This window comes from Arenibacter arenosicollis (assembly GCF_014397245.1).
GTDB lineage: Bacteria > Bacteroidota > Bacteroidia > Flavobacteriales > Flavobacteriaceae > Arenibacter > Arenibacter arenosicollis.
On record NZ_JACLHY010000008.1, the window covers coordinates 1 to 57,671 of the forward strand.

Sequence of the window (57,671 nt, forward strand, 5' to 3'; positions counted from 1 at the left end):
GCGGCTCCCCACCCTGGACAGGGAGGGGTGGATTCTTTTCCGACAGCAAGTCGGGGAAGAAGACGGGGCGGGTAGAAAGCCCGAAAAAATAGAGATTGCACTAATAGCCACATCACTATAGCCCAAGGATGCACACTACCCCTTCCGCCTTCCCGACAAAAAGGTGGTCGGGATGCCACCTTCCCCTGCGAGGGGAAGGAGCTCCCAAGGCCTAACCATCAAAAGGCAGTCCTACAAGGTTTTTAAAACCCTGTAGGACTAATAAAATCACCCAACTGAGATACCTACAAGGTTTAGAAAACCTTGCAGGATTAGAAACAGGCTGATAAAAAGCAAAAAATTGCGGCTCCACAGTTACGCAAAAATCAATTAAGGATGACGCCCGGTTTTAGCAATATTCAAATAAAATAGATTCTTTCTGGACTATTCTATTTGACTTACCTGCCAAAAGCGGCTCCCCACCCTGGACAGGGAGGGGTGGATTCTTTTCCGACAGCAAGTCGGGGAAGAAGACGGGGCGGGTAGAAAGCCCGAAAAAATAGAGATTGCACTAATAGCCACATCACTATAGCCCAAGAATGCACACTACCCCTTCCGCCATCCCGACAAAAAAAAGGTCGGGATGCCACCTTCCCCTGCGAGGTTTTTAAAACCTTGCAGGACTAAAACCATCACCCAACTGAGATACCTACTAGCTTTAGAAAACCTTGCAGGATTGGGTACAGGACACAAAAAAGCCAAGAGGTCCAAAAATCCTAAAATAAGATTCCAAACCTCTCGGCTTTAAGTTATCCTAATATTGTTCCAATAAGTAATTCAATAAATCGGTGGTGGTTACAATCCCGACCAAGTCTCCATTCTCAACTACTGGTAAAGCATGAAATTCCTTTTTGGCCAATATTTCCACAACCTCCTTTATACTCAAGGATGGAGAAATATGTACGGGGTCTTTTACCATGACCTGTTCAATGCTCAACATATTGTAAACTGCCGTGTCCACTTGGGAATCATCCTGTCCATAAGTATCCACAAAACTGATCCGCAACAAATCCGTTAAACTTAATATTCCAATAATCTTTTTATTGCTTACAACAGGGATATGGCGAATCTTATGTTTTTCAAACAATTTTTCCGCATCCAATAAACTATTGGTGTGATTTATAGTAATCAAATTTGTTGTCATAATTTTTGATACTGGCTCTCTTCTTTTCATACTCTAATATATTTTTATATTAATTAATAGTCCGTTGGTTAAAAAATGGAGTTCACATGTTTAATTAACAACATTCACTATCAAATTTAATGGTGAGATTTAACTGATCAACCAACACTATAAATATCGTCAGCATTCCGTACAAAAAACATGATATAAATCAGCCTAAACAAATACTACTTGTTATCCTTTACATCCTTCCCAATGAAGTGGTTCCGTCAGAAAATAATAGGACTTAATATGTTTTTTTATGATTTATTATGTAACAATTTACAATGCCCTACGTTCTAACTGGTATCGGATGTTACCAAAAACAGCTTAATTAAAACCTTATTCCAAGCCTATATTTTGGTGCCATTTGAAATAGAAAATCAATCAAAAATCAGAACACTATGTTACAGCAATTTTTCATTCTCTGCTCAGGGGCAGATTCCAATATTCTCAAAACTTGCTCCAAGGGAGAGCAAAATAAATATGCCGGGATAGGTGCTACTGTCTTCTTTACCGCGGTCATGGCCTTTATCGCCAGTGCCTATGCCCTTTTCACTGTATTCGAAAATGTCTACACCTCTATTTTCTTTGGACTTATTTGGGGACTGCTCATTTTTAATCTGGACCGATTTATTGTCTCAACCATAAAGAAGACCAATAGCTTTAAAAGTGAATTTTTGCAGGCCACCCCTAGAATAATTTTGGCCGTGATCATCGCCATTGTTATTTCCAAACCTCTGGAAATGAAAATTTTTGAAAAGGAGATCAATCAGGTACTCCTGGAGGAAAAAAATACGATGACGCTTGCCAATAAAGAGCAAATCGCTACCCAATACACCCCAAAAATTGAAAAGCTAAACTCCGATATTTCAAGTTTAAAAAATGAAATTGTTGGCAAGGAGGCAGAAACCAATGCCCTTTATGACACTTATATTTCAGAAGCCGAAGGTACCGCAGGAACCAAATTATTGGGCAAAGGACCTGTGTATAAGGAAAAACGGGACAAACACGATGCCGCCTTGGCCGAACTACAATCCCTAAAACAAACGAACGCCGAAAAAATTACAGCTTTGGAAACCCAAATTGCAGCCTTGGATTTGGAATACGCCGATCAAATAACAACTACACAACCCATCATTAATAGTTTCGATGGACTAATGGCTCGTATAAACGCCTTGGATAAACTACCCTGGATGCCTTCCTTTTTTATCTTTCTTTTGTTCCTGGCCATAGAAACATCACCCATAATTGCAAAGTTATTATCCCCTAAAGGATCATATGATTATAAACTGGAAGATGAAGAAAGTGCCATTAGGACCTGGGTTACCCAAAAAGTAAGTCAACGGGAAAAAGTATTGGAAACGGATACCCTGTTAAACAATAAAATTTACGGTGAAATAGCCGAGGAGGAAGAAATTTACAATTATAAAAAACAGAAGGCTGAGGAATTGTTGAAGTTACAGGCCAATGCCTTTCATGAGGTACAAGTAAAGAGTTTATAAGGAATCATAATTTTTTTATGAATATAGATACATAACATATCCAAACCAATATGGACCCTTCCAGTAATCTCTGGAAAAGTCCAAGGTAGGAACTATTCAAGTTTCCAAGTAGCAACCACATAAAAACAATGGACATTAGGCCAAAAATTGCGGATAGTCTCCGCAAAAAGTTTTTGGATCCCAACCCCACCGCAAGAATACAGAAGGGCACTGTTAAATAAGTAAGTCCTCCTGAAAAATTATGGATAATCTGGGAAGTGGAAGGATCTATAAGTTCGGGGTTGCAGCCGGCATCACAGGGAAAAATACCAACCACAATTGTAGCCATACCATAAAATAATCCTAGGCCCCAGAATCCTAACTTGACTAATAGACTCTTTGGCAAGACCATGGGAGAAAGAAACGCAAAGACAGACATAAGACTTCCACTGGGAATTATTGCACCCCATCTAAGAATAGGCCCATACTCCGTACCCTTGGCATAGGATTCACTTATCAATTGCCGATTGTGACTGTACGCTTCCAAAAGAAGGCCACCAATTACAGAAGCTGCCACAAAGAATATTACCCCGCCTAAACCAGACCAAAAAATTACGTGTTTTATTTTATACAATTTTTTAACCATATCCTACTTGGCATCAACATTTCAATTCCCCCACATCCTTCCCCAAAGGGCTGTCATGAGTTTTTTGGCATCCCGTTTCATTTTAGGAGTTTCTTCTACCAACAGATCACCATCCTTGGAAACCAACTTATAATTAAAGGCAAATTGCTGCTCATTGGGATCTAAACTCATCAATCCAAATCGCAGGTCATTAAAAAACAACTGTCCGTTCTTCTCGTTTATGGTAAACCATCCTTCCGTAATTTTCTTAAGCCTCAACACCTTATCATTCCCAGCCAAGCTGCCCAACAATTCATGGTTTTTAGGATATCTACTGAATTGAACGGGCTTATCATCAAAAAAAGAGTAGTTCCCAATTAGGTAAGCATCACCTGCATCCACATTGGCGGACCATAGAATAGTATTAAAGGGAGACGGTCTCACATCCATTTCTTGATAAGCTATTCCTTGCTCGTCCAGACTATCCGTAATCTTTTTAAATGCAATTCCCTTCAGTACCAGTGTCAGTCCTAAATAGGCACTGCTAACTATCAACCCCATAGTATTATAACGACCACGCATTGGCGAGTCGCGTTTTTGTCGCAGGGCCATTATGAGAAATGCCAAAAAGGGCAGGGTGTATAAAGGATCAATGACAAATATATTCTGAAAAGCCAACCTCAAGTCAAATGGCCAAAATAGTTGGGTTCCCCAAGTTGTAAAAGCATCCAATATGGGATGTGTAAAGAGCCCCCAAAACATTAACCAGGACCAGTCTTTCCAAGTGGCTGGGCCATTTTTCTCCAATTTAAAGATAAGCCACCCGAAAATTGGGGCAAATATTACCGAAAAGAAAATAGAGTGACTAACCCCTCTGTGCAATTCTATAGCCGTAACACTATCCGTAACATAATTGGCCAAAACGTCGAGGTCTGGAATGGTGCCCGCAATGGCTCCATACAGCATAGCCTTATTACCGACTTTATTGCCTAAAACCGCTTCTCCTACCGCGGCACCCAATACTATCTGTGTAAGCGAATCCATTATGTTTTTTATTCTAAAGGCCTCAGCCAATATTAACTACGAAAGTTAAGGAAATATTCGCACCCCCATCAACCCTCCCAAGTAGACTATTCCGCTATTTCCATCTTCTTCAATAAGAAAGAGGCATTCATATTTTTACAGATTCCTGTTTTGAAGGTATAATCAAAATGAAGTTCGTTGTCTATAATTTCGGCATCAAAATAATAATTTTTAATCTGTGGTAGGTCTTCTGAAGCTTCACACAAACTCAGATCATGGGTAGCAATGATTCCGGTGGATTTTGAGGCCACCAACTTTTCAACAAACTTCCGCGAGCCAATGGCCTTGTCCATGCTATTGGTCCCTTTTAGGATTTCATCCAAAACAATAAAATATTTGTCGTTCTGAATTTCATCTACGATAAACTTCAACCGCTTTAATTCGGAGAAGAAATAGGATTCATCATCCGTAAGGGAATCCGTGGTACGCATGCTGGTAATTAATTTGATCGGTGAGTACTCTGCTGCAGATGCACATACCGGAAGTCCAACATTGGCCATGACTATCTGAAGGGAAACTGTCCTTAAGAAAGTACTTTTTCCCGCCATATTGGCCCCTGTTACAATGAAAAATTGTTCCTTAATGATGTTGATATCATTCGGAACTGCCTTCTTGGGGTCCAATAAAGGATGTGATGCCCTTACCGACTTCAGCACTGTCTCGTTCTCCACCAGCTTTGGATAAGTATATGACGGGTGGTTATGGGCAAAATTCCCCAAACTGTTATAGGCATCAAAAATAGCAATGGTATGGAACCAATTTTCCACTTTTAAGCCATGTTTGCCTACCCACTGCTCTATCCTATATGCTTGACGCAAATCCCAAAGAAAAAACCCATTTCCAAGCAAGGCAAAAAACATATTGTTCCGTTGATCCAAAGCACTAAGTATTTTCGAGAACTCCTTTAACACCTTTGATGCCAACTGTTCTTTGGAAACAACGCTATTCCTTTTCTCTTTTAAAAGGTCAGAAGTAAATTCTTCTTCTTCTATTTTTAAAATCAACTTTTGATATTGTTGAAAGGTGCTTTGTACCATATTGGCATCTGAGGCCAAAATTGAAGTCTTTTTCAGGTAAAAGCCACTGATCAACAAACCGAGCAAAAGAATAATAAAAATGGGAAAACCTGGTAAAATTCCCAGCAAATAACCCCCAATTAAAATCACGGAAACCAGGGAGAATACATTGGGCAGAAAGCGCATTGCCTTGGGCACATATGCCTTATATCCTTTGAGCCATGATACTATGGTCTTGGTGGTGGTATCCGTTTTCACCATGATAGCGATAGCTGAAAATTGCTGTCTCCAATCGGGCATTTGTGCTAGCTCCTCCACCGCTTTTTGTTTGGACTCAATAACATCGATATTATTGGACAAGAGCATTTCCACCAACATATCACTGCCTTGGTTCAATGCAGTGCGATTGCTATACTGATAAAACGAACCTTTCCCAAACAGGTCGATATCCTGGGCAAAATAATGTGTAGGATTCTTGTATTGAGAACCATCGGGAAGATGATGAAAATTGCGTTCCAGTACTTGAATTTCAGTTTCGCTTATTTTGATCAGCGCCAATAACTTATCCCTTTCGTACTGTAAGTCCGTATGCTTGGAAACCAAATATAAGAATATGCCGATGGTAACGATAATTATCCCTAGGACCAATTTTGTGTCGCCAAAAACAAGGTAGATCAAGGTAATTGCAATAACGAAAAGAATCAAGCGAACAGCACTTGATAGGGCTAGTCGCTGTTTTACCCTACCTAATAACTCTTGGTGAGCTTCAACTCTTTTTTTATAAAATACTTTTAAGTGTTCCATTTAGGAATTTGAGATATGTATAATTCGAATATTTTTAATCCAATGCCTTAAGTTCGGCTTGTACTTTCTTGGTCAGTCCGGCCACAACCAATTCATAGGAATGGTCTATCAATTCCCGGACCAATGTTGGAGCCAGCCCTTCCAAATAAAGAGTGTTCCAATGTACTTTACTCATGTGGTATCCAGGAGTGATTTTACCGTCATAGGTTTCACGCAGTTCAATGGCTCTTTCAGGACCGCATTTTAAGTTGGCCTGGGACGGAATCCTTTCCAAGGGAACAAGGGCAAACATTTTACCCATCACCTTGAACACCAAGGTTGAGGCATCAAAAGGAAATTCTTCGGTAACGCCCTTTTTAACAATACAATGCTCCCTGAATTCCTCTATGTTCATAGTTAGATTATTATATGTCCATCATCCTCTGCCAACAGCTCAAGGGAGTCCCACACCATCCGGCATTTACGCACTTCTTTGTCGCCTATATCATTTCCCACCACCGTTTCCAAATTTACTCCCCCTAAACGCTCATAGAAGCCTATAGCACCTACATTGTTCTCCAGCACCCACAGATACATTTTGGCATTGGGATCATTTCTTAAAACTTCGCGAGCCACTAACTTCATTAGATGCTTACCTATTCCAAGGCCTTTAACTACACTCGAAACATGCAAATTGTCCAAGAGGGTGCCGTATTGGACATCTTCGTTTTTGTAAGCACAGGCAAATCCACAAATTCCACTGACCTGTTCGGCCACCACGACATATTGATCGGGAGAGGGACTGGTTAGTCTATGTTTCCATACACCTTCCCTTTCCGAAGCTGCTTCCACATCCAAAAAATGATCGCTAAAATCGCCCCTGTAATGCTGTTGCCAACTTTTCACATGCAATTCTGCGATTTTTTTATAATCCAAGGGACTCGCCTCCCTATAGGTAACCATAAACTATCTTAAATACCCAAGGAGTCGTAAACAATGACCTTGGTCCATAAACTGCTGGATTCCGCTACAAATAGGTTGTGGGCCTCCTCCGTTTGATACTTCTGCTGAGCATCTGCAGATTCAAAAGAAACCACCAATGAATAAGTAAAGGACCCATCTACCACATCGCGCGTTGCTTTTGGGGGTACACCCACAAAATTGGTCTTGGCGTATTTGGAATCTCGCATAAACTTCAAGATCGATGTCTCAAAAGCCTTTCTATCCTCCACACTATCTGGGTTCTTTAACCAAAAATAAACGGTATGCACATAATTGGAATCAAAGTTCTTCATGTTTTCTTTGTTTTGACCATAGCTGTAAACGGTCATTGTTAAAAATATTACGGTATAAATTAAAGTTTTCATAATTAGGTTTGTTTTTTAAAGCTGCCCCAAGCCTCCACCTATAAGATTGGATCCTAATCTGCTAAAATAAAAAACAATTATCCAAATTGGACCCTTTGAACAAAAGGAAATTACTGATCTAAAAACTGCTTTTTGCGATTGCTCATTTCCAAAGCAGAATAGTCCAGTTTCCAGCCAATGGTTTCCACAATTTTCTCTATTAACAGTACCGCTTCCAAGGCCTCTTTATTGGCCGTATCCATTAGACCACTTTGGGGAATTTTATCCCTTATATGTTGCTTTGCCTCCATATTCAATGAAGTAAGATCTGTTGGTGTAAAAGAATTGAAAAGTCCGTTCTGTATATCGTAAAATTGTAGTTCAGGGGCAATGGATAAAATTTCGGCCTGTGGAAAATTGGTAAGAATAATTTTCTTCTTATCGTTATCGGCATGCATTTGTAGTTTCTTTAGATCAAAACCAATATGCGCCTTGGCGTTTATGATAATCAAGGCCTTCTTCTTACTGCTTACCAAACTCAGAAAGCGTTCTTTGGTGTTTTCATACCTATATATCTCGGCAAAGTCGCCCTCTACCGTTATTAATTTACAGACGCTTTTTATCTTATCCAACAGAATGGTGGACTGATGTTCCGTGAGTTCCTTGTTTCTTTTTTTTCGAAAAAAAGAAAATACCCAGTACATAGCAATGGCCCCCAAAATAAGGCCCAAAAAAAGTTCCAATATATCACTCATCTTCGTTACCTATTTCTCCTAAGTGGGTGTATTTAAACCCCTTGTTATATTTAAGTCCATAGCCAAATATCCTATCCATGGAAGCATGGGAAAATAGGATAATCCCTATTAACTGACACAAAGGTAATGAAAGATAAATCCCGAGAAAATAAATAGCGATGGCCAAACCCTTATGATGGAATATATTATACCCGATAGCACCTATCCTATTATCTACTAGATAACCCAGCATTCCAATATCGGGCACCAAAATTAGACCAGCAAACCACCACCAGTTATATGGCAACAAACTAAAGAGATAAATTCCCAGAAGAAACATTAGTAATTCTTCTGCTTTTAAAAGCAATTGCATCCCGCTTCGCATTATTCCTCTATTAAATATAGAACGGGTCTGCTGGGACTGGCATCATTTTCAAACGCCGCCATCTGTAAATTCAGAAAATACTTCCCGTCCGTAATGGAATTAGCCACGAAAATAAACTCGGTTATCGTTGCTTGCAGACGCCGTTTTCCGTCGTAATTCCAAAAAGTTTTATGTGCCAACAGGGCTCCGTCATCCTTTTCCTTATCCACAGAAGGAAGATCCACCAACAAGTGCTCCACTCCTTTATCCACCAAAAATTGGGCGGCGGATTCCAGCAGGTATGGGGGATTGGTATTGGCATACTGCCGGGTCATTTTATCCTTTAGGTTGGGAATGGTCCTAATAATTACGGCCTCCCTATTTTTATTGCCCAAGGCATACTGCAATTGCTTTTTGGAGATTACAAAATCCCCATTTATTTTTTCTGGGGCTATGGTAATAACCTCGGCCATAAAGAAGAATTTGGACAAACAATTGTTTACGGAATAAAACTCATCCGTAATATGCCCTACGCATTCCGTATGGGTGCCATGGGCATGCGGATTAAAACTAATATCGTTGAAATTGGTCGAGGCCCCTTCGGAAACCTTGCCAATAAATTCACCTTCGCTATGGGGCTCAATTTTTGGCGGATCTACATACCATGCATTTACATTGGAACTTTTACCCGTAATGGGAATAGAGATGTCCAAGGGCTTGGAAAGATCGATAGTATAATTTTTGGTGTTGTGTTTTATAATGGTTTTCATGTACGCTGAACTTGTTAATCATGCTCACGACAAGTTAACCAAAAATAAATCGGCTGCAATCCCATCGCTCAAAAATTTGCCTTTTTTCGAGACCAATAAATGATCCTTTTCTACGTAAAGTAATCCGTCCACTATTTTTTTATGAGCCTGTTGCGCCAAATAGGCATAAAACTTCTGGCCAAACTCGGTTTTTATTCGCTCCAGGGATACACCCCAAATGGTTCTCAAACCGGTCATGACATATTCGTTATAACGATCTGTTTTGGACAACACCTCAGTTTCCATGGGCAGCTCGTTCTGGGCAATCGCTTTTATATATTTTGCATTGTTATTAATATTCCACCCTCTTCTAATCCCGTCATAGGAATGCGCAGAAGGACCTATTCCCAAATATTTTTTTCCTTGCCAATAAGCGGTGTTATTGCGAGAGAAATATCCGGGTTTCCCAAAATTAGAAATCTCATAATTTACAAATCCGGCTTCTTCCAATTTCTGGACCAAAATATGGAAATGGGCTTCTGCCAATTCATCATCAACCGGTGGAATAAGTCCTTTATCTATAAATGCTTTTAAGGCGGTTTTAGGTTCTACGGTAAGGGCATAACTGGAAATATGGGGTACTCCATAGTCCAAGGCCTTTTCTATGTTGGAAATCCATCTTTCATTGGTCATTCCGGGAATACCATAAATAAGATCGATGGAAATATTATCAAAATAAACCTTAGCCAGAGAAATACATTCCGCAGCTTCCTGGGCATTATGTGCCCTGTTCATCATTTTCAGGTCTTCGCCGTAAAAAGATTGAATGCCTATACTAAGTCTATTGATCGGGGAATTGGCCAATTCCATTGTTTTTTCCTTGGACAGATCATCTGGATTGGCCTCCAAGGTTATTTCTGGTTCAGCTACCACGGTGTAATTACTATAAACTGCCCCAATTATCTGGTCGATTTCTGCCGTATTCAAAACCGATGGCGTTCCACCCCCAAAGTAAATGGTCTGCACCACCTCATCCTTAAACTCTTCTTTTCTAAACTCCAACTCCTTTATTAGTACCAATACCATAGCCTCCTTCTTCCCCATATTGGTCGAAAAATGAAAATCGCAATAATGGCAGGCCTGCTTGCAAAAAGGAATATGTATGTAGATGCCGCTCATTTTTTCAGTGGTCAGTGGTCAGTGGTCAGTGGTCAGTGGTCAGTGGTCAGTAAAATTAACCTATTTTGAACCAAACTTTTCAGGATTATTAATCATAAAATAGATTAGCTTCCCGATTTCCTGACTTTCACTTACCATCTCATCGAATATTTCCTTTTTTATATATTGACATTCCATCGCATATTCCATCCATACTTGGGTTTCTAAATTCTCAGCATCGCTATCGGTTAATTTATTGATGAAATATTTAGGATAAAGTCGCTTAGCGTAAGATTCGGCAATATTAGCCGAAACACTTCTGGAAGATCTTCTTATTTGATCGGTCAAGGAATATCTTTCATCCTTAGGAAAGGTTTTGGAAATTTCAAAAATCTTCATTGCCAAGGCAAAAGATTTTTTATAAGCCAATAAATCCTGAAATCTCATAACTACTGATTACTGTTCAATACATCAAAAATAAGTCTTCGAATTAATTGGCAAAGAGGTCTGACCAAATTTTTCACGGTTGGCTGTTGCCTTACTGTTTACTTATTACTGATTAATGTTCACTATATATCGGCTTAAGGATTACTATCAATACCCATGATATATTATTGTCAATTGCTAATTGTTTATTGTTTATTGATTTTGTCACCGTTTTGTTTCACAAAAGCATCCCAACCGCTATAGCTTTTGCCCACTTCAATACGTCCTTCGTTATAAAAATGACATACGGCAGCGGCCAGGCCATCTGTACTGTCCAGGTTTTTGGGGAGCGACTTTAATCCCAGTACACTTTGTAACATTTTGGCCACCTGTTCCTTACTGGCGTTTCCGTTCCCGGTAATGGCCATTTTAATCTTTTTCGGCAGGTACTCGGTGATGGGGATTTGGCGTGATAATCCTGCGGCCATGGCAACACCCTGGGCCCTACCCAACTTGAGCATGGATTGTACGTTCTTCCCAAAAAAAGGTGCCTCAATGGCAATTTCATCCGGGTGGTAGGTGTCGATGAGTTCTATAGTGCGTTCAAAAATTAGTTTTAGCTTAGTATAGGGGTCGTCATATTTCTGAAGTAGAAGTTCGTTCATCTGAAGAAACTCCATCTTTTTATTCACCACCTTAATTAAGCCAAAGCCCATAATGGTGGTTCCAGGATCAATACCCAATATTATCTTTTCGTTTGCCAATGCAGGAGTTATTTTAGGTTTATACCGTTGATTATTTAGAATTCACAATAATTGGAATCCTAAATTTTGAGGATACAGGCACCCCTCGTTTTAAGGCGGGCGATAATGGGGGTAGTTCTTTTAGACTTTGGGTGATGATACTTCGAAATTCTGGAATCTGATTTTCAATATCCTCGTTACGCTGCACTTCCAAGACAGATATTTCTCCTTTGTAGTCCACCAAAAAATCCACGTATATAGAGGTATTGATGTCAGACACAAATTGAAACTCAAAATCCTCCAGAGTCTCGGTGTATTGAGACAAAAGGGTATTTTGAAAACAATCCAATTGCCCCGATTTATCCATCATTTCATCACAATCCTCAAATAGGGGATATCGATCAACCTCATTGAAATTTATATTGCGCATTTCCTCATTTACCAATTCTTGGGTTTTTTCTTCATTGGAAGTAAACCAGTCGCAAGAGGTAAAAAGACAAAAACAAGCCAAAACCGCAACTTTCCTCATGTATGCCAGATTCTGGGCGGAAATTACAATTTTTTGATCAATTTAAGGGGTATCCATATGAATTTCCTCCTTTAATTCCACTATCCTTTTAGAGGTGAATTCCGAGAAATAATCTTTTTTACCACCAAATTTATTCAGATATTCCTCGTAGCATTTTAGAGACTTTTCAGGTTTCTTATAATGTTGATCGGTCAATAAGCAAACTTCGTACTTATAAAGATATCCTGAAGGGTCTTCTATAAAAGCCCTTTCGTAATATTTGATGGCCAATTCTAGATCGTTTTGTTCCACTGCCAATCTGGCCAAAGCATTGTATTCCTTATCCAACACCACTTTTTGTACTTCAATTGATTTTTTAATGTAAATTTTGGCGCTATCCAGTTGTTGTAATTTAGAATAGGCACTCCCTATACCAAATAGTGCAACAGGGTTCTCCTCATCAAACGTTAAGAGATTTTCGTAGGCCTCCTTTGCTTTCTCGTACTTTGCCATGGCAAAATAAGAATACCCCATTTCTTCAAAAATATATTCCTTATGCTCTCCCAATTCAACCAGCCTTTCAAAATAAGGCAAAGCAAGCCATATTAAATTATCATTGTAATTGGCGAGGGCCTTTAGGTTGATTAGGCTCACATCATTTTCATAAAAATTTAAGCCTTTATTTACATATTTTAGGACCGAATCCCGTTCTCTTTGCATTACATAGTATTTTCCCAATTGAAATATACTGCGCAAATGGGTGCTATCCAGTTTTACCGACTTCTTATAGGCAGCAATACCCTCTGGAAAAAGATTTAATTCCTTTAATGCTTCTCCCAAATAGTAAAAATATTCAGGATTTAGATTATTCTTTTCGGCTAATTCAGAAAAAACCAACCTTGCAGCACCATATTTCTTAAGTTTTAGATACAGCTTTCCAAGCTCGTACTTGGCCAATACATGTGAACTGTTTTTCTGCACTATATTGTCATACTGTACCAGTGCCTTGTCGTAATTTCCCATGGCATTATAGGCCCGGGCAATTTGCAATTGGGCGCTGTAAGAGCCTTCCTTGGCATATTCATTTATGGCCAGCGCGTAGTTACCATCGGCGTAGAGGCTGTCGGATACAGCCAAGGTCGATGATTGGGCTCCGACCTTGGCAACTGATAGAAGAAAAAGAATTCGGAACATTGTTTTCACCCGCTTACTGCAATTTAAAAGTTATAGGTATTGAAAAAGGTACACTAACTGGCTTCCCTTGATATATGCCGCCAGTCATGTGGGGCAATAAAGAAATGATTCGAGCGGCTTCATCCTCCAAAATCTTGTCTGGTCCGCGCAGGCGAACATTGCCTATACTTCCATCTTCTTGAATAGTGAACATAACATTTACCCGGCCTTGAATGCCCTTTTCTTGTGCTTCTTCAGGGTATCTAAAATTCTTCCCAATATGTCTTTGAATCTTTTCATGAAAACATGTCCTAGGATCCGTGGCCTCTTCACAACCCGGAAAAACCGGAACTTCATCCACGACTGCAAAAGGAACGTATCCGCTACCGTCATAGTTAAATGTTCGGGGTTGGCCTGCGTTCTCTTCGCTCCCTTCAAGCTTAAAGGTAATAGGAATCGAAAAAGGAACCCGGACTTTCTTTCCGTTTTCTTGCCCGGCAGTCATTTGGGGCAATAAAGAAATAATCCTGGCTACCTCATCCTCCAAAACTTTATCCGGTCCCCGCATCCGAACATTGCCGATACTTCCATCTTCTTGTATAGTGAACATCACATTTACCCGTCCCTGAATTCCTTTTTCCTGAGCTTCTTCAGGATATCTAAAATTTTTGCTAATGTGTTTTTGAATTTTCTTATTGAAACAATCCCTAGGATTTACAGAACCCTCACAACCAGGAAAAACCGGAACTACTTCTATAGAGGCAAAGGGCACATCTATGGATGACTGCAATTTTACATTTTCCTTGTCGGCAATACTACTATCCTCTTCACAAGAGGTATATACCAGTATTCCCAAGATCAAGGGTATTATTGACAAATACTTTAATTGCCAAACTTTCTTTGATTTTGATTTTTGTAACATGACGATTCGTTTTTTGACTAATGATGATTTAAAAAATTGATTGATGAAAGAAATATGTTGGGTCTGAAAGACCTGCGACAACAACAATTGATACTGCTCCGCCTTATGGGTCTTGGCCACTTTTGCATCGGCGATGAACTCGTGCAATTCGGAAACCCTGTTTTGATATATGTAGACCAAGGGGTTGAACCAGCCTAGAATGCGCATCAATTCAAAGAACAACAGGTCCCAGGTATGCCTTTGTTCTATATGTACCAGCTCGTGCTGAATAATGCTTTGATGATCATTTTCCAACACTTGGTCGCCCAAAAAGATGGACCTGAAAAATGAAAAGGCCATAGCACTGTTCCGTACCACCACTCTGGTAAATTTTTGAAAATAATGGATCTCGCCCTGGGCTTTGAGTCGGTTTATTTGGTATAGTTTATAAACAAATAATACTGCTGCAATGAACATTCCGCCAAAAAAGATTATTTCGGTCGCCGAAAGATTTAAAGAGTGTAAATTTTCAGGAGAAACAACCGCTCCTTCCGACATATCAGTACCCCATAAATATTCCGGATACAAAAAATATTTAGGAGAAACGGAAGTCCTTAAAGCCTCGATCTTTATCCATGGTAACAACAAAGAAAGTACAAATGTCCCCATCAGGTAAGCCCTGTTCCATTGAAAAAAGGTTTCCCGCTTAAGGAACAGATCGTAAACGATCAAAAACAATAACTGGAAGGCCATGCATTCTAGAATATACTGTATCATTCCTTTTCCTTTTTAATGTCCTTGAGTATTGATTCCAATTCTGAAAGACTCATATCATTCTTTTTCATAAAAAAGGAGACCATACTTTTAAATGAGCCCTGAAAATAGCCGTCTACCAATTTGTTGATGGACTGGTTGCCGTAATCCGATTTCTTTACTAACGGAAAATAAAGATAGCCCCTGCCCTCTTGTTCGTGGTCTACAAAACCTTTGCTTTCCAAAATGCGCACAATAGTGGAAACTGTATTGTACGCTGGTTTGGGTTCCGGCAATTCGTCAATTATGGCGGCCACGTTGCATTTCTGCAACTGCCATAATACCTGCATTACTTCCTCTTCTGCCTTGGTTAATTGTTTCATTTAACTAACTTTTTAGTTGAACACTATAACAAATATAACTAAATATTTAGTTTAAACTAATTTTTTAGTTAAAAAATTGATTTGAAGCTATAGCTAGCGTCATACTCATACTAGAATTTTTTTATTCTGAATTCTAAAGAGGCACGGGCGTGACACTCGCGCCAGCAAGAGGTCAGCAAGAGGAAAACACACCCCTAACCCCTCTCAAGAGGGGAATTTTGGAGTATTCAATATTGGATTTAACGCAAGATTAATTATCGTTCTTTTATGAACCCTCATCCTAAATGACCCTCAGGAGCTTTGGCTGCGCATCATTCTTTTAATTACACGAAAAGGTCAGCGTTTCTAACCCCTTCCGGCTTCTCCTTTGTCGAACCCACCTTCCCCTGATTAGAGAAAGGAGCATTTTTTAAGCATTTCATTGTGTGACATAAAACCATAAGTATAATCATTGTAAGCTCCTTCCCTTGGTTAAGGGAAGGTGGATTCTCGGCTAGCAGCCGAGGAGACGGAAGGGATTGGTGTCCTAAGTCCTTGGAAAAGCCAATAGTCCTGATAGAATATAAGTAGGGCATAGATTCCTAAATATAATACTAGCAAGCAGTGAAAACACACCCCTAACCCCTCTCAAGAGGGGAATATTGGGGTATTCAATATTGGATTAAAAGCAAGATTAATTTTCTTTATTTTATGAACCGTCATCCTAAATGACCCGCGGGAGCTTTGGCTGCGCATCATTCTTTTCATTAAACGAAAAGGTCAGCGTTTCTAACCCCTTCCGGCTTCTCCTTTGTCGAAGCCACCTTCCCCTGATTAAAGGAAGGAGCATTTTTTTGGCATTACATTGTGTTACAGTAAAACTATGTGTTTAATAATTGTAAGCTCCTTCCCTTGGTTAAGCCTGTCCCGCGTTTTCCACGGGAGGACAAGGTGGATTCTTGGTTAGCTGTCGAGGAGACGGAAAGGATTGGTGTCCCAAGTCCTTGGAAAAGCCAATAGTCCTGATAGAATATAGGTAGGGCATAGATTCCTAAATATAATACTAGCAAGCAGTGAAAACACACCCCTAACCCCTCTCAAGAGGGGGATTTTGGAGTATTCAATATTGGATTTAACGCTAGATTAGTTTTCTATCTTTTATGAAGCGTCATCCTAAATGACCCGTGGGAGCTATAGCTGGGCATCATTCTCTTCATTACACGACAAGGATTGCGTTTCTCACCCCTTCCGGCTCCTCCTTTGTCGAACCCACCTTCCCCTGATTGGGGGAAGGAGCATTATTTTTGCATTACATGGTGTGACAATAAAACTTAGAGTTTAATAACAACATTAGGCTCCTTCCCTTGGATAAGCCTGTCCCGCGTTTTCCACGGGAGGACAAGGTGGATTCTTGGTTAGCTGTCGAGGTGACGGAAGGGATTGTAAGCCCAAGTCCTTGGAAAAGCACATAATTTCCCATAGACAACTTAGATTAGGAAAATCCTAAAGCTAGTGCGAGCGTCACGCTCGTACTGGACCCTTCCTCTACTAAACATATGTAGGCACGAGTGGGGAATTCTAAATAGGCACGAGCGTGACGCCTGTCTACCGACTGAGGCAGGCTCGCGCCAGCGAAATAGACTCTGTCCTAGTGACTAACCCAATCCTTTCCCTTCCATGTAACAATTCCTCCCTATCTTCGTCAAACAGAGAACTTATTCCCGTCGGAAATCAAAACAATAGTATGGATATTGCATTGTTGATTATTGGACTTCTTTTAATGTTTGTTGGCGTATTGGGCAGCTTTCTTCCGGTACTCCCTGGAACTCCAATAAGCTGGGTAGGCCTGCTCCTACTCTATCTCACCACCGCAATCCCGGATGATTGGGTCTTCTTGGGGATTACCTTGGCCATTGCAGTAATGGTTTTTGCCTTGGATTATATTATTCCGGTTTGGGGAACCAAAAAATTCGGGGGAAGCAAATGGGGTATGATAGGTACCACAATTGGACTTTTGGTTGCCTTAATATTTCCAGTTCTGGGGTTTTTAGGCATCATTGTTTGGCCCTTTTTAGGGGCATTAGTGGGAGAGCTCATTAACAAAGCGGACCAAAAAACGGCCCTAAAGGCCGCTTTTGGATCTTTTCTCGGTTTTTTAACCGGTACTTTCCTGAAATTTATGGTTACTATAATTTATTTAGGGCTATTTATTTATAAGGCTTGGGAATACAGATCGACATTGTTTCCGTTTTTCACCTAAAAAAAATCCTTATAGCCATGTTACCTTCTCCTGCCATGGCCCTTTGGTAACCTCGGGAATTTCTTCATCATAATAGCCCATATAGAAAAAGCCCAGACATATTTCTCCCTGTTTCAACTCAAAAAAATCGTGCATATATTTTATAAGGCCTGGCGAACTCCAATAACTTCCAATACCCATCTCGGTACAACAGAGCCACATATTCTGTACTGCCATGGCGGTCGCCGCAACCTCTTCCCATTCTGGCAAACTCTCCTGCGGATCTCGCTGCATACATATTGCTATAACAGCCCCAGCTTTTTTAGGATTTTGTATCAACTTTTCTACCTTAAATTGCTTCGGCTTAGGATCGGTTTCCATATATTTTAACGAAAGGAACAGCCCTAATTTTTCTTTAGCTTCCCCTTGTAGCACCCTAAAACGCCAAGGTTCTGTTTTTTTATGGGTAGGCGCAAAGTTGGCAGCCTCCAAAACCTTCTCTATAGATTCCTTGCTAATGGGTTTGTCATTATATTGTGCCGGAAAAACTGAGCGGCGCCTCTTTATTATATCAAAAATCATATTCTTTTAAATTATTTGATTACAAACTAAAGTTATTAAAGATCTTGCTATGACTCGTTTAACAACAAATTAATACAATGCCTCAAGGCAGGGTTCCTGTTATCCTCCTTCCAACAAACAGAAAGTATAGCCTTTTGCGGAATGTTCTTTAATTCTATAAATTTCACCTTCATTTGAAAACCGTATTGCAAGGAAGTGGGTACTATGGCAATGCCCAAATTATTCTCCACCAACTTAAAAATGGTCTGGGCATGTACCGATTTATGCGATACTTTGGGTGTAAAACCTGCGTCTTCGCATATGCTCATCACCGTATCAAAATACAAAGGACTATAATCTTGGGCAAATAAAATAAAGTTCTCCTCCGCCAATTGTCCTACATCCCTAAATTCTCTAGTAAGCATAGGATATAATTCCGGTAATACTACGGAAAAGGTATCGTTAAAGACTGGTTGAATATTAAGTCCTTCCGGCACCCTGGACAAACGCACAAATCCCATATCCAACTTATCCTTCAATATGGCATTGACTTGGGCACTGTTGGACAATTCTTCCAAATTGGTCTGGATTCCAGGGAATTTTTCTTTAAGCTTGATCAACAGATTTGGAATAACTTCTTGCATGGCAGAACCCAAGAAACCAATACGGACTTCCCCAAAATTGCCATCCCGAATGTGCCTCAACTGTTTTTGGGTAACTTCCAAATGATTTAAGATGAACTCAATTTCACTTTTCAAATATTCACCCGCGGCGGTAAGGGCTACTTTCTTTTTACTCCGAATAAATAGCTTTACGTCCAATATCTCCTCCATTTGCTTAATCTGTCTACTCAAGCCTGGTTGGGAAATACATAATTTTTCAGCAGCCTTTCTGTAATGCAACTCTTCTGCTACCGCTAAAAAATATTTAAAATGTCGGAGCTCTAATTGATAACCCATGGTTATTAAGTATGTATATTAATAGTATTGGTGATTATCAAACTTAATCAATAAATTTATATTGAAAAAAATAATCCCATGACTACTTCAAAAAAAATATTTTTTTTCGGGGAAGATCATCTAACTGCAGGTCTTGCTCTGGGCCTTGCTAGGGGAACGATTCAAGGACAAATCTCAGAAAAGGCAAGAAAAAAAATTCGGGCCAGTTATGAAGTCGTGGCCCATATAGTGGACCAAGGCCAACCTGTTTACGGCATTAATACCGGATTTGGACCCTTATGTACAATAAAAATTTCCAAAGCGGAGACCAAAATTCTTCAGACCAATATACTTCAAAGCCACAGTGTAGGTGTAGGTACGCCCATAGAGACCGAAATAGCCAAATTGATGCTTATTTTAAAGGTCCATTCCTTGGCCCAAGGTTATTCTGGCATTGCAGAAACTACCTTGGACCGAATAATATGGCACATAGACAATGATGCCATTCCAATAGTACCCTCACAAGGTTCAGTAGGAGCGTCCGGTGACCTTGCTCCCTTATCCCATTTATTTTTACCTCTAATAGGATTAGGAAAAGTCAGGTATATAAGAAAATTGATTTCCACAGCTCAACTCCATAGAATTTATGGCCTAGAACCCTTGGAATTGGGACCCAAAGAGGGACTGGCGTTAATAAATGGCACACAATTTATTGCTGCACATGCCGTAATGGTCATAGACAAAATGCACGCTAGCCTTACTCATGCCGATATCATTGGGGCTATGATGATCGAAGGGCTCCAAGGAAGTGTAAAACCCTTTTTTAAGGAACTGCATGAACTACGGCCATTTAAAGGAAATAGTCATGTAGCCACAAGAATCCGTTTCCTATTGGAAGATTCCGAAATAATGCAGGACCACATTGATTGCGAACGGGTTCAAGACCCCTATTCCCTTAGGTGCATCCCTCAAGTACACGGTGCTTCCAGAAATGCTTGGTTACATTTAAAGGAACTATTGGAGATAGAGTTAAATTCAGTTACGGACAACCCTATAATCATAAATGAGGAATTAACTATTAGTGGAGGGAATTTTCACGGACAGCCTTTGGCCATGGCCTTGGATTACGCCTGCCTGGCCGCCTCTGAGCTGGGAAATATCTCGGACCGCCGTATTTATTTGGCCCTGGAAGGCAACAGTACAGGAGTACCCAAATTGTTGATGAAAGATACCGGCATCAATTCGGGTTACATGATCCTACAATATACAACAGCGGCCTTGGCCAGTGAAAACAAGGGTTTGTGTTTCCCCGCCAGCGCCGATAGCATCCCCACGTCCTTAGGACAGGAAGACCATGTAAGTATGGGTTCTATCAGTGGGAGAAAAGCCCTGCAGGTCCTAGAAAACGTGGAAAAAATCTTGGCCATAGAACTCCTTACAGCAGCACAGGCTTTTGAATTTAGAAAACCCATGAAATCGGGAGTATTATTGGACGAAGTCCATAAGGAGGTTCGTAAAAAAGTGGCCTTTGCCCATAAGGATAGGGTTTTTTCAGAGGATATTGAAAAAGGAATAGATATGATCAAAGACCGCAGTATTATCCTGACGGTGCAAAAAACCATGAAACGGAACAAACTGAAAATGAACTGTCCTTATGAATTGGAATTTGAAGAATATTAGATAGCAAGTAGTGGACCTTGGCCACTGGACTTTAGAAATAAGACAAAAATGAAAAAATACACCCTCATCGGACCTTTTAAGCAAATCTTGACTATGGGTGGATTGCCCCTTAAAGGTGCATTATTGGACCAACAATTAACTATTATTGAAAATGGGGGCATCATAATTGTCGATGAAAAAATATACGCCGTAGGACCTTATGCTCAAGTATCAGAAGAAGCGAATAATTTAAATGCCGAGAATTTACTCATCCTTTCCGAAATGATATGCATTCCTGGATTTATTGATACCCACACCCACATTTGCTTCGGAGGTAGCCGGGCCAATGACTATGCCCTGCGAAATTCAGGAAAAACATATCTCGAAATTGCCAAGTCCGGAGGCGGAATCTGGGACACGGTTACCCAAACAAGGAAAGCCAGCACACCTGAACTTATTAGCTTAATAACGGAAAGAGCAGAAAGACATATAAACCATGGGGTGACTACTATAGAAGTAAAAAGTGGCTATGGCCTTTCGGTACAGGAGGAACTTAAAATGCTCAGGGCTATGGCATCGGCAAGGGAAGAATGTAAATCGGATCTGGTTCCTACCTGTTTGGCAGCCCATATGGTTCCAAAAGATAATAATGGCACGGCAGATGACTATCTACTGGAAATAAGCACAGAGCTGTTTCCTATTTTAAAAAAAGAAAGGTTAACACAAAGGATTGATGCCTTTATAGAGGAAGGCGCCTTTTCTCCAACATCAATAGCTCCCTATTTTGATAGGGCCAAAGAAATGGGATTCGATATCACCGTACATGCCGATCAATTTTCTACTGGAGGAAGTGCAGTAGCCGTAAAATACAATGCTATCAGTGCCGATCATTTGGAAGCCAGCGGAGAAAAAGAAATTCAATTGTTGGCCAAAAGCAATACCATTGCCACTGCCTTGCCAGGAGCTTCCATAGGGTTGGGATGCAACTATACCCCAGCACGAAAACTATTGGATGCAGGCGCTGCTGTGGCGATTGCCAGTGATTGGAATCCAGGATCGGCACCCATGGGAAACCTGTTGACCCAAGCTGCAATTCTGGGCACCTTTGAAAAATTGACCAATGCAGAAGTGCTGGCCGGGATTACCTATAGGGCTGCCGCAGCTTTGGGCTTAAGGGATCGCGGTAAAATTGAAACCGGACTTTTGGCCGACCTAATTGCATTTCCTACCGGAAATTATAAAGAAATACTCTATCAACAAGGTATGTTGCTACCCTCCCTAGTTTGGAAAAAAGGAAGATTGGCTGTAGAAGTATAAAACCTCAAAAAATGAATGGACCGATGACGACAGAGAATTTTAAAGCTCAAATATTGCAGGGTATTCCAAAAGAATTACCAATAAAAAAAACCTATCCCAAGATTACAAGTAGGGCTCCCAAACGCAGGGACATCCTTTCCTTGGAAGAGAAAAAACTGGCCATAAGGAATGCGCTAAGATATTTTCCAGCAGATTGGCACGAAACCCTAGGCAAGGAATTTGCAGAGGAATTGAATACGTTGGGCAGAATATATATGTACCGCTTTAAACCAGACTACGCTATACACGCCAGATCCATTGATGCATATCCGGCAAAAACTGCCCAGGCGGCCAGTATTATGTTAATGATCCAAAACAATTTAGATCCCAAGGTAGCACAACATCCCGAAGAACTTATAACCTATGGTGGTAATGGAGCCGTTTTTCAGAATTGGGCACAGTATCTTATTACAATGCAATATTTGGCTACTATGACCGCCGAACAAACCTTGCATATTTATTCCGGGCATCCCATGGGTCTTTTCCCTTCGTCCAAAGAAGCACCAAGAGTAGTAGTCACCAACGGGATGATGATCCCCAACTATTCCAAGCAGAACGACTGGGAGAAATATAATGCCCTGGGAGTTACCCAATACGGGCAAATGACGGCAGGATCCTACATGTACATTGGCCCGCAGGGAATAGTACATGGCACCACCATAACCGTTTTGAACGCCTTTAGGAAAGTCCTGAAAAATGACGAATCTGCTAAAGGCAAAATATTCCTCACCTCTGGATTGGGCGGTATGAGCGGGGCCCAAACCAAAGCCGGAAATATTGCTGGTTGTATTACTATTTGCGCAGAGGTAAATAAAGCTGCCGCGGAAAAAAGACACCAACAAGGTTGGGTAAACGAACTTCTGGTAGACCTGGACCAATTAACTAAAAGAGCTAAGCAGGCCATGGAACGGAATGAAGCTGTTTCCTTGGGCTACATAGGCAACATTGTAGAGGTGTGGGAAAAGTTTGATCAGGAAAATTTATTTATCCATCTTGGTTCAGACCAGACCTCGCTTCATAACCCTTGGTCCGGGGGTTATTATCCGGTAGGGCTAACTTTTGAAGAATCCAACCTTCTTATGAGGACCCAACCCGAAGATTTTAAACAAAAGGTACAAGCCTCATTAAGAAGACAGGTATCGGCCATTAACAAACATGCGGCCAAGGGCACCTATTTTTTTGATTATGGCAATGCTTTTTTATTGGAAGCATCTAGGGCAGGAGCAGATATAATGGCCAATAATGGCAAAGATTTTAGATACTCCTCTTATGTCCAAGACATCCTAGGCCCCATGTGTTTCGATTACGGCTTTGGACCCTTTAGATGGGTATGCACATCGGGAGACCCAATGGACTTACAAAATTCAGATGACATTGCTTTACGTACCATGGAAGAAATGCTGATTACCGCTCCGCCAGAGATTCATCAGCAAATGAGGGACAATATAAAATGGATACGTGAAGCGGCATCCAATAATTTGGTGGTTGGCTCACAGGCACGCATACTATATGCAGATGCAGAAGGAAGGACTAAAATTGCTGAGGCCTTCAACAACGCCATCAAGTCGGGCGAAATAACTTCACCTATTGTTTTGGGAAGGGACCACCACGATGTGGGCGGTACAGATTCCCCTTTTAGGGAAACCAGCAATATTTATGACGGAAGCAGGTTTACGGCAGATATGGCAATCCAAAATGTTATTGGCGATAGTTTTAGGGGTGCCACTTGGGTGTCGATCCACAACGGTGGTGGGGTAGGTTGGGGCGAGGTTATCAATGGAGGTTTTGGATTGGTTCTGGACGGTTCCGAAGATGCCTCTAGACGTTTAAAAAGCATGTTATTTTACGATGTAAACAATGGCATATCCAGAAGAAGTTGGGCCAGAAATAAGGAGGCAATATTTGCCATAAAACGGGAAATGACTCGTACTCCGGAATTGAAGGTAACCTTGCCCAATTTGGTAGAAGACGAATTGTTGGAAAGATTGTTTTAATAATCAATTATATTTTGGTCAATTGGCAATGGCACGTGTCGATCGTCCATGTCCCAATGGCGTGATATTGGATCTCGATACAACTATTAAAGTAAAAACCTTTCCTAAATTTTATATTTTACTTGGAAACATCTATTTTTATGGACGAAACAGTCCTTATATCGTTTTTCATTCGGGATTGTTTCTCCTTTTGTTGAAGCAAATAATCAGTAAAAAAACCATAATAAAAATAATGATTCCCTGTCCTATTTGTAACAATCCCAAAACCAAATTACAATACCAACTAAAATTTAATGTACATCAATGTTCAAATTGTGGTTTTCAATTTTGTCCTGATGCCACCTTCAATAAAACTTTAGTTTCCGATCTCAACGAAGAAACTAGGGAGAAGGCACTTATCAATTTACGCAAGGAAAATTTTCAGCATATCATCACTTCCATCAAAAAGCATGGTAAAACCAAAGTCCATGGCCTGGAAGTAGGTCCCGGATATGGTTGGTTTCTGGAGGTCTGTAAAGATCACAATATTAGTTGTGAGGGAATTGAGCCTGAAACCCGCTTTAATGACCGCTACCAAAAGGAAGGTCTGCAAGTGAAGAATGGTTTTTTCCCACAAGACCTCTCGGAACAGTTACTGTACGACTTTATTGCCTATAATGATGTTTTGGAGCATTTACCCGATTTAAAGGGAATAATGAAAGCTAATTATAACTTGCTAAATTCCGATGGGCTTTTGATCATTAATTTACCACAGCAAGACGGAATAATTTATTTCATTTCCAAAATAGCCTATAGATTTGGTGTAAAATCCATATTGGACAGAATGTGGCAATTTAATTTTCACAGCCCGCACTTGAGCTATTTTACAAAACGTACCTTGTTGCGGCTGGCCAAGGACAACAATTTTGAACAGGTAGAATCCTTTCCATTGAAAACCATCAATTTATCAGAAATATCCGATAGAATAGAACAAGATAACCAACAAGGGTATCTAATGAGATTGGCTACTAAAATTGGCGTATTTTTTCTATTCCCATTTTTACAAATATTCCCTGACACCCGATGTTTTGTTTTTAAAAAAGTATAGTAAGAAGATAATTGGAATTTAATTCTGCCATGGAAATAAAGTAATTATTAATAGGTCTGTGGATAATATAGGTTGTTATTAAATATGAAAGAGCGGCTAGGAAGTTTGTAATTTTTTGCCGCTAAAACCAAGAAAAAAAATTACCAAACTCGATGATTGCAGTAATACCAAAGTTCACCAAGGCTATATACAGGATTACCGGTTATAACAGCAACAACTACAACTCATTTAAAAATCCGGTTTTTATTTTACTAGGCACCCTATTGTTGTTTGTACTGATACTGGCATATTCCAATCATTTCTTAAATGGTTTTCATTTTGACGATAGCCATACTATAGAAGATAACAATGCTATTAAAGAGGTAGACGTAAAAGCATTTTTCAAGGATGCCACCACCTTTAGTTCACTCCCTAGCAATCAGACCTACCGGCCATACACTACCCTTGAAAACGCCATAGATTATAAACTGGGAAATGGTTTGGACCCTTTAGCATTCCATATTCATATTTTTATATTCTTCATATTCACCTGTGCCGCGCTCTGTCTTTTTGTAAAAAAACTATTGGACAGTCTGAAATTTTCCAACTACAACCAATTTTGGGGACTACTGGTCGCCGCGGCATTTGGTCTACTATGTGCCAATGCAGAAACGGTAAATTATATTATTCAACGGTCGGAAATTATTGCAGGATTTTATGTCTTATTAGGATTTGTTGCATTTTTAAGTGGCGGAAAATGGCGGAAATGGCATCTTTATCTTATTTTCCCCTTTATTGGCTTCTTTTCCAAGGAAATGGCCTTGGTTTTTTCGCCGCTATTATTTCTTTATTTTTTAGTATTTGAGGAAGAAGTAGACCTTTTACACTTCTATAGGGCAACTGAGTTTAAAAAATGTATCCGCTCCTTTGTCAAGGTGTTTCCTTCCTTTATACTGACTGTAGCGTTTTTAGTGTTCTATTTTAGCATGTTGCCGGATACCTTTGCCCCAGGAGGACCTGATAGGTACAATTATCTAATTACCCAGCCGTTGGTAATGTGCCACTATATTTTGACCTATTTTATTCCCTATAACCTTTCTGCCGACACTGATTGGAAGGCCTTTGAGTCCATTTTGGATTATAGGCCGATTTTGGGGATAATTGGTATAGGTCTTTTGGCTTATTTGGCATTAAAGGCATCCAATAAAAAGGAAACCAAATTATTTTCCTTTGGCATGTTGTGGTTTTTCATCTCACTACTGCCATCTTCTTCCGTTCTTCCTTTTGCAGAAGTATTAAACGACCACCGAAGTTTTATACCCTATATGGGCCTAACAATAGCTTTTGTTTTTGGCAGCAAATATATACTTGAAACCTATTTTCCAAGAATATTGAACACACATATTGGTCAATATTCAGTGGCCTTGTTCATCATCTTTTTCTTGACCGCCAATGCCTATGGCATTCACCAGCGAAATAAAGTATGGAAAGACGAGCGTAGTCTTTGGAAAGATGTTACCATAAAAAGTCCTGAAAACGGCCGTGGCCATATGAATTATGGACTTGCCCTTATGGCAGATGCAGATTATGCCAATGCCGAAATATCATTTAATAAGGCCTTGGAATATTCCCCTAATTATTCCAGTATTTATACCAATCTTGGTATTTTAAAAAATGCCATAGGCGATAAGGAAAGTGCAGACAAAAACTTTAAAAAGGCCTTATCACTAAGTGATTCAAACCATAAAACCAAATACTTTTACGGACGGTATTTATTTCAAAATGACCAATTTAAAGAGGCCATAGATTATTTCACCCAGGTAAATAACCTTACTCCCAATTATCTTGACACCCGGGAATATATCCTAAAATCCTTTCATAAACTTGAGGATTGGGAAAATATGAAAAACTTTAGCAATGAAGTTTTGGCAAAATGGCCAGAAGATAGCACCGCTAAAAAATACTTGGATATTGCCTTGAACAAAAAATCCATTCTTGCCGCCCTTGAAGAAGAGGTAGCCGGTGCTCCAAGCCCTGAAAAATACTTAAATTTAAGTTTGCAATATTTCAATGCCAGCAACTATGAAGATTGTATTAGAGCAGCCGGAAAAGCTTTGGAATTAAAACCTGAATACGCTGATGCCTACAACAATATAGGTATAGGCCATTTTTATTTATTGAATTATGACCAGGCCATAGAGGCTTACCAAAAGGCATTGGAGTTAAAACCCTCCTATCAATTGGCAAAAAACAATTTGGAAAATGCTATGGATAAAAAGAAGAGTACCGCCAATGTAACCGCCAATTTATCAGATAAGGAAGTATCAAATTATTATATAAATCTTAGTCTTGAATATTACAAGAAAGAAAAATATCAGACCTGCATTGCAGCTGCAAGGAAATCCATAGCAATATCACCTAACGCCATTGCCTATAACAACATTTGTTCCGCCTACAACGAACTAAACAAATACCAGAAGGCAATAACCGCATGTAATGAAGCTCTAAAATTAGATCCGAACTCTAAGTTGGCAAGGGGAAATTTAAGTTACGCCAAACAACAGGCTGGGAACTAAAAGAATAGAGGGGAAAGATATAATAAACAAAGAATCCTAATTAACACGGCAACCATGGAAATGCAGAAATATAGCTCCAAGAGAATCGCAGTTGTAATCCCATATTACAATGCCTCAAATGAAATATTACTCGTTATTTCCAAATTACCGGAATACATACAGTATGTAATAATTGTAGACGACAAAAGTCCAACCCCATTACCCAAGGAGGATTTGGAAAAACTTGTACATGCCAAGGCAACCCTATATTTTTTAGAAAATACCATTAATTTAGGGGTTGGTGGTGCTACCAAAAGAGGTCTTGAAGAGGCCATTGCAATTGGTGCAGAAATTATAATCAAGGTCGATGCAGATGACCAGATGGACCTTAGCTACCTTCCAGATTTACTAGACCCTTTAATTGCCAATAAATGCGATGTAGCCAAAGGCAATAGATTTAAGGACCTAACAGCCTTAAGAGCCATGCCTATTGTTCGTAGAATTGGGAATTTAGGCTTATCGTTCCTTATTAAATCAGCAACAGGTTATTGGCACAACTTTGATCCCACAAACGGATTTCTGGCCATTAAAACCGATGTTTTGAGAAAGTTGGATTTCAGCAAACTTGCCAACCGTTACTATTTTGAAACCTCTCTTTTGTCCCAACTATACTTTGAAAAAGCAGCCATTAAGGATGTCCCTATGCCCGCCATATATGGGGAGGAACAATCCAATATGAAAATATGGAAAATGCCATTTGTCTTTGGAGCAAGGCTGACCAACACTTTTTTAAAACGTATTGTAAAAGAATACTTTTTGTACGATTTTAATATTGGGTCGGTATATCTGTTATTTGGTTTTCCACTTTTTATGTTCGGTCTTATTTTTGGTATTTCGGAATGGATATATTACGCCAACATAAATACCTTTGCCCCTACAGGAACCATAATGATCGTTACCCTATCCATTATATTGGGATTTCAACTTATCCTTCAAGCTATACAATACGATATTATAAATGCGCCAAAAGCACAGTGAAAAATCGACAGGTATCTTAAAAAATACTTGGCAACACTTGCTCGCATCACATGGAAAAACACTAATATTGATATAGGAGTTTTCACACTTATCAAATGCTTTATTTTGTTCATTATTCACCTAGAATAAATTCATCGGTTAGTTGGGCCATCAACCTATAAAATTCAATAAGAATGCACACCTATTCCAAAACCGACTCATTGCTATGGACAGGCCGCAAGTCTGGTCAACAATTCTACCTGCATGAAAAAGTAGTTTTCGTAGATCTTAATACTGATAAATTTCCCAGTATCAATACACCGGCTTGGGCAGTATTGGGATATGCCTGCGATGAGGGGGTTAAAAGGAACGAAGGTCGAATTGGTGCCGTCCTAGGCCCAGATGCCATAAGAAAGCAACTTGCCAAGCTACCCAATCACCTGTTAGAAAGTACTTTATTAATGGATGTGGGAACCATAGATTGCAAAGACGGGGATTTAAAAAAAACGCAAACCGTTTTGGCACGTACCGTGACCCAATTACTAATGCAAAACACCTTCCCAATTCTTATTGGAGGTGGACATGATATTGCCTTTGGCCATTACAACGGAGTAAAAAAATATCTAGCCGCGGAAGGCGGGAAAAAAACCATTGGCATCATCAATTTTGACGCCCATTTTGATCTTCGCCAAAACGAAACCAATAATAATTCCGGAACACCTTTTTATCAAATTGCCCAAGAATGCAAATTGGACAAGTCCGAATTTAAATATATGTGTTTGGGCATTCGTGAGGATGCCAATAGTAAAATCCTATTTGAAACCGCAAAGGAATTGGGGGTCTCCTTTATTGAAAAAAAACACTTCAACCTCTTACATTTCAATAAAATAAAGAAGGAAATAGAGGATTTTATAGCAGATGTAGACCACATCTATACAACTATTGATATGGACGGGTTTTCATCGGCCTACGCACCAGGCGTTAGTGCAGCTTCCCCAATGGGCTTCTCCCCAGAAATGGTTTTGGAATGCTTAAAAATTATTATCGATTCCAATAAAATGATAAGTCTTGATATTGCTGAAATGAATCCTACTTATGACATTGATCAACAAACGGCAAAATTGGCTGCCTCGTTAATTCATTTTGTAATTTACAACTCCCACTAATATCCATTTTTTTTAAATTCAATATTAATTTCAACAATTCAGTGGTATTATTCCAACCATGAACGGTAATATTTGCCATCATCAATATCCATAGCTGCCTTGGTTATTTGCAATGGTCTAAAAGTATCTATCATTACAGCCAACTCCTCAGTTTTGGATTTTCCTATACTGGCCTCATAAGTACCTGGATGTGGGCCGTGGGGAATTCCCGCCGGATGCAATGAAATATATCCTTTATCTATATTCTTACGGCTCATAAAGTCGCCATCCACATAATATAATACCTCATCGGAATCTATATTGGAATGATTATATGGGGCAGGTATGGACTGGGGGTGATAGTCGTACAAGCGCGGCACAAAGGAACAGACCACAAAGGCAGAGGTCTCAAAAGTCTGATGCACTGGAGGTGGTTGATGTACGCGTCCTGTAATGGGTTCAAAATTATGTATGGAAAAGCCATAGGGATAATTGTACCCATCCCAACCAACAACGTCAAAAGGGTGCGAGGCATAAACCAAATGGTGCAATTGTCCCTGTTTTTTTACTTTGATCACAAAATCGCCCAACTCATCATGGGTTTGTAAATTCTGCGGCAATTTGAAATCCCGCTCACAAAATGGCGAATGTTCCAAGTGTTGACCAAACCAGTTCCTATATCTTTTTGGCGTGTAAATGGGATGATATGATTCGGCAATCAACAACCTATTCTCCTCACTATCAAAGCTAATCTGGTGGATCATTCCACGGGGAATAATAAGATAATCCCCATACTCGAACTTTATTTCCCCCAACATGGTTTTTAAAACTCCTGTGCCTTTGTGAATAAACAACATTTCATCGGCATCCGCATTTTTATAAAAATAATCGGTCATGGATTTTTTGGGTGCTGCAAGCGAGATATGTACATCCGAATTGAACAACATGACTGTTCTACTTTCCAAATAATCGTTCATGGGCTTCACTTCAAAACCTTTGAGTAATCTTGACTTTATATTATGCGACACCATGGCTTTAGGGGAAACGTCAAAGGACTTCCCCACTTCCTTTACCATGGTAGGTCTATGCAGATGGTACATAAGTGATGACATACCATCAAAACCAATGGTTCCGAACAGTTGTTCATAATGCAGACTACCGTCCTTTTTCTTAAAAATAGTATGTCTTTTGGGGGGAATTTTACCTAATTTATGATATAAGGGCATAACTCTATCGTTATTAATGATTCCTAACTAAAAATACGATAAAATAAGTATTATCTAAAATTATCCGATTCAATTAAGGAGCAGATGAAGGATGGGCAAAAACAATGAAATATAAAATGTTCTGAAAATACGACTATTCTAGGCGATAGTAAGAGGAGCAGCACCTTAAAATGCCTTAACTCAAGACAGTGCAAACAAAAAAAGCCTCCCAATATGGAAAGCCTTTCATCGGTTCTTGTCGGGCCAAATTTGCATCTGGACGGTTCGACAAATACAACCTTGCCTCAATTTACATTGAGACACAACACAACAGGACAAAGATAATAAAGGTTTTTAGATTTTCCTTGTTTGGAAGATCTTATTTGGACAATCATCCTATCCCCTATTTTAATTTGGTTAGAGTACAAAATTGAACCCTGATTCTTCCAGTCTTTTGTACTTTCCATAATCGAACCTATATAAAAAGGCTCCTTTTTTTGAGGTAGATTTATCCTTTTCATCCAGTTTTATAAGCAAATTGAAGGACAATAATTTCTTTCTAAAATTACGATCATCCAATTTGGTCTGATAAATGGCCTCGTATAATGATTGAAGCTGTGGAATAGTAAATTTTTCCGGGAGGAGTTCAAATCCAATAGGTCTAAGTGTGGTTTTCTGCTTTAATCGCTCCAATGCATCGGCGATCATTACGTTGTGATCAAGGACCAAATCCGGGATATCTTCCAAAGCAAACCATTTGGCGCCATGCAATTCTACTTGCTCCCTATCGTAATCGTTAATTCTGATCAGGGCGTATTGGGCAATGGAAATACATCTTGCCCCAGAATCCCTGTCAACATCGCTATACACCCTTAGCTCCTCCAAAAAAATATTTTCCAAGCCTGTAAACTGGAGAAGCACACGCCTAGCGGCATCGGATACACTCTCCTCTTCATCCACAAAACTGCCGATTAAGGACCATTCCCCCTTAAAGGGATCTATTCTTCTCCTGAAGACCAAAAGCTTCAATATGCCCTCGTCAAAACCAAAAACAATGCAATCCGTTGCCACAAGTATTTTAGGCTGCGCAATATAAGTCCGTCTATTCTCCAAAGCCTTCATTTCATCTATAATTCACTAAAATATCAAAAATATATTTCATATCAACAAAAGCCTATATTTTATACCCCATTAACCTAAGTATAAAAAAACAATGATATACGGCCATACCCAAAAATGATTTTTTTAGCAAAACACCTGTAATTACCCCTATACATTTAGCAGTCATTTAACATCAAATCTCCTTGATTATAAATAACTTGTAATAAAAAGATGAGAAATATAGCTATGTTTTGGGTGGCCGCTACAACGATGGTTTTAATTTCCCTTACCATCATGGCCGCAATGAATTTTCCTTTTAATTGGATTTTTTACATTACTGTTCTAGGGCAGATAATGCTTGTATATATGTTTTTTAAGGTGCTTACGGACAACTATACCACGGACAGGACCTTTGAGGACTTTTATGAGGATAATCCGATAAAGCATGAAATTAGTTAGAAGTTGATACTTCCCTGCCCTTTTTACTGTTGGGCGGAGTTCCCATACCCAATTCCGGTATTACCAATAATGGTATTTGGGTGTGAAAGGCCAAACGTTTAATTACAGGTTCGCGGGTCATTTTCTCCATATAGCTGTGCTGATAATTGAGCATGGCCAACAAATGAATGTCCAATTCATTTGCAAAAACTTCCAAGGTCTGGGAAACGGAATTTAATTCTGAAATGGTATGAACGTAATGTTCTACCTCACCTAAATACTTCCTTAACATATTTAGGTTAAATTGCTGTACTTCAGTAAGAGATTTAATCTCGTATTGAACATGAACAATCCTAATGGCCGCCTTAAATGACTTTGCCATTTTCAATAAAGGCCTTAGTTCGGAAGTAGTATAAAAACGGTTAAAATCTGTTGCAAAAGCGATTTCCGAAGGAGTTCTAAACTTAAAATGTTCTGGAATGGCGAGAACTGGACAGTTTTTTATCGATTTTATTATTCTTACCGTATTGCTTCCCATGAACACCTCCTCCATTCCGGATGCGCCCTTGGTTCCTGTAACCACTAAATCTATTTGATGGGTTTCTATGATATTCTTTATTTCATCTACCAAGAGACTAAAGGAGGAAATGGTTACAAACCTATGTTTGGGATTGTGATACTTTTTCTGGATCTGCTCCATTAACTGTTCTAAACCTTTCTCGGAATTGGACTTTACTACATCCTCACAAGCTTTCCCAACGGCCCCTGTTGCCATAAACCTACTATGGGCAATGGTGGGTGTATAAGTATTTAAAATATAGAACTCGCACTCCTGATGCTTATAAAGTGAAATTGCATATTTGGTTGCATTCCAAGCATTGGGAGAAAAATCTGTAGGTAATAATATCTTTTTCAAACTGGTCTAAATTTTATAAATGCCTTTTAGGAGGCAAAAACTACAGCGTAAAATTATAGGAAGTTAAAAACCTGAACTATGACATTTATCAGCTTTTGTGGATGGTATGGACTGGTTAATATTAAGCAAGTAAAACCTAGCTAAATAATGGCTTACTGCGGAATTACAACCTAAAAAAAGAAATAACAAAAACGAATAATGGCCCTTCTTAGAATATTTGAATGTTCTGGCTGAACGGAATACAATTATAGAAACAGTGGGAAATATGGTAAACTGGATCAGGATCCCTTTGCAACATCATTAAGACCCTGCCTATTGGCTATGGCCACTTTTTTTCCCGATGCCTTAATCAACCCCAATTTTTTGAATTCAGAAATAATACGGATTGCAGATTCTGTCGCTGTCCCAACTACATTGGCAATGTCTTCCCTTGATAATGTTAAGGCCAAATAGCCATTTTGATCCTCACCAAAATTTTCCTCCAAATAAATAAAAGCTTCGGCTACCCTTTGTTTAACTGTTTTTTGGGACATATTAACTATAACGTCATCTGCCTCCTTTAGATCGTGGGCTATATGTCTCAGAACTTCCACAGCAAAATTGGGATTGCTATTTAAGGTATCTATAATAGCATCCTTAGGAATAAAACATACCTCCATATCATTTACCGCAATGGCACTTAAGTTGGCCACTTCTTCAGTAATTACGGAGCGCTGGCCCAAAACTGCGCCTTTTGTTGCCAGTTTTACTATTTGATCTTTGCCGTTGGGACTTAATTTGGACAACTTGGAAACCCCATCCCTCACACAATATACACCATTGAGCTTATCTCCTTCCCCAAAAATGATTTCTCCTTTTTTTAAAATTTTGGTAGTTTTAGTATCTGAAACCCTCTTCAACTCCTCCTTGTTCATTGCGCGTAAGGAATTGAATTGACGAATAATACAATTTTCACATCTGCCCATATATTCATAATTACCTGATGGACAAATTTAAAGGTTATATCTTGGGGAAAAACTGACAATTGTCATGTTTTGGAATGGTAAACGTGACCATCTTTGCAACCGGGTATTAAGCAAATAATCTATGGATAAAGCAACTTGCTATCATTGTGGTGACGATTGCGGGAGAACTCCCATAAATCATAATGATAAAACCTTCTGTTGTGTTGGTTGCAAAACTGTCTATGAGATTTTTGCCAATAACGACTTATCCTATTATTATGACCTGCAGTCTGCAGCGGGCGCCTCACCTAAGGAAATTGAAGGTAAATACGACTTTCTGGAATCCAAAAACATTATAGAAAAACTTATAGAGTTCAACGATAATGGCACCCAAATTATAAATCTATATATACCGCATATACATTGTAGTTCCTGTATTTGGATATTGGAAAACTTAAATAAACTAAATACCGGTATTAATAGTTCTCAGGTAGACTTTCCTAAAAAGACCGTAAGGGTCACCTATAATTCCGACAAGATTACCCTTAAGGATTTGGTGCTTCTAATGTCCAGAATTGGATATGAACCCTACATTTCCTTGGACGACTACGACAAAAAGAAAAAAGGCATAGACCGTAGTTTATCGTATAAATTGGGTATTGCCGGTTTCGCATTTGGAAATGTCATGTTTCTTTCCTTCCCTGAATATTTTGAGGTCGGGGAATATTGGTTGGAACAATTTAAAGGCGTTTTTAGATGGCTAATGTTTGCCTTTTCCTTACCTGTGGTATTCTATGCCGCACAGGATTATTTTATTTCAGCCTATAAGGGTATAAGATCAAAATTTTTGAATATTGATATCCCCATTGCGCTGGGAATTTTAGTTTTATTCCTTAGGAGTACCGTCGAAATTATTTTCGATTGGGGATCTGGCTTTTTTGATAGCCTAACAGGATTGGTATTCTTTTTACTTTTAGGCAAATTCTTTCAGCAAAAAACATATTCCTATCTTTCTTTTGAACGGGATTATAAATCGTATTTCCCCATTGCGGTGACTAGAATCACAAGTAAAAACACCGAGGAGAACACTCAGGTATATGACATTAAAGCCGGAGATAGGCTCCTTATAAGAAATGGGGAATTAATTCCTGTGGATGCAATTCTGATTAACGGCAATGCCAAGATCGATTACAGTTTTGTTACTGGGGAATCGGAACCTGTAGACAAAAAATCCGGAGATAAAGTTTATGCCGGTGGACGACAACTGAGCAGCGCTATCGAAATTGAGACCTTAAAATCGGTTTCCCAAAGCTACCTTACCCAACTTTGGAGCAATGCCGTTTTTCAACAGGATAAATCAGGAAGTTTTCAAACCTTGACCGATAGTATAGGTAAAAGATTTACGATTGCCGTCTTGACGATAGCCTTTGTCTCAGCATTTATATGGTTAATTATAGACCCCGGCAAAACCGTAAACGTCTTTACCGCAGTACTCATTATTGCGTGCCCTTGCGCCATTGCCTTAGCCGCACCCTTTACCTTAGGCAATATGCTGCGAATTTTTGGACGGAATAGATTTTATTTAAGGGATACGCAGACTATTGAACAATTGGCACAGATCGATACCGCTATTTTCGACAAAACAGGCACTATTACTACTGCTGAAAAGGGACATGTATACTATGAAGGACTGGAATTGACCAGCGAAGAAGAGTCCTTGTTAAAAAACACCTTACGATCGTCCAATCACCCATTGAGTAGAAAGCTATATGATATGTTGGCGGAACAAAACATTGTGCCCCTCGAGGAATATGAAGAATATTTGGGACAGGGGATTAAGGGTTCAACCATTACGGATAGCGTTAAAGTTGGTTCGGCTGCCTTTGTCGGCAATACTCAAACAGACAATACCGAAAACACCTCGGTACACTTTAGCTCCAACGACCAATACAAGGGCTGTTTTATTTTTCAGAACCAATATCGGGATGGGGCCTCAGAAACCTTCCAAAGAATGTCCCAAGATCTGGAATTGGCAATACTATCAGGTGACAACGCTGGCGAAAAATCCAATCTTACCAAATTATTACCAGAAGGAACTCCTTTATATTTTAATCAAAAACCGGACAGCAAGCTCCAATTCATTAAGTCGCTCCAAGATCAAAATAAAAAAGTAATGATGGTAGGTGATGGCCTAAACGATGCCGGAGCTTTAGCGCAAAGCAATGTAGGTATAGCCATATCAGAAAACGTAAATGTTTTTTCCCCCGCCTGTGACGGTATTCTGGATGCTAAAAATTTCAAATTTCTGTACCAATATATTTTAGCCTCAAGGAAAGCCATTAAAATTATAAAACTAAGTTTCGTCCTTTCTTTATTATACAATGTAGTGGGATTATATTTTGCGGTTACCGGTCAATTGGAGCCCGTTATTGCAGCCATTCTTATGCCGTTAAGCTCTATCAGTATTGTACTGTTCACGACAATTGCCACCAACAGATTGGGAAGCAAACTGGGAAGGGAATAATCCAAAGTTGAACTGTGGCAGCTTGAACACACTTTGTGAACATACTTCAACAAATAAAAAGGCAACTGTTTAGAACAGTTGCCTTTTACTTATATACTATCTTAAATGGTTTATGAAGAAAGCTGCCTCTCTTATTTCTGTTGCTCCAAATACGCTACCAACGAAGCCATTTCCTCATAACTAAGGGCATTTACCAACCCAGATGGCATCATAGAGGTTTCGAGTTCCTTTCTTTCAGCGATATTGGATTTCTTAAGTTGGGTTGCCGTACCTACAATATTTCTTATGGTAAGATCGGTAGCAGATTCCTGGGTTACAAACCCAACATAATTATCGCCTTCTTTAGTCTGTATCTGCACCGTTGAAAACCCTTGGGAAATGGAAGCATTTGGTTTCAGAATAGATTCGGCGATATGCTCCCTGTTCATAATAGAACCTATTTGCCCCATAAACGGGCCTTTCATTACTTCACCTGAAGCTACACTATGACAAGTAAAACAAGCCTGCGTTTTAAAAATTTCCTTGCCTTTTTCCGGATCACCTTTTATTTTTTTCAGTGCAATCATAATATCTTCAATGGAAGCCTCACCAATTTGTCCTTTTTTATTTTTGATCTTTTCCAGGTCTATTGCAGGCATATCTTCCTTGGGAGCGGTTATTTCCACAGTTCCAAAATCATCAATCGCCAATCGGTACTTGCTGTTCAGTTCTGCATATAATTCCTTTTCTTCTTCAGAAGTTTTTTCCCATTCCCCTTTTAAAAAGGAGCGGATTACTGGCGTATAATCCCATTCTACCGTTTTATAGTATGGACCATGGGTATCCGGACGGGTACTCCACCACCAAGAAGTATCGTAGGGCGCCTCTTTGTGATAAATACGCGCCAAGGTATTTATGATCTTATTCCTAAAAACGGAATCATCTGTTTTTTCATAGGCCTTGATCAATCCATCCACAGCCTTAGGACTATGCATATATCGCATTGCCCACAACGCTAAATCCTTTTGTTCGGTATTTAAAGCGCTTACACATGCATCCACTGCGTCTAATTTCACCAAAGTCTTGACCGCCAAATGTGGAATAATGATTTCCGCATTAGGCTTTGCATGGGGTCCTTCCGTACCCATCCCAGGAGCTTGAAAGGAATTTGGAACCGGAATTTCCAATAAAGACTTGGCCACTTCCTTTTTCCCCAATCTTCCCAAACCAACAATTGCCGCCGCCTTTACTCGGTCAGAATCAGATTTCAATGCATTTAAGAATGGTTCTGTAGGCACATTATCAATGGAACCCATTCGGTCCGATAGGGCCCTTAGGGCAAATTCCTGGACTTGTGGGTCTTCTGTAAGGGACACCAAACGGTCTATTCCAGCCGCACTCGCTAATTGGGCAAAAGTGAATATTCCTGCAGCACGTACCTCCAATGGTAAAGTGCTATCTTCCACCAACTGCCATACTTTATCGGCCCCTTTACCTCTTTTAATTAATTCATATTGGGCACTTAGACGTGTCTTGGCATTATCTGCCTTTAATAAATCTACCAAACTACCGGTCCAGAAAAAATCCTCCAAAATGGGGAATGGCTCGTAATTATAGTCTTCAGGTGTAACCCTGACCACATAGCCTTTATCAGGACTACCAGAATATCCTGCACCATCCCAAGCTGAAAGATACATAACTCCAGCACCGTCCACATCCACATCGGTTATTTGAGGCAACTGGATAAACTCCTCCTCATCCTGGATAAAACTAGCCTTATTTTCAGTAAGCCTATGGAAGTACAAGTAGCTTCTACCCCAATCAGCCATCATTGGAACATTATTATATTTTTCCGGCCAACGGTTGTCGTTCATATAAAGTGATCCGGTCCCCGAACCTCCACCTACATCTACCAATGCGGGAAGAATCTCTTCGGTAAAATGCTTAAAGAGAACAGGGTATCCATATTCCCCGGATTGTATCTGATGGATGAATCTTATGTTCCATCCACCACCATCATTGGTATTGCCCCTAGTGTAGATATTCATGAACGGGTCAATGGCCACGTCGTAAATATTTCGTAATCCATGGGTATAAACTTCCATTTCTGTTCCATCCGGACGAACCCTAACAACTCCTCCGCCCAACATGGTCAATTGGGTTCCATCGCGATCTGTAGCATTATGGAAACCAAAATCACCTACGGCAATATATATCCACCCGTCTATTCCCATTTGAATACCGTTGGTGGCATGATCCGTTCCTCTCTCCTGTAGATATTTGGAATTACTTAGGTTCTTTATTAAAACTTTGGCGGGGCCATCGGCCACCCCATCCTTATCCAAATCCTCAAATACCACCAAATCCATATTAAAAGCTTTTCCCGTTTCTGGAGAAAAGGTAGTGTGCAACACAAAAACTTGATCACCTATGGCCAAAATACCTCGAGGGTTATCTACCTGGGCAAATTCCGTGTGGGAATCCATAATGCCATCGTGGTTACAATCTACCAATCGCTTTATAAACCCTTTGTTTATTTCCTTGCCTAGGGAGCCCATCATATCTACCCCTACAAAGACCTCCCCTGTGGCAGCTACGGCCATACAGGCAGGACTTGGAGTTAGGTCAGGACCAGAGAATCCAGTTATTTTCAAATCCTTTGGCCAATTTAAAACCTGAGCCAAAGAATCCGATGAGGGATAATTTATTGCCTCGGTACTTGGAGTACATGGGGCCTCCTCATGTTTACAACTTAAAACAATCAAACTTGAAAATAAAATTAAGCCTGCCTTTTTAAACATATTCTATGAAGTTAAAAATTTATTATTACGCTCTTGATTGAAAATTTTGGCCAAGGATTGCCGAATTTTCAACAGAGCTGGGCAAAACTAAAAATCTTTCACATAATTCCTTGTTTAAAATGAATTATTCGGGCATAAAACACAAAATTTTGGATTAATCCCATTTTATTGGCTTCCTCACTAAAACAAACCTATTAATTATGATATCCCTTCTTAAACGAATCATGCGATGAAGTCACCACAAAAAGTTGAGGATTGAAGAAAGTGTAAAATAAATATGCTCTAGGAGAGAAGAACTTTCAATATTTTATCAAAACCTGACAAATGTCATATAATACCATATTCTCCATGTTTAGTTTTACGCCTTAATTCAGGTAGGTATGAGTGTAATTTATTTATTGCTGTCATTGAGTATTGTTATAGCCGTCATATTTTTTGCGGCTTTTATTATTGCCACCAAGAATGGTCAATATGACGATTCCTATACCCCATCCGTTCGCATGCTTTTTGAAGATGAACTTGTAAAAAGTACTACTGCGCACACCGAAAAAATATCTAACCAAAAAAGTGAAAGTCAAAAATTGTAATTATGGAAGTACAACAGTTTTATTACGATAACAAAATCGTAAAAAAATTCCTTTATGCAACTATGTTTTGGGGAATTGTAGGAATGTCGGTAGGTTTATTACTTGCCTTTATGTTTCTTTTTCCAAATTTAACCGATGGGATATCTTGGTTGAGTTTTGGCCGCTTAAGGCCTTTACACACCAACGCGGTTATTTTTGCCTTTGTGGGAAATGCCATTTTTGCCGGCGTTTATTATTCTACCCAGCGTTTGTTAAAGGCGAGAATGTTCAGCGATGCCCTAAGTAATTTTAATTTCTGGGGATGGCAAGCCATCATAGTAGCAGCGGCAATTACCCTGCCTTTGGGATACACCTCATCCAAAGAATATGCAGAGCTGGAATGGCCTATAGATTTAGCCATTGCGGTGGTCTGGGTGGCCTTTGGCTGGAACCTTATCGGGACAATGCTAAAAAGAAGACAGCGCCATTTATACGTGGCTATTTGGTTTTATCTGGCGACATTTGTAACAGTAGCAGTACTTCATATCTTTAATAGTCTTGCCCTTCCCGTTAGTGCCTTCAAAAGTTATTCGGTATATGCAGGTGTACAGGATGCCTTGGTGCAATGGTGGTACGGTCACAATGCAGTAGCCTTCTTCCTCACAACACCTTTCTTAGGATTAATGTACTACTTTGTGCCAAAAGCGGCCAATAGGCCTGTATACTCCTATAGATTATCCATAGTACATTTTTGGTCCCTGATATTTATTTATATCTGGGCCGGACCTCACCACTTATTATATTCCACTTTACCTGAATGGGCACAAAATTTAGGGGTTGCCTTTTCTATAATGCTGATCGCACCATCCTGGGGAGGTATGATCAATGGACTACTGACTTTGCGTGGAGCTTGGGATAAGGTAAGAACAGACCCAGTTTTGAAGTTTATGGTGGTTGCCATTACAGGTTACGGTATGGCCACTTTTGAAGGCCCCATGCTTTCCCTTAAAAATGTAAATGCCATAGCGCATTTCAGCGATTGGATCATTGCACACGTTCACGTGGGAGCCTTGGCATGGAACGGATTCTTGACTTTCGGGATGATATACTGGTTGGTTCCAAAAATGTTCAAGACAAGGTTGCACTCACTTCCCATGGCCAATTTCCATTTCTGGATAGGTACTTTAGGAATAATACTTTATGCCCTTCCAATGTATGTTGCCGGCTTTACCCAAGCCCTAATGTGGAAAGAATTTAACCCAGACGGAACCTTGGCTTACGGTAACTTCTTGGAGACTGTAAATGAAATTATCCCCATGTACTGGATGCGCGCCATTGGAGGTACCATGTACATTATTGGAGCAATAGTAATGATTTACAACGTAGTTGTTACAATTAAGCAGGGTACCGATGTAGAGGATGAATTGGCCGAAGCTGCTGCCTTGACCAATGTATCCAAGAAAAGAACGGCCGGAGAGACCTTTCACACTTGGTTGGAGCGCAAGCCCATTCAATTGACCATTTTGGCTACCATTGCCATTTTGATCGGGGGAGTTATCCAGATTGTACCCACTATTCTGGTGAAATCGAACATTCCAACAATTACAAGCGTTAAACCTTATACTCCCCTAGAATTGGAGGGGAGAGATCTTTATATCCGGGAGGGCTGTGTTGGCTGTCATTCCCAAATGGTAAGACCTTTCCGAAGTGAGGTAGAGCGCTATGGAGAGTACTCCAAAGCTGGAGAATATGTATATGACCATCCTTTCCTATGGGGAAGTAAGCGTACTGGACCTGATCTATTAAGGGTTGGCGGGAAATATTCGGACAACTGGCACTTGAACCATATGTACGACCCACAAAGTACCTCTTCAGGCTCTATTATGCCCTCCTATTCATGGTTGGTACGCAATAGGCACGACAGGAGCAACATTCAGACCAAAATGGAGACCATGGTTACCCTTGGAGTTCCTTATTCCGAGGAGGAGATTGCATATGCCGAACAATCCATGGATAATCAGGCGACTAAAATTGAGAAAAATCTATACTCCGATCCCGATTTTGCAAAAGGGTATGAAGAGGACAAAAAATATGCCGCCGAAAACGGGGAAGAATTCATAGAAATGAAGGATAGGGAAATTGTAGCTATGATAGCCTATCTACAACGTTTGGGTACAGATATAAAAATAAAGGAAACGGACGAAATAATTTCACAAAACAAATAAGTCATGCTAAAATTTGTAAAAGGTTATATGGAAAGTATAGATGGCATAGCCACCTATCCCATGATATCACTGCTAATCTTCTTTTTGTTTTTCACTATTCTTTTCTGGTGGGTATTTACTGCCTCTAAAGAACATATTAAGGAAGTAAGCGAAATACCATTAGAAACAGAAAACCAACCTAAAGAAGAATTATTATGAAAAATATGTCACCTTGGTGGATAAGAGTCCCCGTAATCTTTTTCCTAATCTTCGGATTGATGGAGTATTTTATTGACTCCGGGGACAAACCAGCATTTATTGAATACCCTATCACCCTTCTATTTATGTTGATGGTGTTGTTCATATTGATAGGAATTGAATTGATTCTTAAATCAGTGGAAAACGTAATGTTCCAAACATTATCCCCTGAAGCACAAAAGCGCTATTTAGAAACCAAATCGAAGCAATGGGAGTGGAAATGGGGTAAGGAATTCTGGGAAAAAATGACCGGAAACAAACCTATAGAGGAAGAAAAGGAAATTATCCTTGACCACAATTACGACGGTATCCGTGAATTGGACAACAATCTTCCACCTTGGTGGGTGTATATGTTCTATGCCACCATAATTTTCGGTGTGGTTTACCTCGCACGTTTCCACGTATTTAATGATTACACACAGAACATGAAATATGAACAGGAAGTAGCTGAAGCCATGATTGCCATTGAAGAGTACAAAAAAACGGCCAAAGGCTTGGTTGACGCCAACTCCGTGGAACTTTTGACTGAGGCTTCCGACATTAAGGCCGGGGCTACTATTTATAGCTCCAATTGTGTAGCCTGCCATATGCCGGATGGCGGTGGAGCTATAGGCCCGAATCTTACGGACGAACATTGGATCTTGGGAGGCGGAATCAAAAACGTCTTCCATACCATTTCTGAAGGCGGTAGGGACGGTAAGGGAATGATAGCTTGGAAACAGACCCTCAAACCAGTCGAAATAGCACAAGTGGCCAGCTTTATTCTTAGTGAAATAAACGGCAAGGTCCCAGCCAATCCAAAGGCCGCTGAAGGAGAAATCTGGACCTGGGAGTAAATTCCTAATATACCTTATTGAACACATTTTAACGCATACCCAAAATTCCAAAAAAGCATTACATATAAATGGCACAGGACCAGGACAATTTTAGGGATTCCATAGGAACTATAAATGAGGATGGCAAAAGGGCTTGGATATTCCCCAAGAAACCCAGTGGAAAGTTTTATGAATATCGCAAATATGTAAGTTATGTTCTATTGGCCTTCCTTTTTCTGGCACCCTTTATAAAAATAAATGGCAATCAGTTCTTAATGTTCAATGTTCTCGAAAGGCGTTTCAACATATTTGGATTTCCATTTTGGCCACAGGATTTTCATCTATTTGTAATTTCGATGATAATCGGGGTAATTTTCATAGCCCTCTTTACCGTTGCTTTTGGTCGAATTTTTTGCGGTTGGATGTGCCCCCAAACCATCTTCATGGAAATGGTTTTTAGGAGGATAGAATTTTGGATCGATGGCGACCGTGGTGCTCAAATACGTCTTAGCAAACAACCATGGAATGCTGAAAAAATCAGAAAACGAGGCCTTAAATTAATTGTTTTCTTCATTATTTCCTTTTTGATCGCCAATGTTTTTTTGGCTTATTTAATAGGAAGTGACCGCTTAATGCAATATATCACGGATGGACCCTTACAACATGTAAGCACCCTAGTATCACTTTTAATCTTTACTGCGGTATTCTATTTTGTATTTGCCTGGTTCAGGGAACAAGTATGTATCATAGCTTGCCCTTATGGAAGGATGCAAGGCGTATTACTCGACAATAAATCTATTGTTGTGGCCTACGACCATAAACGTGGAGAAGCGGAAAATGGTCGAAAAAAGTTTAGAAAAGGAGAGGATAGAAATGCGCTTGGAAATGGCGACTGTATTGATTGTTTCCAATGCGTAAACGTATGCCCGACCGGTATAGACATAAGAAATGGGACTCAGTTGGAATGCGTCAATTGTACAGCTTGTATAGATGAATGTGATACCATAATGGAAAAGGTAAACCTTCCTAAAGGACTTATACGTTATGCCAGTGAAGACAACATTGAGAAAAAGTCCAAGTTTACATTTACCCCTAGACTTAAAGGGTACACGGCAGTACTCGTTATTCTAACTGGGATATTGATCGGCATGTTGTTTTTGAGAAATGAAGTAGAAGCCAATATCTTAAGACTGCCTGGACAACTATACGAGCACAAGGAAGGCAATATAATTAGCAATGTTTACACTTATAAGTTAGTAAATAAAACCACCGAGGACATTACGGATGTGAGTTTTAAACTGTTGTCGCACAAAGGGACCATCAATCTAGTTAGGCATGAACATTTTATAGTACCTGCACAAGAAAGGGCCGAAGGAACCTTATTTGTAGAAATAAATAATTCGGCTTTGGAAGGTGACAAGAACAAATTAAGGATTGGAGTATATAGTGGGGAAGAATTAATTGAAACGGCCACCGCCAGATTTTTAGCCCCTAGAAGCTATAAATAAATTAAACACTGGGCAGAAGTCAAAAAAGATTAAAAACCAATTGGATTTCCCTTTGGAAAACACAACTAAAAGAATAAGCTATGAAAATTAATTGGGGAACCGGAATTGTGCTAGCCTTCATCGGATTTATAAGTTTTATCCTATTTTTTGTAGTCCGCATGAGCATGGACCACAAAGCCAATCATGATCTGGTAACCGAGAATTATTACAGAGCGGAATTGGGCTATCAGAATGAAATTGATGCCGAAAACAATGCCCATGCCAAAGAAGTTGACCTTAAATTGGAAACAACGGATAAGGGTTTAAAATTAGTATTCCCAAAAAACTTGGATATAGAAAATATTAAAGGTACAGTGTCCCTTTACAGGCCATCTAACAAGCACTTGGATTTTGACTTACCTGTAAGTTTATCCAAAGACTATTTGCTCATACCTGACAATCGTTTGTTGGATGGTCGCTGGGACATTAAAGTATTCTGGGAATACCAAGGCGAGGTTTACTTGTTCAAGAAAAAAATAACCTATCACAATAATAAATAAACACAAAAGTACCACACAAAACTATGTTGTTATCTGCCTTAATCATGGGACTAATGGGAAGCTTTCACTGCATTGGAATGTGCGGTCCTATTGCCTTCATGTTGCCGGTAGATCATAATAAACCCGCCAAAAAATTAATGCAGGTTTTTCTTTACCATTTGGGAAGGCTTACTTCCTACAGTATTCTTGGTCTAATTTTTGGATTTTTGGGCAAAGGACTTTATGTATTTGGAATGCAACAAAGGCTTTCCATCATTATTGGGGTCCTGATGATTACAGTAATACTTATTCCCTATAAAACTTTTAACAAGTACAATTTCTCCAAACCTATATATTCCCTATTGTCCAAAGTAAAAAGCCGACTTGGAAAAGAATTACAGAAAAAAAGTCCAGATACATTTTTAACCATTGGCCTCCTTAATGGACTACTTCCCTGTGGGTTAGTTTATATAGCCCTCTTTGGTAGTATCGCCACGGCCAGCCCATGGCTTGGAGCGCTATTCATGGTCTTATTTGGAGTGGGAACCATCCCCTTGATGACCTCTGCTGTTTACTTTGGCAGTATGCTAAAAGGCAGCGCCAAAAAATCGGTTCAGCGATTGATTCCCGTTTTCGTGGTCCTAATAGGGCTATTGTTTATATTAAGGGGAATGGGACTTGGAATCCCCTATATTTCACCGGAACCTGTTTTGGAGGTAGTTACCAGTACTCTGGATTGCCACTAAAAGCCCCTTCCCACCCGTAAATCAGATTTGTAGTACTTGTAAAAATAGTGTAATTTTCTAGTGCACTGGAATCCCCTGTTCTTAAACATTTGGGATTGAACTGGACAATGGCCAGGTGCAACCGGACCTTAAACAACGACCAATGAAAAAAGTTATACTTATCTGTTATCTTATTTTAAATGCAACCTTTTTATTTTCCCAAGGGGAAAAAGTCAACGTAATAGTCTTCGGAGCCCATCCCGATGATTGTGATATTGATACTGGTGGCACTGCCATATTACTCGCAAAAATGGGACATAATGTAAAGTTTGTATCCCTAACCAATGGTGACGCTGGTCATTATGCCATGGGCGGTGGGGAACTTGCCAAAATAAGGATTGCAGAGGCCAAGGAAGCTGGTAAAAGGTTTGGAGTGGAATATACGGTACTGGACAACCATGATGGGGAATTGATGCCTACTTTGGAAAATCGCCTAAAGGTGATACGCGAAATTAGAAAATGGAATGCCGATGTAGTGATTGCCCCGCGACCCAATGACTATCACCCAGACCACAGGTATACGGGTGTTTTGGTGCAAGACGCAGCCTATATGGTCATAGTCCCCAATGTGGCCCCAGAAGTACCACCTCTCCAAAAAAATCCGGTTTTTCTATACTCTGAAGATGGTTTTCAAAAACCTAGTCCTTTCGAACCGGATATCGCCGTAATAATCGATGCCGCTTTTGATCAAAAAATTTATGCCATGTCGGCACACAAATCACAGTTCTTTGAATGGCTTCCCTGGACCGCCGGCAATTTGGAAAAAGTACCCAAGGATGATAAGGGCAGATTGGAAATGTTGGCCAATTGGAGGTCTCAAGCTCCCAATGAAGCCCTTTTGCAATGCGCTGAAAAGTGGTACGGCAATAAAGCTTCCAACGCTAAACATATAGAGGGATTTGAAATATGCGAGTACGGCAAGCAACCCTCCGATGAGGAAATAATGATGCTATTCCCCATGCTTAAAAAATAGTATAGAATGTAGTTTTATGCGTGTTTAACTAGTCCAGTATCTTTTTGGCATTTTCGTTATACACCTTTTTCAAAACTTCATCACTAAGTCCCAAACCGTTAAAGGACCAATGATAGGATGAAATATTCTTATCGTAAAAATGCTCATCCTCGGTTTCCAAAATGCGAAATGTTAATTCGTACATTTCTGGGTCAGTGCCCATATCCGTACCATATACCAACTTGTCCTGATACTTTTCATAAAAGCGTTTTGTATATCGGGGAACAGCGGCCGTTTCTGCAAATCTTGCCGATATATCGGCATACATATTGTCATATTTACCCAATAGCCTTCCAAGAATTTCCAAATCATGGCTACAATTAGCAAAATGGCAAGCTATAAAAGTGGTCTTTGGATTTTCCTTAACAGCATTTTCTAGAGTAGTAATTAATTGCCCATGGGTCAACAACCCCTCCTTTTGAGTATCTATGCGCCATTTGTAAGCGTTCATCAGACCATCATTATGAGCGTCCATGGGTTGGTACATCCACATTGGATCAGCAACATGTATGCTCACCGGCATACCCAATTCCCCACATTTTTCCCAAAGGGGCTTCATCCTTGGATCATCTGCATGCATTCCAATTGCCGGTGTGGGTTTGGAGTAAAAAAAGCCAAGGCCTTTATCGCCCAATTCACCAACTCCCTTAGCTCCCATTTTATAGCATCTTTCCAATTCCTTCACAGCCCGTTTACTCCAGCCTTTCTCGTTGTAACCAGTAAAATCGAAACCACACCAAAGTTCAAAACGGTCTCCATATTTGGAATAAAGGTTCACAATACTATCAAAGGACTTCCCGGTTTGATAGGTAAGTATAATGGATTTTGCAACGCCAAATTTGTCCATTGTCTTTACCCATTCCCTTATTTCCTGTTCCGACTTAGGGTTGGGGTGCGAATGAAAATCTACCACCGGAAATTTAGCTTTGGCTATTTTGGTCTTGGGAATATTGTAAATGGATACAGGATCGTAATCCTTTAATAAAATATCTTCCTGCGCTCTAACAGTATTGGAAATAAAAACAACCGAAAAAAAAATGATGGCATAAACTTTCATATCGAGGATTTTTTGGAATAAGTTGATACTAACAAACCCATGTCCCTCAAATATAACGATTTAAGCCATACTTCGTACCACTAATTTAACACAACAGGAATAAAAACCAAAGTAATTAAATTGGGTTTAAAGTTTCATTAACCCTGATACTTTTTCTGAAGTCATTAAATTTTAAAAGTGATAACAGGTATTTTGGAATGATTGGTCACATCCTCCCCTATACTACCCATAAGAAAATGGGAAAGTCCTTTTCTGCCATGTGTGGGCAAACCAATTAAATCGGCATTTCTACCTTCACTAAAGCTAAGTATTCCCCTTTCTACGGTATAGTCATTATATATCTCGACCTCCAAACTCGCTTTCGCCAAATGTAGAAACTTATTAATTTTCTTAAAGGCATCTTTTGTGCTCAAGAAATTATCTCCCGGTGTATTAATATTTACCAAAATCAATTCTGCAGCAAGCTTATCTGCCAATTTTTTTGCCCTGTGAAAGGCTTCTAGGTTTTCCTCCTCAAAATCACAGGCAAACACAAATCTCTTCACCTCGAAACCCTCAATATAATCCTTGATTACCAAGACCGGAATATTGGAATTTCTTACCATTTTTTCGGCATTGGAACCCACAAAAATTTCCTTGATCCCATCTGTCCCTTGAGAACCCATTACAATTAGATCGGCACCGTGCTTTTCTGCAATGGCATTCACTTCGCTATACACCTTATGATGTTTAACAATAGGCGTAGTTTTGATGCCCTTTAAGTATGGTTTATCCAAAAATGTTTCGAACCTTTTTTCTGCCAATTTTATTAAAAAAACAGCTTGCTCGTAATGTGCCTGCTCATTGGATGAAACAAGAGCTTCCGACAATTCCAGCATATGCAGGACGAAAATCTCAGAGCCATATTTTGTGGCGATGGAAGCTGCCGTTTTTAGAGCATTTTCGGATTGTTCTGAAAAATCTACGGGTACTATAATTTTTTTCATCTGTTTATGTTTATTAATAATTTTAAACTACGAATTAAATATTGAGCCCGATCATTAGGTCACCAAAACAGGCCTTTGAATCAACTAGATCGTCATTGAAAACAATCTTGTATCCGGCGCTTTACGATGTAGGAACAGATCGAACGCCATACATACATTTCGCACAAAGGGCCTTCCCTTTTCAGTAACATAAATGCTGTCTGAAGCTATTTCCACCAACCCATCCAAAGCCATTTCACTTAGCTTATCCTTTACGGCACCCAACTCTCTGAAAACTTCATGTTGATTTTCCCAACTAGTCTTAAATCTACACATTAAATTTAAGATATGCTTGCGAATAATCTTGTCTTCCTTAGTTAAAATGTGTCCTCTGTAAATGGGAATAATATTATTTTCAACAAGGTGGCTGTACTCTTCCAAGTTTTTTACATTTTGGGTAAAACTACCCCAACTATCACTAATACTGGAAACTCCCAAACCAATCATTACACGTGTTTTAGAAGCAGTATAGCCCATAAAATTTCTATGCAACGTCCCATTCTCCATGGCTTTATACAGCGAATCCGTTTTTAGTGAAAAATGATCCATTCCTATTTCGGAATAACCAACCTCACCCAACAAGGCCTTTCCCATTTCATACTGCTCCCGTTTTATTTCTGCCGTTGGCAGGTCCGAATCTTTATAGCCTCTTTGTCCATTTCCCTTTAACCAAGGAACATGTGCATAACTATAAAATGCCAAACGGTCCGGCATTAACTCCTTGGTCTTCAAAATTGTTTGGGTAACATCGTCTTTGGACTGGAAGGGCAAACCAAAAATAATATCATGTCCTACCGAAGTATACCCAATTTCTCTGGCCCATTCGGTAACATTTTTCACATTGGCAAAAGGTTGCAACCTATGAATGGCAAGCTGAACCTTTTTATTATAATCCTGAACCCCATAACTCACTCTTCTAAAACCTACATTGTAAAGGGCCTGTAGATGTTCTTTGGTGGTGTTGTTTGGATGTCCCTCAAAACTAAACTCATAATTCTTCGCATGGGTAGCAGACTTAAAAATACTATTTATGAGTCGGGTCAAATTTTCAGGGGAGAAAAATGTTGGAGTCCCCCCGCCCAAATGAAGTTCCTTTATTCTTGGTTTTGTATCAAACAAATCGCAATAAAGCTTCCACTCCTTTAAGACATTACTTATATATGGATCTTCAACTTCATGTCTTTTGGTTATTCTTTTATGGCAGCCGCAAAATGTACAAAGACTTTCACAGAACGGTAGATGAATATATAGGCTTATTCCTTCGTCCTCATTACTTACATTAAAGCTACCGATCAATGTGGATTTCCATTGCTGGCCCGAAAAAGAATCCAAATCCCAATAGGGAACAGTAGGGTAACTAGTATAACGGGGACCGGGAATATTATATTTTTGAACCAAATTGGACATAAGCAGTTTTTGTATAAGATTGCAACAAAAATACCATGATGGGGCTTATTAAAATATGACACTTATCAGGTTTCGCAATCGCTAATAAATGTTTCGTTCTGCTTTCACCCAATTTGAAAACCTAAATACACTTCTTCCCTTCATAAAATAGAATGCCTAGAAACGAGAAAAGCGTGAAATACCATACAATTCAAAACTAAATTTTTAAATAATGCGTTCTAGAAGTCCTTTTATGATAAAAACTATATTTTTGTAAACTTAAAAACAACCAATTATGACATTACTTTTAATGGCGGCCGGCAGCGGTAGCCGATATGGAAAACTTAAACAATTTGATGATTTGGGCCCTAAGAACGAATTTCTAATGGAATTCGGCATCTATGATGCCCTCAAAAATGGTTTTGATCATATCGTTGCCATTACAAAAAAGGAAAATGTAGATTTCTTAAAAGATCACTTATCCAGCAGATTGCCAAAAAATGTAAAATTGGATGTTTTGGCCCAAGAAATCTCCGATCTTCCCGAAGGAGTAAGTTTTACTGGAGACAGGGCAAAACCTTGGGGTACAGCACATGCTGTTTGGACAGCAAGAAATGTAATTGACAAACCTTTTGCCATAATTAATGCGGATGATTATTACGGAAAAAATGCCTTTGAAAGCGCCGCTGAATTTATCAAAAACAATGGTAAGAAAGAGACTTATGGTCTAATTGCCTATACCCTTAAAAACACCTTATCCGAGCACGGATCTGTTTCAAGAGGTGTGTGTAAGTCAGAGAATGGAAAACTAACCTCCATAAACGAACATACTAAAATAGAAGCCCAAGATAATGTGATTATAGATACGGATTCTGGCACCAAATTTACTGGTGAAGAATTGGTCAGCATGAACTTTTGGGTTTGTCAACCTTCTATATTTCCATTCATTACAGATTATCTTAAAGGTTTTATTGCCAATAAGGACAATATTGCCAAAGGGGAAATTTATCTACCTTTTGCTATAAAAGAAATGATAAACAGTAATTTGATAGATGTGGATGTAATTCCTTCAGCCAGTCAATGGTTCGGAGTTACCTACGCCAGCGATAAGGAAGTAGCTGTTTCCGAATTACAGCGTATGACAGACGATAATGGCTACACCTCCCCGCTATGGGACAATGTTTAGATCAACTAATTCATGATTACAGAAAAAACAGTTGAGCTCAACGAGCTTTTGGAAAATTTCTCCATAGAAAGGAAAACATATCAATTCCAAGGGATTAACCAGGGCTATATTAATGACACCTATTTAGTATTGGACAACAATTACCCGTTGTATATTCTTCAGCGGGTAAACCATAACGTTTTTAAGGATGTACATGGTCTAATGGGCAATATTGCAAACGCTTTCGAATTTTTGCAGGACCAAGATTATACTCCCATTGATCTCTTAAAAACCGATACGGCCAATTCCTACTATAAGCATGCAAAAACGGGGTATTGGAGGTTGATGACCTATATTAACAACACTACCGCCTATGACAATGCCACCGATACTGAAATTGCATTCCAGGCCGGTAAGGTAGTCGGGAAATTCCATCAACTGTTGGCAAATGCACCAATGGACAACTATGTGGATACCATACCACAATTCCATGATCTTTCATTACGGCAAAAGCAATTTGAGGAATCCCTTTTATCCGCAAAAAAGGAAAAATTGGAAACATCCAAAGCAGCTATTGCTTTTGCAAAGGAAACACTGGAAAAACTAAGAATATTGGATAATTCCAAGTTGCCTTTACGAGTTTGCCATAACGACACCAAATTAAATAACATCCTTTTCTCCAAGGAAGAAAATAAGGCACTCTGCCTTATAGATTTGGACACTATTATGAAAGGGTATTTTTATTTTGATTTTGGCGATGCCATAAGAACAGTTGCCAATACGGCTGCTGAAGATGAACAGGATCATGACAAGATTACTTTTGAGAAGCCGTTGTTTGAAGCCTTCGTAAAGGGCCTGGAGAGTAACGGTGCCTTTTTATACAAGGAAGAAATAGACCTACTGGCCTGGGGAGCCGTATTTATGCCCTTTATACATGGATTAAGGGCCCTAACCGACTACCTGAACGACAATATATATTACAAGGTATCTTACGAAAACCAAAATTTGGACCGCTGTCTTAGTTTGTTCGATTTTACCAATAAGGCGCTTCAGGAAATTGGGTACATGACCCAAGTGGTGAAGGAGGGCTTAACACCCATAGATTAATTCTATTTGGACACAGGGAGCAATTAAACCCTCTTTGTGGAATCCCTTACTATTAGACTGGTTTTAATGACCTTAGTAATATTATCGGTGTTTTTATTGTTCTCAATCCTTTCTATGAGCACTTTTGCCGCCGTTTCACCAATAAAGGTTCCATGCTGACTTACTGCAGTAAGTGCCGGTGTTACGTAACGGGACAATTTGCCATTAGTAAATCCGACCACGGAAATGTCTTCCGGCACTCTATATCCCCTCGCCTTGATCAATCTCAAGACCTCTACCGCCGTAATTTCATCCAAAGCCATTATACCGTCAATAGGCTTATAATTCAACATGAAGGTCAAAAGGACCTCTAGGTCGTCTTTCTTGCCAACCCTTAGTATTAATTTGTCATCATAAGGAATATGGGCCTCTTTTAGGGCTTTCTTATATCCATTCACCCGCAATCTACCAACGCTTGAATGGTCAATTGCGGTAACCAATGCAACCGTTTTACAACCGAGATTTAAAAAATATTTAGTGGTTTTATAGCCCGCCTCAAAGTCATCGACTATTACCTTATCACATAAGATTTCATCAGAAACCCTATCGAACATAACCAAGGGAACCTGTTCATCCAGTATATTCTGAAAATGACCTAGGTGATTTTTAAACTGGGTTTCCTCTGCCATGGACACTATTAGACCATCAACCGTACCACCTCCTAAAAATTCCAAAGTTGCCACCTCCTTTTCATAGGACTCATTACTGATACAGCTAAGTAAGCTATACCCACGTTCGTTTGCTACTTTTTCTATCCCCGAAAAAACTTGGGTAAAAAAATAATTGAGAATATTGGGCACCACTATCCCAATGGTTTTGGTCTTCTTTTGCAGTAGACTTAAGGCTACCTTATTGGGCCTATATTTATGTTCCTTAGCGTAAGTTTGAATCTTAAACTTTAACTCCTGGCTAATTTCATGGCTATCATTGATGGCCTTGGAAACCGTTGAAATGGAAACATCAAAAAATTGGGCAATCTCCTTTAGGGTTATTTTTTTCATAGAATCAACTTAAACCGAATTTCGGTAAAATAACTCCCATTATAATACTTTTAAAAGATATTTTGTAAAATCTTTAGATTGCAATATGTCAATTGCCCAATTTTCTAATAATAAATATGCTTGTTATATGTATTGATTGATGATGTTCTCGAACAACTCTTGTTTTCCACTCTGTAATTGTAATTCCCCATTTTCTTGGGCCATTTTATACAGTGCCTCCAAATTAAGTTTCCCGTTCTCGAAATCTTTTCCTTTTCCGGAATCGAAAGAACTATATCTTTCCGCCAGCATTTTCTCATAGGCAGAGGAAGAAATGATTTTATCGGCGGTAATCAACGCTCTTGCAAAGGTATCAGCCCCTCCAATATGTGCATGGAAAACATCGTCCAAATCCGTGGAGTTTCTTCTTATTTTCGCATCAAAATTTACTCCACCACCTTGCAGTCCTCCAGCTTTTAAGAAGACCAACATGGCTTCGGTAGTTTCTTGAATATTGTTTGGAAACTGGTCCGTATCCCATCCATTTTGGTAATCCCCCCGGTTGGCATCTATACTGCCCAACATTCCAGCTTTAGCAGCTACTGCCAATTCGTGCTGAAAAGTGTGCTGCGCCAAAGTAGCATGATTTACCTCTATGTTTATTTTAAAATCCTTTTCCAAGCCATATTCACGAAGGAATCCTATGGCAGTGGCCGTATCAAAATCGTATTGGTGTTTGGATGGCTCCATAGGCTTGGGCTCTATAAAAAAGGTACCTTTAAATCCTTGGGCTCTTGCATAATCCCTTGCCATTCCCAAGAATTGGGCCATATGGTCCAATTCGCGGCCCATATCTGTATTTAGCAGGGACATATAACCTTCCCTTCCTCCCCAGAAAACATAATTCTCGCCGCCTAGGGCTATGGTAGCATCCAAGGCCAATTTTATCTGCCCACCTGCTCTTGCCACAACATTAAAATCCGGGTTGGTAGCTGCCCCGTTCATATAGCGCGGATTGGAAAAACAATTTGCTGTTCCCCAAAGCAATTTAATGCCGGAAGCCGCTTTCTTCTCCTTTAGGTAATCCGTGATTATGGACAACCGCTTTTCCGATTCTGCAAACGTAGCCCCCTCTTGAATAAGATCAAAATCATGGAAACAAAAATAATCAAAGCCCATTTTACTGATAAATTCAAAAGCGGCATCCGCCTTATCTTTTGCCGCCTGTACCGGATCCGATGCTTGATCCCAAGCAAAATTTTGGGTCCCAGGTCCAAACGGATCTGCTCCCTGTCCGCAGAAGGTGTGCCAATAGGCAATGGCAAATTTAAAATGTTCGCGCATGGTTTTACCAGCAACCACCTGATCTGGATTGTAATATTTAAATGCCATAGGATTATCAGATTCCTTTCCTTCAAATTTAATGTCTCCGATACCCTTAAAGTATTCTTTGTTTCCTATTATTGCCATCTCTTTGTTTTTATGATTTAATGATTAGTTCCAATTCTTTTTTCCAATTTTCATATGCCTTTTGATAAGCACTCTTATCCTTCAACGGTTTAAAAGTCTTTACATGGTCGTTATTGGTTATATAAGTTCCAAATTTTTCAAATCCGCCTTCTTGGATTCCAGCGGCACGTGCAGCGCCAATTGCCCCTGTGGTATTGTAAATTTCAATTTCCTGTGACACTAGAGTTGCTACGGTATTGGAGAAAATTTCGGACCGAAATAAATTGTCGTTTCCTGCACGCATTACCTCTATGTTTATTCCGTCCGATTTCAAGATTTCCATACCATAGACAAAGGAAAAGGCTATGCCTTCCAGAGCGGCCCTACAAATATGTGCCTTGCCATGATTATTTAGATTGATGTTTACCAGTCTGGTTCCTACCTCCATATTGTTCAACATGCGCTCCGCTCCGTTACCAAAAGGAATTAAACATACTCCGTCCGAGCCTACAGGAATTTCGGAAGCCAAAGTATTCATTTCCTCATAAGAGTCCACATCCAAATTATTCAACAGCCAACGGTATTGAATTCCAGCTCCATTGATGTTTAATAATTTACCAACTCTTGGAGTTTTTTGGGTATAGTTGACGTGTGCAAAATTGTTCACCCTAGTACTCTCCTTACCAGAAAGATTATCCGTAACAGCGTATACTACCCCTGACGTACCACCTGTCGCCGCTACCTCTCCGGGATTAAACACGTTTAGGGACAAGGCATTGTTGGGCTGATCTCCCGCCCTATAAAGTATGGGAGTACCTATGGCCAAACCACTTTCTTCTGCACCTTGCTCATCTATTTTGGATTGAAGGCTAAAAGTATCTACAATATCCGGAATAAAAGACTTGGGAATACCGTAATGCTCCAACAACAGATCGGCCACTGAATCCTGCTCAAAATCCCATAGGATCCCTTCCGATAAGCCAGAAATAGTAGTATTGATAACATTTGAAAAACGATAGGCTATATAATCTCCTGGCAACATCAACTTATCCCCCAACTGGTAGAGTTCCGGTTCGTTTTCCTTTACCCATTTTAATTTGGAAGCCGTAAAGTTTGCTGGGGAATTCAATAAGTGGGTCTTACATATTTCCTCTCCTATTTCGACATAAGCTTCCCGACCTATCTCAACAGCACGACTATCGCACCAAATAATGGACTTCCGAACGGGCTCTCCCTGCTTATCCACCAAAACCAAACCGTGCATCTGATAGGCAATACCCACTCCCTTTATTTGGTCTTCCTCTACATCGTACTTTTGTTTAATTTTTTTAATGCCACTACAGACATACCCCCACCACTCTTTGGGGTCTTGTTCTGCCCAGCCATTTTTTAAGGCTATCATTTCCATTTCCGTTTCCGGCTCCTGCACCACCCCAACACTTTTTCCTGTGGCCACCTCCACCAAGGCCACCTTAATTGAAGAGCTGCCAATATCCAAACCCAAATAATACATATGTCTCAAAATTTTATAGGATATATTCCCAATATGGAAATCCTAGAAGATATAATCAAATATATTAAAATCTATATCACGGATAGCATTTTGACTTCCAGGAAATCAAAAAACGAAAGTAGATGCCAATAAAAATTTTTAGGACTTTCTCCTTGTAATAGATTAAAAATCAGGAATTTGTAATTTTTTTTCGCAACATCACGAAACTTTCCGAAAACGCTTTCGTAGAATTAGGGAATCAAAGTTGACATTCAGCAACCAATTCTATCGGACTATATTTGAACCTATTAGTAAATTCAGTCCTTTTTCTTGCTTACCAAACCTTTGGTGAACTCGTTCAATGTTTCTACTTTTTCCTCGAAGTCACCTTTTATGGTTTTTCGGAATTCGTTTAAATTTTGCACCAGATCATCTATATTCTCTGGAATTACATCTTC

General features: G+C 39.6%; 52 protein-coding genes (1 of these 52 running past the window's edge). 21 read left to right on the plus strand and 31 right to left on the minus strand.

Features of this window, described 5'->3' with window-relative positions; genetic code table 11:
- Window positions 1–793: 793 nt before the first annotated feature.
- Window positions 794–1,213, minus strand: coding sequence for a CBS domain-containing protein (locus tag H4O18_RS09670; RefSeq protein ID WP_187583960.1), 420 nt, complete (start codon window positions 1,211–1,213; stop codon window positions 794–796).
- A gap of 392 nt (window positions 1,214–1,605) precedes the next feature.
- On the opposite strand from H4O18_RS09670, the gene H4O18_RS09675 reads away from it, so the two are divergent.
- Window positions 1,606–2,706, plus strand: a complete 1,101-nt coding sequence (locus H4O18_RS09675; RefSeq protein WP_187583962.1) for a DUF4407 domain-containing protein — start codon at window positions 1,606–1,608, stop codon at window positions 2,704–2,706.
- 4 nt (window positions 2,707–2,710) lie between these two features.
- Here the strand turns inward: H4O18_RS09675 and H4O18_RS09680 are convergent, their stop codons facing one another.
- The 16 genes from H4O18_RS09680 to H4O18_RS09755 form a co-directional block, all read right to left on the minus strand.
- The gene (locus H4O18_RS09680; RefSeq protein WP_222942384.1) at window positions 2,711–3,331 is read right to left on the minus strand and encodes a DUF998 domain-containing protein; all 621 of its coding nucleotides are present in this window, start codon (window positions 3,329–3,331) and stop codon (window positions 2,711–2,713) included.
- A 21-nt stretch (window positions 3,332–3,352) separates the two neighbouring features.
- Complete coding sequence (locus H4O18_RS09685; RefSeq protein WP_187583966.1) at window positions 3,353–4,354, minus strand: metal-dependent hydrolase; 1,002 nt, start codon at window positions 4,352–4,354, stop codon at window positions 3,353–3,355.
- An 86-nt stretch (window positions 4,355–4,440) separates the two neighbouring features.
- Window positions 4,441–6,213, minus strand: a complete 1,773-nt coding sequence (locus H4O18_RS09690) for a MutS-related protein (RefSeq protein WP_187583968.1) — start codon at window positions 6,211–6,213, stop codon at window positions 4,441–4,443.
- A gap of 34 nt (window positions 6,214–6,247) precedes the next feature.
- On the minus strand, window positions 6,248–6,607 hold the full coding sequence (locus tag H4O18_RS09695; protein WP_187583970.1) for an MmcQ/YjbR family DNA-binding protein: 360 nt from the start codon (window positions 6,605–6,607) through the stop codon (window positions 6,248–6,250).
- 2 nt (window positions 6,608–6,609) lie between these two features.
- Window positions 6,610–7,155 carry a GNAT family N-acetyltransferase gene (locus tag H4O18_RS09700; protein WP_187583972.1) on the minus strand — a complete coding sequence of 182 codons (546 nt, stop codon included), beginning with the start codon at window positions 7,153–7,155 and terminating at the stop codon, window positions 6,610–6,612.
- Between the two features lie 8 nt (window positions 7,156–7,163).
- Window positions 7,164–7,559, minus strand: coding sequence for a Dabb family protein (locus H4O18_RS09705; protein ID WP_187583974.1), 396 nt, complete (start codon window positions 7,557–7,559; stop codon window positions 7,164–7,166).
- Window positions 7,560–7,669: 110 nt separating this feature from the next.
- A complete protein-coding gene (locus H4O18_RS09710; RefSeq protein WP_187583976.1) occupies window positions 7,670–8,293 on the minus strand; it encodes a DUF4230 domain-containing protein in 624 nt (207 codons plus the stop codon).
- Window positions 8,286–8,645 (minus strand): DUF4260 domain-containing protein, encoded by a 360-nt coding sequence (locus H4O18_RS09715; RefSeq protein ID WP_187584244.1) that lies wholly within the window; start codon window positions 8,643–8,645, stop codon window positions 8,286–8,288. The genes H4O18_RS09710 and H4O18_RS09715 overlap by 8 nt, the downstream gene beginning before the upstream one ends.
- An 11-nt stretch (window positions 8,646–8,656) precedes the next feature.
- Window positions 8,657–9,406 (minus strand): cyclase family protein, encoded by a 750-nt coding sequence (locus tag H4O18_RS09720; RefSeq protein ID WP_187583978.1) that lies wholly within the window; start codon window positions 9,404–9,406, stop codon window positions 8,657–8,659.
- A 24-nt stretch (window positions 9,407–9,430) separates the two neighbouring features.
- The gene (gene hemW / locus H4O18_RS09725; RefSeq protein ID WP_187583980.1) at window positions 9,431–10,564 is read right to left on the minus strand and encodes a radical SAM family heme chaperone HemW; all 1,134 of its coding nucleotides are present in this window, start codon (window positions 10,562–10,564) and stop codon (window positions 9,431–9,433) included.
- Window positions 10,565–10,624: 60 nt separating this feature from the next.
- Window positions 10,625–10,990, minus strand: coding sequence for a four helix bundle protein (locus tag H4O18_RS09730; RefSeq protein ID WP_187583982.1), 366 nt, complete (start codon window positions 10,988–10,990; stop codon window positions 10,625–10,627).
- A 185-nt stretch (window positions 10,991–11,175) separates the two neighbouring features.
- A complete protein-coding gene (gene ruvC / locus H4O18_RS09735; protein WP_111623759.1) occupies window positions 11,176–11,733 on the minus strand; it encodes a crossover junction endodeoxyribonuclease RuvC in 558 nt (185 codons plus the stop codon).
- Between the two features lie 31 nt (window positions 11,734–11,764).
- Window positions 11,765–12,241: a hypothetical protein gene (locus tag H4O18_RS09740; RefSeq protein ID WP_187583984.1), complete on the minus strand. Its 477-nt coding sequence runs from the start codon at window positions 12,239–12,241 to the stop codon at window positions 11,765–11,767.
- 42 nt (window positions 12,242–12,283) lie between these two features.
- Window positions 12,284–13,414 carry a tetratricopeptide repeat protein gene (locus H4O18_RS09745; RefSeq protein ID WP_246474197.1) on the minus strand — a complete coding sequence of 377 codons (1,131 nt, stop codon included), beginning with the start codon at window positions 13,412–13,414 and terminating at the stop codon, window positions 12,284–12,286.
- A 13-nt stretch (window positions 13,415–13,427) separates the two neighbouring features.
- Complete coding sequence (locus tag H4O18_RS09750; protein WP_187583988.1) at window positions 13,428–15,071, minus strand: M56 family metallopeptidase; 1,644 nt, start codon at window positions 15,069–15,071, stop codon at window positions 13,428–13,430.
- Window positions 15,068–15,430, minus strand: coding sequence for a BlaI/MecI/CopY family transcriptional regulator (locus tag H4O18_RS09755; protein WP_187583990.1), 363 nt, complete (start codon window positions 15,428–15,430; stop codon window positions 15,068–15,070). The genes H4O18_RS09750 and H4O18_RS09755 overlap by 4 nt, the downstream gene beginning before the upstream one ends.
- A 1,723-nt stretch (window positions 15,431–17,153) precedes the next feature.
- Between H4O18_RS09755 and H4O18_RS09760 the strand changes: the two genes are divergently transcribed.
- Window positions 17,154–17,669, plus strand: a complete 516-nt coding sequence (locus H4O18_RS09760) for a DUF456 domain-containing protein (RefSeq protein ID WP_187583992.1) — start codon at window positions 17,154–17,156, stop codon at window positions 17,667–17,669.
- A gap of 9 nt (window positions 17,670–17,678) precedes the next feature.
- Here the strand turns inward: H4O18_RS09760 and H4O18_RS09765 are convergent, their stop codons facing one another.
- A complete protein-coding gene (locus H4O18_RS09765) occupies window positions 17,679–18,230 on the minus strand; it encodes a nitroreductase family protein (RefSeq protein WP_187583994.1) in 552 nt (183 codons plus the stop codon).
- 47 nt (window positions 18,231–18,277) lie between these two features.
- The gene (locus tag H4O18_RS09770; protein WP_187583996.1) at window positions 18,278–19,168 is read right to left on the minus strand and encodes a LysR family transcriptional regulator; all 891 of its coding nucleotides are present in this window, start codon (window positions 19,166–19,168) and stop codon (window positions 18,278–18,280) included.
- Window positions 19,169–19,246: 78 nt separating this feature from the next.
- Between H4O18_RS09770 and hutH the strand changes: the two genes are divergently transcribed.
- From hutH to hutG, 7 genes are all read left to right on the plus strand, one after another.
- Window positions 19,247–20,827: a histidine ammonia-lyase gene (gene hutH, locus H4O18_RS09775; RefSeq protein WP_187583998.1), complete on the plus strand. Its 1,581-nt coding sequence runs from the start codon at window positions 19,247–19,249 to the stop codon at window positions 20,825–20,827.
- A 48-nt stretch (window positions 20,828–20,875) separates the two neighbouring features.
- On the plus strand, window positions 20,876–22,123 hold the full coding sequence (gene hutI, locus H4O18_RS09780; RefSeq protein WP_187584000.1) for an imidazolonepropionase: 1,248 nt from the start codon (window positions 20,876–20,878) through the stop codon (window positions 22,121–22,123).
- An 11-nt stretch (window positions 22,124–22,134) separates the two neighbouring features.
- Entirely contained in the window at window positions 22,135–24,156 is a 2,022-nt protein-coding gene (locus H4O18_RS09785) for a urocanate hydratase (protein WP_246474174.1), read from the plus strand.
- 232 nt (window positions 24,157–24,388) lie between these two features.
- On the plus strand, window positions 24,389–25,243 hold the full coding sequence (locus H4O18_RS09790; RefSeq protein WP_187584002.1) for a class I SAM-dependent methyltransferase: 855 nt from the start codon (window positions 24,389–24,391) through the stop codon (window positions 25,241–25,243).
- Window positions 25,244–25,395: 152 nt separating this feature from the next.
- Window positions 25,396–27,798 carry a tetratricopeptide repeat protein gene (locus H4O18_RS09795; protein ID WP_187584004.1) on the plus strand — a complete coding sequence of 801 codons (2,403 nt, stop codon included), beginning with the start codon at window positions 25,396–25,398 and terminating at the stop codon, window positions 27,796–27,798.
- Between the two features lie 54 nt (window positions 27,799–27,852).
- Window positions 27,853–28,815, plus strand: a complete 963-nt coding sequence (locus H4O18_RS09800) for a glycosyltransferase family 2 protein (RefSeq protein ID WP_187584006.1) — start codon at window positions 27,853–27,855, stop codon at window positions 28,813–28,815.
- A gap of 173 nt (window positions 28,816–28,988) precedes the next feature.
- A complete protein-coding gene (hutG, locus tag H4O18_RS09805) occupies window positions 28,989–29,960 on the plus strand; it encodes a formimidoylglutamase (RefSeq protein WP_187584008.1) in 972 nt (323 codons plus the stop codon).
- A gap of 47 nt (window positions 29,961–30,007) precedes the next feature.
- Here hutG and H4O18_RS09810 read toward each other — a convergent pair whose 3' ends face one another.
- Both H4O18_RS09810 and H4O18_RS09815 read right to left on the minus strand, forming a co-directional pair.
- Window positions 30,008–31,165 (minus strand): homogentisate 1,2-dioxygenase, encoded by a 1,158-nt coding sequence (locus tag H4O18_RS09810; protein ID WP_187584010.1) that lies wholly within the window; start codon window positions 31,163–31,165, stop codon window positions 30,008–30,010.
- Window positions 31,166–31,561: 396 nt separating this feature from the next.
- The gene (locus H4O18_RS09815; protein WP_187584012.1) at window positions 31,562–32,266 is read right to left on the minus strand and encodes an NUDIX hydrolase; all 705 of its coding nucleotides are present in this window, start codon (window positions 32,264–32,266) and stop codon (window positions 31,562–31,564) included.
- A gap of 210 nt (window positions 32,267–32,476) precedes the next feature.
- Here H4O18_RS09815 and H4O18_RS09820 point away from each other — a divergent pair, with 210 nt between their 5' ends.
- Entirely contained in the window at window positions 32,477–32,704 is a 228-nt protein-coding gene (locus tag H4O18_RS09820) for a hypothetical protein (protein ID WP_187584014.1), read from the plus strand.
- Here the strand turns inward: H4O18_RS09820 and H4O18_RS09825 are convergent.
- Window positions 32,697–33,599 carry a universal stress protein gene (locus tag H4O18_RS09825; protein ID WP_187584016.1) on the minus strand — a complete coding sequence of 301 codons (903 nt, stop codon included), beginning with the start codon at window positions 33,597–33,599 and terminating at the stop codon, window positions 32,697–32,699. The two genes, H4O18_RS09820 and H4O18_RS09825, sit on opposite strands and share 8 nt — an antisense overlap.
- Before the next feature lie 278 nt (window positions 33,600–33,877).
- A complete protein-coding gene (locus tag H4O18_RS09830) occupies window positions 33,878–34,513 on the minus strand; it encodes a Crp/Fnr family transcriptional regulator (RefSeq protein WP_187584018.1) in 636 nt (211 codons plus the stop codon).
- Window positions 34,514–34,685: 172 nt separating this feature from the next.
- On the opposite strand from H4O18_RS09830, the gene H4O18_RS09835 reads away from it, so the two are divergent.
- The gene (locus H4O18_RS09835; protein ID WP_187584020.1) at window positions 34,686–37,067 is read left to right on the plus strand and encodes a heavy metal translocating P-type ATPase; all 2,382 of its coding nucleotides are present in this window, start codon (window positions 34,686–34,688) and stop codon (window positions 37,065–37,067) included.
- A gap of 131 nt (window positions 37,068–37,198) precedes the next feature.
- Here H4O18_RS09835 and H4O18_RS09840 read toward each other — a convergent pair whose 3' ends face one another.
- Window positions 37,199–39,847, minus strand: a complete 2,649-nt coding sequence (locus H4O18_RS09840) for a DUF7133 domain-containing protein (RefSeq protein WP_187584022.1) — start codon at window positions 39,845–39,847, stop codon at window positions 37,199–37,201.
- A gap of 380 nt (window positions 39,848–40,227) precedes the next feature.
- Here H4O18_RS09840 and ccoS point away from each other — a divergent pair, with 380 nt between their 5' ends.
- From ccoS to H4O18_RS09880, 8 genes are all read left to right on the plus strand, one after another.
- Window positions 40,228–40,434, plus strand: coding sequence for a cbb3-type cytochrome oxidase assembly protein CcoS (ccoS, locus tag H4O18_RS09845; protein WP_187584024.1), 207 nt, complete (start codon window positions 40,228–40,230; stop codon window positions 40,432–40,434).
- A gap of 2 nt (window positions 40,435–40,436) precedes the next feature.
- On the plus strand, window positions 40,437–42,638 hold the full coding sequence (gene ccoN, locus H4O18_RS09850) for a cytochrome-c oxidase, cbb3-type subunit I (protein ID WP_187584026.1): 2,202 nt from the start codon (window positions 40,437–40,439) through the stop codon (window positions 42,636–42,638).
- A 3-nt stretch (window positions 42,639–42,641) separates the two neighbouring features.
- The gene (locus H4O18_RS09855) at window positions 42,642–42,836 is read left to right on the plus strand and encodes a CcoQ/FixQ family Cbb3-type cytochrome c oxidase assembly chaperone (protein WP_187584028.1); all 195 of its coding nucleotides are present in this window, start codon (window positions 42,642–42,644) and stop codon (window positions 42,834–42,836) included.
- Window positions 42,833–43,711, plus strand: a complete 879-nt coding sequence (locus H4O18_RS09860) for a cbb3-type cytochrome c oxidase N-terminal domain-containing protein (protein ID WP_187584030.1) — start codon at window positions 42,833–42,835, stop codon at window positions 43,709–43,711. The genes H4O18_RS09855 and H4O18_RS09860 overlap by 4 nt, the downstream gene beginning before the upstream one ends.
- Before the next feature lie 68 nt (window positions 43,712–43,779).
- Window positions 43,780–45,198 (plus strand): cytochrome c oxidase accessory protein CcoG, encoded by a 1,419-nt coding sequence (gene ccoG, locus H4O18_RS09865; protein WP_187584032.1) that lies wholly within the window; start codon window positions 43,780–43,782, stop codon window positions 45,196–45,198.
- A gap of 80 nt (window positions 45,199–45,278) precedes the next feature.
- Window positions 45,279–45,737: a FixH family protein gene (locus H4O18_RS09870; protein WP_187584034.1), complete on the plus strand. Its 459-nt coding sequence runs from the start codon at window positions 45,279–45,281 to the stop codon at window positions 45,735–45,737.
- A gap of 23 nt (window positions 45,738–45,760) precedes the next feature.
- Window positions 45,761–46,462 (plus strand): sulfite exporter TauE/SafE family protein, encoded by a 702-nt coding sequence (locus H4O18_RS09875; RefSeq protein ID WP_187584036.1) that lies wholly within the window; start codon window positions 45,761–45,763, stop codon window positions 46,460–46,462.
- Between the two features lie 142 nt (window positions 46,463–46,604).
- Window positions 46,605–47,474: a PIG-L deacetylase family protein gene (locus H4O18_RS09880; protein WP_187584038.1), complete on the plus strand. Its 870-nt coding sequence runs from the start codon at window positions 46,605–46,607 to the stop codon at window positions 47,472–47,474.
- A gap of 28 nt (window positions 47,475–47,502) precedes the next feature.
- On the opposite strand, the gene H4O18_RS09885 is transcribed toward H4O18_RS09880, so the two are convergent.
- From H4O18_RS09885 to hemN, 3 genes are all read right to left on the minus strand, one after another.
- Complete coding sequence (locus H4O18_RS09885) at window positions 47,503–48,570, minus strand: amidohydrolase family protein (protein ID WP_187584040.1); 1,068 nt, start codon at window positions 48,568–48,570, stop codon at window positions 47,503–47,505.
- 164 nt (window positions 48,571–48,734) lie between these two features.
- Complete coding sequence (locus tag H4O18_RS09890; RefSeq protein ID WP_187584042.1) at window positions 48,735–49,556, minus strand: universal stress protein; 822 nt, start codon at window positions 49,554–49,556, stop codon at window positions 48,735–48,737.
- Between the two features lie 84 nt (window positions 49,557–49,640).
- Window positions 49,641–51,002 (minus strand): oxygen-independent coproporphyrinogen III oxidase, encoded by a 1,362-nt coding sequence (gene hemN / locus H4O18_RS09895; protein WP_187584044.1) that lies wholly within the window; start codon window positions 51,000–51,002, stop codon window positions 49,641–49,643.
- 274 nt (window positions 51,003–51,276) lie between these two features.
- On the opposite strand from hemN, the gene H4O18_RS09900 reads away from it, so the two are divergent.
- Window positions 51,277–52,167 (plus strand): nucleotidyltransferase family protein, encoded by an 891-nt coding sequence (locus H4O18_RS09900; RefSeq protein ID WP_246474176.1) that lies wholly within the window; start codon window positions 51,277–51,279, stop codon window positions 52,165–52,167.
- 12 nt (window positions 52,168–52,179) lie between these two features.
- Window positions 52,180–53,253: a phosphotransferase enzyme family protein gene (locus H4O18_RS09905; RefSeq protein WP_187584046.1), complete on the plus strand. Its 1,074-nt coding sequence runs from the start codon at window positions 52,180–52,182 to the stop codon at window positions 53,251–53,253.
- A gap of 23 nt (window positions 53,254–53,276) precedes the next feature.
- On the opposite strand, the gene H4O18_RS09910 is transcribed toward H4O18_RS09905, so the two are convergent.
- The 4 genes from H4O18_RS09910 to H4O18_RS09925 form a co-directional block, all read right to left on the minus strand.
- Window positions 53,277–54,293: a LacI family DNA-binding transcriptional regulator gene (locus H4O18_RS09910; protein ID WP_187584048.1), complete on the minus strand. Its 1,017-nt coding sequence runs from the start codon at window positions 54,291–54,293 to the stop codon at window positions 53,277–53,279.
- A gap of 123 nt (window positions 54,294–54,416) precedes the next feature.
- On the minus strand, window positions 54,417–55,742 hold the full coding sequence (xylA, locus tag H4O18_RS09915; protein ID WP_187584050.1) for a xylose isomerase: 1,326 nt from the start codon (window positions 55,740–55,742) through the stop codon (window positions 54,417–54,419).
- Between the two features lie 10 nt (window positions 55,743–55,752).
- Window positions 55,753–57,234, minus strand: a complete 1,482-nt coding sequence (locus tag H4O18_RS09920; RefSeq protein ID WP_187584052.1) for a xylulokinase — start codon at window positions 57,232–57,234, stop codon at window positions 55,753–55,755.
- A 296-nt stretch (window positions 57,235–57,530) separates the two neighbouring features.
- Window positions 57,531–57,671, minus strand: the 3' portion of a protein-coding gene (locus H4O18_RS09925) for a precorrin-2 dehydrogenase/sirohydrochlorin ferrochelatase family protein (protein ID WP_187584054.1). It continues 444 nt past the right edge of the window; 141 of the gene's 585 nt are visible here — the last part of the coding sequence; its start codon lies beyond the right edge, outside the window — the gene reads right to left on this strand; it ends in the stop codon at window positions 57,531–57,533.

Bases quoted from the DNA above. Each gene is read 5' to 3' on its own strand.
- H4O18_RS09670 (WP_187583960.1), bottom strand. From the start codon at position 1,213: ATGAAAAGAAGAGAGCCAGTATCAAAAATTATGACAACAAATTTGATT.
- H4O18_RS09675 (WP_187583962.1), top strand. From the start codon at position 1,606: ATGTTACAGCAATTTTTCATTCTCTGCTCAGGGGCAGATTCCAATATT.
- H4O18_RS09680 (WP_222942384.1), bottom strand. From the start codon at position 3,331: ATGGTTAAAAAATTGTATAAAATAAAACACGTAATTTTTTGGTCTGGT.
- H4O18_RS09685 (WP_187583966.1), bottom strand. From the start codon at position 4,354: ATGGATTCGCTTACACAGATAGTATTGGGTGCCGCGGTAGGAGAAGCG.
- H4O18_RS09690 (WP_187583968.1), bottom strand. From the start codon at position 6,213: ATGGAACACTTAAAAGTATTTTATAAAAAAAGAGTTGAAGCTCACCAA.
- H4O18_RS09695 (WP_187583970.1), bottom strand. From the start codon at position 6,607: ATGAACATAGAGGAATTCAGGGAGCATTGTATTGTTAAAAAGGGCGTT.
- H4O18_RS09700 (WP_187583972.1), bottom strand. From the start codon at position 7,155: ATGGTTACCTATAGGGAGGCGAGTCCCTTGGATTATAAAAAAATCGCA.
- H4O18_RS09705 (WP_187583974.1), bottom strand. From the start codon at position 7,559: ATGAAAACTTTAATTTATACCGTAATATTTTTAACAATGACCGTTTAC.
- H4O18_RS09710 (WP_187583976.1), bottom strand. From the start codon at position 8,293: ATGAGTGATATATTGGAACTTTTTTTGGGCCTTATTTTGGGGGCCATT.
- H4O18_RS09715 (WP_187584244.1), bottom strand. From the start codon at position 8,645: ATGCAATTGCTTTTAAAAGCAGAAGAATTACTAATGTTTCTTCTGGGA.
- H4O18_RS09720 (WP_187583978.1), bottom strand. From the start codon at position 9,406: ATGAAAACCATTATAAAACACAACACCAAAAATTATACTATCGATCTT.
- hemW (WP_187583980.1), bottom strand. From the start codon at position 10,564: ATGAGCGGCATCTACATACATATTCCTTTTTGCAAGCAGGCCTGCCAT.
- H4O18_RS09730 (WP_187583982.1), bottom strand. From the start codon at position 10,990: ATGAGATTTCAGGATTTATTGGCTTATAAAAAATCTTTTGCCTTGGCA.
- H4O18_RS09740 (WP_187583984.1), bottom strand. From the start codon at position 12,241: ATGAGGAAAGTTGCGGTTTTGGCTTGTTTTTGTCTTTTTACCTCTTGC.
- H4O18_RS09745 (WP_246474197.1), bottom strand. From the start codon at position 13,414: ATGTTCCGAATTCTTTTTCTTCTATCAGTTGCCAAGGTCGGAGCCCAA.
- H4O18_RS09750 (WP_187583988.1), bottom strand. From the start codon at position 15,071: ATGATACAGTATATTCTAGAATGCATGGCCTTCCAGTTATTGTTTTTG.
- H4O18_RS09755 (WP_187583990.1), bottom strand. From the start codon at position 15,430: ATGAAACAATTAACCAAGGCAGAAGAGGAAGTAATGCAGGTATTATGG.
- H4O18_RS09760 (WP_187583992.1), top strand. From the start codon at position 17,154: ATGGATATTGCATTGTTGATTATTGGACTTCTTTTAATGTTTGTTGGC.
- H4O18_RS09765 (WP_187583994.1), bottom strand. From the start codon at position 18,230: ATGATTTTTGATATAATAAAGAGGCGCCGCTCAGTTTTTCCGGCACAA.
- H4O18_RS09770 (WP_187583996.1), bottom strand. From the start codon at position 19,168: ATGGGTTATCAATTAGAGCTCCGACATTTTAAATATTTTTTAGCGGTA.
- hutH (WP_187583998.1), top strand. From the start codon at position 19,247: ATGACTACTTCAAAAAAAATATTTTTTTTCGGGGAAGATCATCTAACT.
- hutI (WP_187584000.1), top strand. From the start codon at position 20,876: ATGAAAAAATACACCCTCATCGGACCTTTTAAGCAAATCTTGACTATG.
- H4O18_RS09785 (WP_246474174.1), top strand. From the start codon at position 22,135: ATGAATGGACCGATGACGACAGAGAATTTTAAAGCTCAAATATTGCAG.
- H4O18_RS09790 (WP_187584002.1), top strand. From the start codon at position 24,389: ATGATTCCCTGTCCTATTTGTAACAATCCCAAAACCAAATTACAATAC.
- H4O18_RS09795 (WP_187584004.1), top strand. From the start codon at position 25,396: ATGATTGCAGTAATACCAAAGTTCACCAAGGCTATATACAGGATTACC.
- H4O18_RS09800 (WP_187584006.1), top strand. From the start codon at position 27,853: ATGGAAATGCAGAAATATAGCTCCAAGAGAATCGCAGTTGTAATCCCA.
- hutG (WP_187584008.1), top strand. From the start codon at position 28,989: ATGCACACCTATTCCAAAACCGACTCATTGCTATGGACAGGCCGCAAG.
- H4O18_RS09810 (WP_187584010.1), bottom strand. From the start codon at position 31,165: ATGCCCTTATATCATAAATTAGGTAAAATTCCCCCCAAAAGACATACT.
- H4O18_RS09815 (WP_187584012.1), bottom strand. From the start codon at position 32,266: ATGAAGGCTTTGGAGAATAGACGGACTTATATTGCGCAGCCTAAAATA.
- H4O18_RS09820 (WP_187584014.1), top strand. From the start codon at position 32,477: ATGAGAAATATAGCTATGTTTTGGGTGGCCGCTACAACGATGGTTTTA.
- H4O18_RS09830 (WP_187584018.1), bottom strand. From the start codon at position 34,513: ATGAACAAGGAGGAGTTGAAGAGGGTTTCAGATACTAAAACTACCAAA.
- H4O18_RS09835 (WP_187584020.1), top strand. From the start codon at position 34,686: ATGGATAAAGCAACTTGCTATCATTGTGGTGACGATTGCGGGAGAACT.
- H4O18_RS09840 (WP_187584022.1), bottom strand. From the start codon at position 39,847: ATGTTTAAAAAGGCAGGCTTAATTTTATTTTCAAGTTTGATTGTTTTA.
- ccoS (WP_187584024.1), top strand. From the start codon at position 40,228: ATGAGTGTAATTTATTTATTGCTGTCATTGAGTATTGTTATAGCCGTC.
- ccoN (WP_187584026.1), top strand. From the start codon at position 40,437: ATGGAAGTACAACAGTTTTATTACGATAACAAAATCGTAAAAAAATTC.
- H4O18_RS09855 (WP_187584028.1), top strand. From the start codon at position 42,642: ATGCTAAAATTTGTAAAAGGTTATATGGAAAGTATAGATGGCATAGCC.
- H4O18_RS09860 (WP_187584030.1), top strand. From the start codon at position 42,833: ATGAAAAATATGTCACCTTGGTGGATAAGAGTCCCCGTAATCTTTTTC.
- ccoG (WP_187584032.1), top strand. From the start codon at position 43,780: ATGGCACAGGACCAGGACAATTTTAGGGATTCCATAGGAACTATAAAT.
- H4O18_RS09870 (WP_187584034.1), top strand. From the start codon at position 45,279: ATGAAAATTAATTGGGGAACCGGAATTGTGCTAGCCTTCATCGGATTT.
- H4O18_RS09875 (WP_187584036.1), top strand. From the start codon at position 45,761: ATGTTGTTATCTGCCTTAATCATGGGACTAATGGGAAGCTTTCACTGC.
- H4O18_RS09880 (WP_187584038.1), top strand. From the start codon at position 46,605: ATGAAAAAAGTTATACTTATCTGTTATCTTATTTTAAATGCAACCTTT.
- H4O18_RS09885 (WP_187584040.1), bottom strand. From the start codon at position 48,570: ATGAAAGTTTATGCCATCATTTTTTTTTCGGTTGTTTTTATTTCCAAT.
- H4O18_RS09890 (WP_187584042.1), bottom strand. From the start codon at position 49,556: ATGAAAAAAATTATAGTACCCGTAGATTTTTCAGAACAATCCGAAAAT.
- hemN (WP_187584044.1), bottom strand. From the start codon at position 51,002: ATGTCCAATTTGGTTCAAAAATATAATATTCCCGGTCCCCGTTATACT.
- H4O18_RS09900 (WP_246474176.1), top strand. From the start codon at position 51,277: ATGACATTACTTTTAATGGCGGCCGGCAGCGGTAGCCGATATGGAAAA.
- H4O18_RS09905 (WP_187584046.1), top strand. From the start codon at position 52,180: ATGATTACAGAAAAAACAGTTGAGCTCAACGAGCTTTTGGAAAATTTC.
- H4O18_RS09910 (WP_187584048.1), bottom strand. From the start codon at position 54,293: ATGAAAAAAATAACCCTAAAGGAGATTGCCCAATTTTTTGATGTTTCC.
- xylA (WP_187584050.1), bottom strand. From the start codon at position 55,742: ATGGCAATAATAGGAAACAAAGAATACTTTAAGGGTATCGGAGACATT.
- H4O18_RS09920 (WP_187584052.1), bottom strand. From the start codon at position 57,234: ATGTATTATTTGGGTTTGGATATTGGCAGCTCTTCAATTAAGGTGGCC.